This is a genomic window from Niallia sp. NCCP-28 (assembly GCF_023168165.1).
Classification (GTDB): Bacteria; Bacillota; Bacilli; order Bacillales; family Cytobacillaceae; genus Niallia.
Genome location: NZ_BQYJ01000002.1, coordinates 403,700 through 461,370 on the forward strand (window position 1 = coordinate 403,700; position 57,671 = coordinate 461,370).

Annotated in this window: 45 protein-coding genes (2 of these 45 running past the window's edge); 30 read left to right on the forward strand and 15 right to left on the reverse strand. The window is 35.2% G+C overall.

All coding sequences use genetic code 11. From position 1 onward, the window contains the following. On the reverse strand, window positions 1–385 hold the beginning of the coding sequence (locus NCCP28_RS06760) for a helix-turn-helix transcriptional regulator (RefSeq protein WP_248560636.1). 425 nt of this gene lie to the left of the window's left edge; 385 of the gene's 810 nt are visible here — the first part of the coding sequence; its start codon is at window positions 383–385; its stop codon lies off the left edge, out of view. A gap of 206 nt (window positions 386–591) precedes the next feature. On the opposite strand from NCCP28_RS06760, the gene NCCP28_RS06765 reads away from it, so the two are divergent. The 5 genes from NCCP28_RS06765 (at window position 592) to NCCP28_RS06785 (ending at window position 6,672) form a co-directional block, all read left to right on the forward strand. Beyond that, complete coding sequence (locus NCCP28_RS06765; RefSeq protein ID WP_248560637.1) at window positions 592–2,544, forward strand: primary-amine oxidase; 1,953 nt, start codon at window positions 592–594, stop codon at window positions 2,542–2,544. A gap of 69 nt (window positions 2,545–2,613) precedes the next feature. Further along, window positions 2,614–3,192, forward strand: a complete 579-nt coding sequence (locus tag NCCP28_RS06770; RefSeq protein WP_248560638.1) for a hypothetical protein — start codon at window positions 2,614–2,616, stop codon at window positions 3,190–3,192. A gap of 62 nt (window positions 3,193–3,254) precedes the next feature. Further along, complete coding sequence (locus NCCP28_RS06775; protein WP_248560639.1) at window positions 3,255–4,685, forward strand: APC family permease; 1,431 nt, start codon at window positions 3,255–3,257, stop codon at window positions 4,683–4,685. 449 nt (window positions 4,686–5,134) lie between these two features. Further along, window positions 5,135–5,524 (forward strand): YidH family protein, encoded by a 390-nt coding sequence (locus NCCP28_RS06780; RefSeq protein WP_248560640.1) that lies wholly within the window; start codon window positions 5,135–5,137, stop codon window positions 5,522–5,524. A 254-nt stretch (window positions 5,525–5,778) separates the two neighbouring features. Then, complete coding sequence (locus NCCP28_RS06785) at window positions 5,779–6,672, forward strand: cation diffusion facilitator family transporter (RefSeq protein WP_248560641.1); 894 nt, start codon at window positions 5,779–5,781, stop codon at window positions 6,670–6,672. A gap of 165 nt (window positions 6,673–6,837) precedes the next feature. On the opposite strand, the gene NCCP28_RS06790 is transcribed toward NCCP28_RS06785, so the two are convergent. Then, window positions 6,838–7,392, reverse strand: coding sequence for a helix-turn-helix domain-containing protein (locus NCCP28_RS06790; protein ID WP_248560642.1), 555 nt, complete (start codon window positions 7,390–7,392; stop codon window positions 6,838–6,840). Between the two features lie 109 nt (window positions 7,393–7,501). On the opposite strand from NCCP28_RS06790, the gene NCCP28_RS06795 reads away from it, so the two are divergent. From NCCP28_RS06795 to NCCP28_RS06810, 4 genes are all read left to right on the forward strand, one after another. After that, window positions 7,502–8,086, forward strand: a complete 585-nt coding sequence (locus NCCP28_RS06795) for a LysE family transporter (protein WP_248560643.1) — start codon at window positions 7,502–7,504, stop codon at window positions 8,084–8,086. A 322-nt stretch (window positions 8,087–8,408) separates the two neighbouring features. Then, on the forward strand, window positions 8,409–8,768 hold the full coding sequence (locus NCCP28_RS06800; RefSeq protein WP_248560644.1) for a P-II family nitrogen regulator: 360 nt from the start codon (window positions 8,409–8,411) through the stop codon (window positions 8,766–8,768). Window positions 8,769–8,773: 5 nt separating this feature from the next. Beyond that, the gene (locus tag NCCP28_RS06805; protein WP_248560645.1) at window positions 8,774–10,087 is read left to right on the forward strand and encodes an ammonium transporter; all 1,314 of its coding nucleotides are present in this window, start codon (window positions 8,774–8,776) and stop codon (window positions 10,085–10,087) included. Between the two features lie 302 nt (window positions 10,088–10,389). Then, entirely contained in the window at window positions 10,390–12,636 is a 2,247-nt protein-coding gene (locus NCCP28_RS06810) for a bifunctional diguanylate cyclase/phosphodiesterase (RefSeq protein WP_248560646.1), read from the forward strand. A 69-nt stretch (window positions 12,637–12,705) separates the two neighbouring features. Here the strand turns inward: NCCP28_RS06810 and xylE are convergent, their stop codons facing one another. The 3 genes from xylE to NCCP28_RS06825 all read right to left on the reverse strand — a co-directional run bounded on the left by xylE (window position 12,706) and on the right by NCCP28_RS06825 (window position 16,024). Continuing rightward, on the reverse strand, window positions 12,706–14,127 hold the full coding sequence (xylE, locus tag NCCP28_RS06815) for a D-xylose transporter XylE (protein ID WP_248560647.1): 1,422 nt from the start codon (window positions 14,125–14,127) through the stop codon (window positions 12,706–12,708). 614 nt (window positions 14,128–14,741) lie between these two features. Beyond that, the gene (locus NCCP28_RS06820; protein ID WP_248560648.1) at window positions 14,742–14,966 is read right to left on the reverse strand and encodes a ferredoxin; all 225 of its coding nucleotides are present in this window, start codon (window positions 14,964–14,966) and stop codon (window positions 14,742–14,744) included. A 173-nt stretch (window positions 14,967–15,139) separates the two neighbouring features. Then, entirely contained in the window at window positions 15,140–16,024 is an 885-nt protein-coding gene (locus tag NCCP28_RS06825; protein WP_248560649.1) for a dimethylarginine dimethylaminohydrolase family protein, read from the reverse strand. 514 nt (window positions 16,025–16,538) lie between these two features. On the opposite strand from NCCP28_RS06825, the gene NCCP28_RS06830 reads away from it, so the two are divergent. From NCCP28_RS06830 to NCCP28_RS06870, 9 genes are all read left to right on the forward strand, one after another. Then, window positions 16,539–18,245 carry a methyl-accepting chemotaxis protein gene (locus NCCP28_RS06830; RefSeq protein ID WP_248560650.1) on the forward strand — a complete coding sequence of 569 codons (1,707 nt, stop codon included), beginning with the start codon at window positions 16,539–16,541 and terminating at the stop codon, window positions 18,243–18,245. A gap of 25 nt (window positions 18,246–18,270) precedes the next feature. Next, window positions 18,271–19,332, forward strand: a complete 1,062-nt coding sequence (locus NCCP28_RS06835) for a sugar ABC transporter substrate-binding protein (RefSeq protein ID WP_248560651.1) — start codon at window positions 18,271–18,273, stop codon at window positions 19,330–19,332. A gap of 330 nt (window positions 19,333–19,662) precedes the next feature. Beyond that, on the forward strand, window positions 19,663–20,436 hold the full coding sequence (locus tag NCCP28_RS06840) for an IclR family transcriptional regulator (protein WP_248560652.1): 774 nt from the start codon (window positions 19,663–19,665) through the stop codon (window positions 20,434–20,436). A gap of 101 nt (window positions 20,437–20,537) precedes the next feature. Further along, window positions 20,538–21,491 (forward strand): sugar kinase, encoded by a 954-nt coding sequence (locus NCCP28_RS06845; protein ID WP_248560653.1) that lies wholly within the window; start codon window positions 20,538–20,540, stop codon window positions 21,489–21,491. A gap of 24 nt (window positions 21,492–21,515) precedes the next feature. Further along, window positions 21,516–22,142, forward strand: a complete 627-nt coding sequence (locus tag NCCP28_RS06850; protein ID WP_248560654.1) for a bifunctional 4-hydroxy-2-oxoglutarate aldolase/2-dehydro-3-deoxy-phosphogluconate aldolase — start codon at window positions 21,516–21,518, stop codon at window positions 22,140–22,142. A 60-nt stretch (window positions 22,143–22,202) separates the two neighbouring features. Then, a complete protein-coding gene (gene dgoD / locus NCCP28_RS06855; protein WP_248560655.1) occupies window positions 22,203–23,351 on the forward strand; it encodes a galactonate dehydratase in 1,149 nt (382 codons plus the stop codon). Window positions 23,352–23,369: 18 nt separating this feature from the next. Then, on the forward strand, window positions 23,370–24,707 hold the full coding sequence (locus NCCP28_RS06860) for an MFS transporter (protein ID WP_248560656.1): 1,338 nt from the start codon (window positions 23,370–23,372) through the stop codon (window positions 24,705–24,707). A gap of 399 nt (window positions 24,708–25,106) precedes the next feature. Next, the gene (locus NCCP28_RS06865) at window positions 25,107–25,856 is read left to right on the forward strand and encodes a polysaccharide deacetylase family protein (RefSeq protein ID WP_248560657.1); all 750 of its coding nucleotides are present in this window, start codon (window positions 25,107–25,109) and stop codon (window positions 25,854–25,856) included. Continuing rightward, window positions 25,853–26,341 (forward strand): hypothetical protein, encoded by a 489-nt coding sequence (locus NCCP28_RS06870; protein ID WP_248560658.1) that lies wholly within the window; start codon window positions 25,853–25,855, stop codon window positions 26,339–26,341. Before NCCP28_RS06865 ends, NCCP28_RS06870 begins: the two co-directional genes overlap by 4 nt. 361 nt (window positions 26,342–26,702) lie before the next feature. On the opposite strand, the gene NCCP28_RS06875 is transcribed toward NCCP28_RS06870, so the two are convergent. Continuing rightward, a complete protein-coding gene (locus NCCP28_RS06875) occupies window positions 26,703–28,406 on the reverse strand; it encodes a sensor histidine kinase (protein ID WP_248560659.1) in 1,704 nt (567 codons plus the stop codon). Between the two features lies 1 nt (window position 28,407). Beyond that, window positions 28,408–29,964, reverse strand: a complete 1,557-nt coding sequence (locus NCCP28_RS06880) for a response regulator transcription factor (RefSeq protein ID WP_248560660.1) — start codon at window positions 29,962–29,964, stop codon at window positions 28,408–28,410. 221 nt (window positions 29,965–30,185) lie between these two features. On the opposite strand from NCCP28_RS06880, the gene NCCP28_RS06885 reads away from it, so the two are divergent. From NCCP28_RS06885 to NCCP28_RS06900, 4 genes are all read left to right on the forward strand, one after another. After that, window positions 30,186–31,862 (forward strand): type 2 periplasmic-binding domain-containing protein, encoded by a 1,677-nt coding sequence (locus tag NCCP28_RS06885; RefSeq protein ID WP_248560661.1) that lies wholly within the window; start codon window positions 30,186–30,188, stop codon window positions 31,860–31,862. Window positions 31,863–32,021: 159 nt separating this feature from the next. Then, on the forward strand, window positions 32,022–32,876 hold the full coding sequence (locus tag NCCP28_RS06890) for an ABC transporter permease (RefSeq protein ID WP_248561115.1): 855 nt from the start codon (window positions 32,022–32,024) through the stop codon (window positions 32,874–32,876). A gap of 14 nt (window positions 32,877–32,890) precedes the next feature. After that, complete coding sequence (locus NCCP28_RS06895) at window positions 32,891–33,784, forward strand: carbohydrate ABC transporter permease (RefSeq protein ID WP_248560662.1); 894 nt, start codon at window positions 32,891–32,893, stop codon at window positions 33,782–33,784. A 134-nt stretch (window positions 33,785–33,918) separates the two neighbouring features. After that, window positions 33,919–34,563, forward strand: a complete 645-nt coding sequence (locus NCCP28_RS06900; RefSeq protein ID WP_248560663.1) for a YesL family protein — start codon at window positions 33,919–33,921, stop codon at window positions 34,561–34,563. A gap of 159 nt (window positions 34,564–34,722) precedes the next feature. Here the strand turns inward: NCCP28_RS06900 and NCCP28_RS06905 are convergent, their stop codons facing one another. Further along, on the reverse strand, window positions 34,723–35,490 hold the full coding sequence (locus tag NCCP28_RS06905) for an IclR family transcriptional regulator (RefSeq protein ID WP_248560664.1): 768 nt from the start codon (window positions 35,488–35,490) through the stop codon (window positions 34,723–34,725). 248 nt (window positions 35,491–35,738) lie between these two features. On the opposite strand from NCCP28_RS06905, the gene NCCP28_RS06910 reads away from it, so the two are divergent. Both NCCP28_RS06910 and NCCP28_RS06915 read left to right on the forward strand, forming a co-directional pair. Then, window positions 35,739–36,662 carry a dihydrodipicolinate synthase family protein gene (locus NCCP28_RS06910; protein WP_248560665.1) on the forward strand — a complete coding sequence of 308 codons (924 nt, stop codon included), beginning with the start codon at window positions 35,739–35,741 and terminating at the stop codon, window positions 36,660–36,662. Window positions 36,663–36,766: 104 nt separating this feature from the next. Further along, a complete protein-coding gene (locus tag NCCP28_RS06915) occupies window positions 36,767–38,755 on the forward strand; it encodes a YjhG/YagF family D-xylonate dehydratase (protein ID WP_248560666.1) in 1,989 nt (662 codons plus the stop codon). Window positions 38,756–38,867: 112 nt separating this feature from the next. Here the strand turns inward: NCCP28_RS06915 and NCCP28_RS06920 are convergent, their stop codons facing one another. Beyond that, a complete protein-coding gene (locus tag NCCP28_RS06920) occupies window positions 38,868–39,815 on the reverse strand; it encodes an L-lactate dehydrogenase (RefSeq protein WP_248560667.1) in 948 nt (315 codons plus the stop codon). 883 nt (window positions 39,816–40,698) lie between these two features. Continuing rightward, entirely contained in the window at window positions 40,699–41,223 is a 525-nt protein-coding gene (locus tag NCCP28_RS06925) for a DinB family protein (protein ID WP_248560668.1), read from the reverse strand. Between the two features lie 670 nt (window positions 41,224–41,893). Here NCCP28_RS06925 and NCCP28_RS06930 point away from each other — a divergent pair. From NCCP28_RS06930 to NCCP28_RS06940, 3 genes are all read left to right on the forward strand, one after another. After that, the gene (locus tag NCCP28_RS06930) at window positions 41,894–42,565 is read left to right on the forward strand and encodes a GntR family transcriptional regulator (protein ID WP_248560669.1); all 672 of its coding nucleotides are present in this window, start codon (window positions 41,894–41,896) and stop codon (window positions 42,563–42,565) included. A 25-nt stretch (window positions 42,566–42,590) separates the two neighbouring features. After that, on the forward strand, window positions 42,591–43,979 hold the full coding sequence (gene allB, locus NCCP28_RS06935) for an allantoinase AllB (protein WP_248560670.1): 1,389 nt from the start codon (window positions 42,591–42,593) through the stop codon (window positions 43,977–43,979). A 182-nt stretch (window positions 43,980–44,161) separates the two neighbouring features. Continuing rightward, window positions 44,162–45,589: an NCS1 family transporter gene (locus NCCP28_RS06940; RefSeq protein ID WP_248561116.1), complete on the forward strand. Its 1,428-nt coding sequence runs from the start codon at window positions 44,162–44,164 to the stop codon at window positions 45,587–45,589. Between the two features lie 430 nt (window positions 45,590–46,019). Here the strand turns inward: NCCP28_RS06940 and NCCP28_RS06945 are convergent, their stop codons facing one another. From NCCP28_RS06945 to pruA, 3 genes are all read right to left on the reverse strand, one after another. Beyond that, window positions 46,020–46,661 carry a stage II sporulation protein M gene (locus NCCP28_RS06945; RefSeq protein ID WP_248560671.1) on the reverse strand — a complete coding sequence of 214 codons (642 nt, stop codon included), beginning with the start codon at window positions 46,659–46,661 and terminating at the stop codon, window positions 46,020–46,022. Between the two features lie 599 nt (window positions 46,662–47,260). Further along, window positions 47,261–48,469, reverse strand: coding sequence for an ornithine--oxo-acid transaminase (locus tag NCCP28_RS06950; RefSeq protein ID WP_248560672.1), 1,209 nt, complete (start codon window positions 48,467–48,469; stop codon window positions 47,261–47,263). Window positions 48,470–48,482: 13 nt separating this feature from the next. Then, on the reverse strand, window positions 48,483–50,030 hold the full coding sequence (gene pruA, locus NCCP28_RS06955) for an L-glutamate gamma-semialdehyde dehydrogenase (protein ID WP_248560673.1): 1,548 nt from the start codon (window positions 50,028–50,030) through the stop codon (window positions 48,483–48,485). Between the two features lie 206 nt (window positions 50,031–50,236). Here pruA and NCCP28_RS06960 point away from each other — a divergent pair, with 206 nt between their 5' ends. After that, window positions 50,237–51,880: a M20/M25/M40 family metallo-hydrolase gene (locus NCCP28_RS06960; protein ID WP_248560674.1), complete on the forward strand. Its 1,644-nt coding sequence runs from the start codon at window positions 50,237–50,239 to the stop codon at window positions 51,878–51,880. 255 nt (window positions 51,881–52,135) lie between these two features. Continuing rightward, the gene (locus tag NCCP28_RS23580; RefSeq protein WP_282579529.1) at window positions 52,136–52,258 is read left to right on the forward strand and encodes a methylated-DNA--[protein]-cysteine S-methyltransferase; all 123 of its coding nucleotides are present in this window, start codon (window positions 52,136–52,138) and stop codon (window positions 52,256–52,258) included. Window positions 52,259–52,390: 132 nt separating this feature from the next. Here NCCP28_RS23580 and NCCP28_RS06965 read toward each other — a convergent pair whose 3' ends face one another. Next, window positions 52,391–55,471 (reverse strand): efflux RND transporter permease subunit, encoded by a 3,081-nt coding sequence (locus NCCP28_RS06965; protein ID WP_248560675.1) that lies wholly within the window; start codon window positions 55,469–55,471, stop codon window positions 52,391–52,393. A gap of 98 nt (window positions 55,472–55,569) precedes the next feature. Between NCCP28_RS06965 and NCCP28_RS06970 the strand changes: the two genes are divergently transcribed. Further along, a complete protein-coding gene (locus NCCP28_RS06970) occupies window positions 55,570–56,403 on the forward strand; it encodes a TetR/AcrR family transcriptional regulator (protein ID WP_248560676.1) in 834 nt (277 codons plus the stop codon). A gap of 780 nt (window positions 56,404–57,183) precedes the next feature. On the opposite strand, the gene NCCP28_RS06975 is transcribed toward NCCP28_RS06970, so the two are convergent. Next, window positions 57,184–57,671, reverse strand: partial view of a ring-cleaving dioxygenase gene (locus NCCP28_RS06975; protein ID WP_248560677.1) — the 3' portion only. It continues 451 nt past the right edge of the window; 488 of the gene's 939 nt are visible here — the last part of the coding sequence; the start codon falls outside the window, past its right edge — the gene reads right to left on this strand; the stop codon is at window positions 57,184–57,186.

The window sequence follows — 57,671 nt, forward strand, 5'->3', positions numbered from 1 at the left end:
GCAGGTTTACAACATCAAATAGCGGAACTTGTTGATGCTGGATTAGTTCTTTTATAGGAATAGTAAATGGCAGAGAATTTTGTTCAGGGTAGAACCTAACAGCAAAATATTCACAGTCTGGTTGGAAATGGTAGGTGCAGCGTTGATTAGGACTGCTTGCTACTAGTGCAAAAGGATGAACAGAATGAGTACAGAATAATAAATCAAAACATCCATCAGGAATCACCTGCAAGAATCCCTGGGCATGCTTGTCTATTTTGAATTGGTAAAAAAGTGAAACTTCAGAATTTTTGAGATTGGGAGGACGATATTCTATATAGTTTTGACTGCTAAATTTTAATTCGGGTTGAGAAGGTGTAAAAATAATATCGCTTTTTGCTTTCATTTTCATACTCCTTTTATAGGTTAACATTCCTGACTGTCCCTTTTAAATTAGAAAAAATATAGCATATATAGGCACGTTGTGTAAGTGGATTTTCTAGATTCTTACTTCTCATGTAAAAAAATATCACATAGTTCCGTTTTTTACAATATTAATAGTGTTAATTTTTAGTATATTATGAATAATCAATCAAAAGGAGGAAGCAAATATTGCAAACACAACAAATAAATACAACTTTACATCCGTTAGAACCATTGACTGTGGGAGAGATAAAAGAGGCAGTAGCCATTATAAAAGAAGAAAAGAATTTACATGAAAAAGTTCGATTTGTTACAGTTGTTCTCCATGAACCAGATAAAAAAGTGGTTTTAAATTATAAAAAAGGAGATGAAATAAATAGGGAAGCATTTATTATTCTTCTTGATAATGAAACTGGACAAACCTATGAAGCATTAGTTTCTATTACAAATCAAGCAGTAGCTAGTTGGGAGAATATAGAAGGCGTACAGCCAGGGGTTATGTTGGATGAGTTCGAAGAGTGCGAACAAGTGGTAAAAAACTGCCCTGAATTTCAAGAAGCATTGCTGAAAAGAGGCATTACAGATTTTGATTTAGTAATGGTTGATCCGTGGTCTGCAGGAAACTTTGGCATAGCAGAAGATGAGGGTGTTCGTCTTGCACGAGCGATTTGCTGGGTACGCAAATTTCCGAATGATAATGGCTACGCCTACCCATTAACAGGAATTGTTGTTTATGTTGATTTAAATAAAATGATGGTGCACCGTTTTGAAGATTGTGGTATTCGGGAAATGCCGCCGACTGATGCGAATTATTCTCCAGAAACATCTGATTCAATTACGCTGCGGACAGACTTAAAGCCATTAGAAATCATTCAGCCAGAAGGACCAAGCTTTGAAGTTGAAGGCCATTATATTAAATGGCAAAAATGGCATATTCGTTTTGGATTTACGCCAAGAGAAGGACTAGTGCTGTATACAGTCGGCTATGAAGACAAAGGAAAAATTCGCTCAATCCTTTATCGTGCAGCGTTATCAGAAATGGTTGTTCCATATGCGGATGGAAGTTTTGCACATAATACACAAAATGCTTTTGATGCAGGGGAATATGGTATGGGACAGCTTGCAAATTCATTGGCATTAGGCTGTGACTGTTTAGGAGAAATCCGCTATTTTGATGCAGTAATGACAGACAGTAAAGGAAATGTAAGAACCATTCCAAATGCAGTGTGTCTCCATGAAGAAGATTACGGCATTGCCTGGAAGCATACAGACTGGAGAACAGAACAAGTGGAAGTAAGACGTTCTCGCAGACTCGTCCTTTCCTTTTTCTGTACAGTCGGAAACTATGATTATGGATTTTACTGGAGCTTCTACCAAGATGGAACAATTGAAAATGAAGTGAAATTAACTGGCATGCTAAATACTGGAACATATGATGAGAGTGGAAAATCAAAATATGGAACAGAAATTGCGCCGAAATTAAATGCTTCTTTTCATCAACATTTCTTTAACTTCCGTTTAGACACGATGTTAGATGGTATGGAAAATTCTGTAGTGGAAAGCTATACAGTTGCAGAAGAAGAGGGGACGGAAAACCCGCATAGCAATGCTTTTTATGTAAAATCAAAAATATTTAAAAAAGAACAGGAAGCACAAAGAAACCTAGATATAGCGACACAGCGCACTTGGAAGATCATTAACCCTAATTCTTTAAATGCTGTAGGCACACCTGTGGGCTATAAAATTATGCCAGGGGAAAACTGTCTGCCATTTGCTAGAGAAAACTCTAGTGTAATGAAAAGAGCGGGATTCTTGAAACATCAATTGCATGTAACAAAATATGATGCGAAAGAAAAGTATGCTACAGGAGATTATCCGAACCAGCATAAGGGCGGAGAAGGACTTCCGAAATATATTGCCGGAAACCGCAATATTGATAATGAAGATATCGTTGTTTGGTATACAATGGGGCACCATCATATTACAAGACCAGAAGATTGGCCAGTAATGCCAACGGCTTACATTAATTTTCAATTGAAACCTGTTGGATTTTTTGACCGCAACCCTGCTTTAGATCTTCCTCGTCCAACATCGAAATCAGCTGCTTGTCACAGCAAACCAGATGCATCTTGCAGTAAATAATTTAACTGTCAAAAAGGAGATGGACTCGGTTTCCTCTCCTTTAAAAAACAAAAAATAGGAGGTGCTATAATGCTTATCTTTAGTTTATTGATGGTTATAAGCTATAGTATTTATTTTTTTCTTACTTCTCGCAAAAACTTTGATAAAACTAATAGTTCAGTTGCTAGATGCATTCCAATGCTATTGGGGATGACAGGCAGTGTAACAATTGGACTGGCAATTGGGTTATGGATGCCTGATCGTTTGGCGTTTGCGACGGTTTTTTCTATTGTAATAAGTGCAATAGCTGCTATTCTGATCGGTCATCCATTTGGAATAAATGGAATAGTAGAGGCAGCAGCTTCAAGTTTTATGGGAGCCATGATGGGGGCAATGCTAGGTGTTATGCTTGCTTCTTCTGAAATTGTTTTTATGATGTTTACAATGAATTTTCTCTACCTTATTAGTTTTTATCTTATATTACTAATGAAAACAAATGAATCATTATCGAAAAAGCAAATTGTTTTTAAAAGTAAAAAAGCGCCTTTTTATTTAGCTTTCAGCTTTAATTTATTTTTGATTGGTGCAATTGGTTTAGTAGAATCCATTGACTTTGATGCGCCGCAGCCAGAAAAAGAAATGATGACTCCTAACCATCAATCTCACTAATTTGCTCCATTAGAATCCACTTAATAAATAATAGAAGAAAAATACTATTGAGGAGGAATTTTATGGAGGTGCAGGAAAAGCGTATTTTAGAAAGTGATTTGGTTCAGAAGAATTTTGGTTATGAAAAAGAACTGAATGGATCCATGAATGTGGTTCAGCTTACAGCTTTTGGCTTGAATTATATGCTGCCATTAGCGCCAGCTGTAATTTTTGGAGTCCTTTTATCTACCTCTGGAGGAACAGTGGCACTTCCCTTTTTGTTTGCTGGAATTGCGATGCTTCTTACAGGGTTTAGTTATGCGACAATGGTAAGGAATTTTCCGTTGGCAGGTTCTGTTTATAGTTATGTTGGAAGAGGATGGAATCCCCATTTTGGTTTTTTAGCAGGTTGGGTTGTAATACTAGATTATGTACTTATTCCAACAATCACTTCTGTAAGTGCAGCATATCTTGTCCAAGAATATTTTCCTAATGTCCCTTTTTGGGTATTGTTAGGTATTTTTTCCATAGGTGTTGGCTTGTTGAATTTATTTGGAATTGAATTAATGTCAAAAATGGGTCTATGGTTTTTGCTATTAGGAGAATTTGTAGTATGGAGCTGCATATTAGTTTGGGGGAAAGCAGTATATTCAGATGGTGTGGGGATTGGAATGCTTCTAAGTACACAGCCTTTCCAATTTGATAATATGTCAGGACTGCTTGGTGCCACGTCGCTTGCTGTTTTGAGTTTTTTGGGATTTGATGCTATCACAACATTGGCTGAAGAAACGCGCAACCCAAAAAGAGATATTCCTAAAGCGATCTTTATGTGTATTGGGATAGGGTTAGTGACGATGGTTGTATGCAGTTATGTTGCAATGCTTGTAATTCCTGATTGGAGAAATCATATTGCGGATGAAAACTGGATGAATACTGTTTTATACCAAGTTTCAGTTATAACGGGTGGAGAAGGGTTTGCTTTATTTTATACAGCAGGGTTCTTAAGCTCTTTGGCTGTCTTCAATTTAGTCGCCACTGCGGCTGGCGCTAGGCTGCTTTATGGGATGGGAAGAGATAGTCTTCTGCCAAAGGGGATATTTGCTGCGATAAACAAACGCTTTAAAACTCCCCATTTTAATATCATTATCATAGTAGCAATTGAATTTATTTTAGGGAATACCGTAGATTTGGGAACGATTTCTAATTTAGTTAATTATGGAGCATTTTTTGGATTTGCAGCCCTAAACTTGTCTGTTATATGGCTATATTATATAAAGAAAAAAGGAGAAGCTCCATTAAATTTAAACTATGAAGCAAATTGGAAGCCAACAGGATGGAGCCATTTCCGCTACTTGGCACTTCCATTGTTAGGATTTAGCATTATTATCTATGTATGGACTGGGATGGATCGATTGGCAATGGTTCTAGGAACAGTTTGGCTGATTGCAGGAATTGTATTTTTAGCAGGAAGAACAAGTGGATTTAAGAAATTGCCCCCACAATTAGAACATTAATTCGAGTGAAAATTTGAGAGAGGATAGAAGTGGCTCTAAATCTAGAATAGATTTCTAGATTTAGGGCTTTTTTAGTCCTATAAAAATCTGATTAGCTGGTTTGGAAATTAGACAAGAATAAAATTCAGCAAATGGTAAGTATATCAATTTATGCAAAACGGAAAATATTAACATAACAAAGTGGAACTTCAATCAGTGAGGGTTTTCCACCTCCCCTATTGATTGTTAGTGGAAACAATCATGCTTTATGGGCAAGTTTCTATCCGCTTAGATTTCTCGGTTTCTCTTACAATTCCTTAGGTGGAAGTCAAAAACCCGTTAATGCGTGATAAACTGGCAATAATTGTACAATTCATATAAATTATATTATATTGCTGGCAAATATCGATCACAAACATAATAATTTTCATTATCATATAAAGTTATTTTCTAAAGGTGGGATACTATTTATGCAAAGAGTTGACAGCAAGAAGCCATTGCAAGAAGAAAGTGTAAAGTACGCTCAGCAGCATTTAGCAAACGAAAGAACATACTTAGCTTGGATGCGCACAGCTGTATCGATAATAGGGGTTGGATTTTTGACGACTTCTCTGCATTTTACAATTAAATTAAGCACGAATCCATATATTAATAGGTTAGCGATATTCCTTGGCATTTTTGCGTGTATGATTGGATTTGTAATAGCGATAATGTCCACTGTCGAATATTCCAGAAAAAGAAAATATATTCAAGCAGGGAGATTTATCCCATCTAATCATTCTATTATTTTTGTTTCTATTATTATTTGTTTTTTAATATTTTTTATTTTTATGTATCTTTCTTTGCTTCTGCTTATGTAAATTATTTTTAAGCTTATCAAGCAATGTAGTAGTTATAAGAAAATGTAGAAGGGGAAGTTATGCTAATTTCTTATAAAATAATTATGGTAGAAATAATAGGTAAAAAAACAAAGATTTTCCTTTGGTAAACTTTATTGGAGGCATTCTAGAGAATTTCTATTATGCTATAAGTGTTGTAGGTAACAACTTTTTTTCTCTAGACCTACTGAAATCTCTTCTGTTAAGATACATAAGTGATTTTCGTAGAGGAGTAGATGAGTTTGACGACAAGAGAGTCTTTGGCGAAAAAAGTCGCTTGGATTAGTGTGATAAGCAATATTATATTAACATTAGGAAAATTAATTGTTGGATCAATTGCAAATAGTGACGCGGTATTTGCGGATGGGATTCACTCGGCAGCAGATGTTTTTGCATCAGTGATTGTTTTATTGGTCATCAGGATAGCAAATAAGCCAGCAGATGACGAGCATCCATACGGACATGGCAAAGCGGAAATAATCGTATCTGGAATTGTAGGCCTGGTATTATTGGTCGTTTCCTTTTATGTTGTGTATGAAGCGATTGTTGGTTTCTTTCATCCAATTTCTACCCCTAATATACTTGCGATGTGGATTGCGATTATCTCTTATGGAGCAAAGGAATTTTTGTATCGGTATTCAATGAAAATTGCCAAGGAACAAAATAGCAAAGCAATTGAAGCGATTGCCTTTGACCATAAAGCAGATATTGTAGCATCGCTAGCTGCGGCAATAGGGGTACTGTTATCTATAATTGGCGCCAAATTTAATATTGGATTTTTATTATTTGGAGATAAAGTAGCAAGTATCGTTGTGGCATACTTAATCTTTAAAATCGCAAAAGAAATGTTGGGAGAGGCCTTTGATATTTTATTAGAGCGGAACATTAATGCAGAATTGCTCCTTGATTATACGAATATTATATCAAGCTTCTCAGAAGTGAAGAGAATTGACAGGCTAAGAGCGAGAGAGCATGGACATTATGTGCTCGTTGATCTGCGGATATCTATCGATTATGATAAAACAATTAAAGAAGGGCATGACCTTTCTCGGGAAATAAAAAATAAATTAATGAAAAAGCATGATAATATTGAAGAAGTTTTAATTCATTTAAATCCGTATTATGAATAAGCAAAAAAAAAGGAGATTTTGTTGGATTAAAATCTCCTTTTTCTTTGTTCTAAATTCGTTAATTTTGTTTATCATGCATTAACAGGCTTTTGTCCCCTGCCTCGAGATTAGAAGGGAAGACGAGAAATCTCTGCCTGTAAAAGCTTGATTGAAGTTTCGTCTTATTTAAGCTGGATAATAAATAGTCATGCTTAACCGGGTTAAAGTATTCCCTGAATTGTGGTATGAATGGGGCTTATCTGCTTTGAATTTTATAGAATCACCGCTTTTTATCGTATATTCCTCATTATTGACGCAAATGGTTAATTCTCCATCAAAGACAATGATAAATTCCTCTGTGCCTTCTCGATGTGGGGTAGCGTTAAGAAACCCGCCTTTTTCGATTTCAATAGAATACATTTCAAAGCGTCTATCCTCATGGAAAATAAAATATGGATATACGCGATATTTTCCGTTATCTTCTGTTAATGCTTGTGTTTCTTTTTTTAAAATAACCTTTGTATCTGGCTGGGGATTATCTATTAAGGATGTAAAAGAAATCTTTAATCCATTAGCAATTTTCCAGATGGTTGTAATAGTCGGGCTTGATTCTCCTCTTTCAATTTGGCCAATCATTGTTTTGCTTACCCCTGTCAGTTCAGCGGCCCGTTCTAAACTTAATTTATTCGTTATTCTAAAAGATTTTAAATTTCTTCCAATAATTTTATTTATTTCTTCCATAATAAAAACTCCTTATAGACAATATAAAGTTCATTTTATACAATATAACATATATACTCTATATTGTATATTTTGGTCATTATAACATATTTCTAGTGAGGGATTTCAAATGCCAGTATTATCGTTTTTGCTTTATGTGTTTATTACTAGTTTTACTCCTGGGCCTAATAACTTAATGGCGATGCTTTCTGCAAACAAATATGGATTTAAGGGAACATTAAAATTTTGTTTAGGGGTGGGAGCAGGCTTTTTTGTCATTATTTTATGCAGCAGCTATTTTAATCTTATGCTGAAAAATTTTATTCCGAAAATACAATTTTTTATGTCGATATTCGGAGCGGTCTATATGTTGTACTTAGCTTATAAAATATTAAGAAGCAATCAGAAAGGAGAATCAGAGGGGGAGAGGAATAAAAATGGATTTATTTCTGGAATGATTTTGCAATTTATTAATCCAAAAGGAATTTTATATGGAATAACTGTTGTAGGGACTTTTATTCTTCCATTTTATCATTCGGTTTTGAGTTTTATCTTATTTGCTGTCTTTTTAGGATTTGTCGGATTTGTTTCTACAATGTGTTGGAGTACTTTTGGCTCTTTGTTTCAAAGATTTCTAAATAAATATAGAATGGCTTTTAATGTAGTAATGTCATTATTGTTGCTGTACAGTGCTGTTTCTATATTTATTCACTAGTAGTAGGTTTCTGTCTTTTTTGTGTGTTTTCATAAAAAAGGACAGAAACACAATTTAAAAAGATCTTTTAATGCTCTATTGGAATAAACAGAAATTAATATTATTGTTTTATCCTCTTCAATGTTTTTCGACAAATGTGGGATGCTAGCATTCCGAGTCAAAAACCTCTTCTTTTTTAAAGAAGAGGTTTTTTTATGGATAAATAATAGAATATTTTAATAATTTTTATTTTAATTGATTGACATAAATAATTACTCGTTATATTATTTAACTTATTATGTGAGAAAATCTAACAATATAATAAGACTAGGTGAAAATATATATGAAAAAAATTGAAGCAATCATTCGGCCTGAAAGGCTTACACAGACAATTAAAGGGTTGAAAAATATTGGAATAGCAGGGTTTACCGTATCTCAAGTGGTTGGCAGAGGAAAACAAAAGGATACTCAAGGCGTTTATCGAGGGAAAAATTATAAAGTAACTTTGCATCCAAAAGTAAAGCTGGAAATTGTGTTATCCGACTACATGGTAGAGCGCACTATTAAGGAAATTATCGCTTCGGCACAAACTGGTGAAGATGGAGATGGAAAGATTTTCATTCATCCTGTTTTAGAGGCGTATAATATTCGAACTGGTAAAACAGATTTTGATATTGATGATTTAGCAAATAAGGAGAGCTAACTAAAATGGAATTAGTTTATTTAAATACAGTATGGATTATTATTGCCGCTGCAATGGTATTATTTATGGAAGGCGGATTTAGTCTGCTTGAAGCTGGTTTTGTGAGAACAAAAAATGCGGTGAATGTAACGATGAAAATATTTGTTGATTTAACAGTCGGCGCTATTGCATTTTGGATGATCGGTTTTGGCATTATGTATGGCAAAGATGTTTTGGGATTTATCGGTACTTCTTTGTTTGGAAATCCTGAACATATTCAATTATCCATTGAATTGCCTAGTGCTGCTTTTGTCCTTTTTCAAATGGGCTTTGCATTAGCATGTATTTCCATTATATCGGGGGCAGTTGCAGAACGAATGAGTTTTAAAGCATATATTGTAACAGCCGCATGTATTTCCATTATTATATATCCATTATCTGGCCATTGGATTTGGAGCAGCGATGGCTGGTTGGCGGGTCTTGGCATGAAGGATTTTGCAGGTTCGGCAGCAATACATGCTTTAGGAGGATTTGTTGCATTTGCAATGGCAAAACTCCTTGGCCCAAGGAAAGGAAGATTTAATTCTGATGGGAGCGCAAATGTATTTGCACCAAGCAATATTCCATTAGCATCAGCAGGCGCCTTTATTTTATGGTTCGGCTGGTTTGGATTTAACGCAGGAAGTACACTGGATGCTTCGAATGCTTCTTTGGCTTCCATTGCCATTAACACAATGCTGGCAGGTGCAAGCGGTGGGACAGCTGCTTTATTTTTTACGATGAAAAAATTCGGGAAAGCTGATCCAAGCATGACAATTAATGGGGTATTGTCTGGCCTTGTTGCAATAACAGCAGGCTGTGCATTTGTGTCGCAGTGGAGCGCCATTATTATTGGAGCAGCAAGTGGAGTGATTGTAATTTTAGCAACATTATTATTGGATAAAATAAAAGTAGATGATCCAGTTGGAGCAGTTGCTGTTCATGGTTTTAATGGTGTATTTGGCACGATTGCTGTCGGTTTGTTTGATATAAAAGAGGGACTATTTACAACAGGAGATGCATCCCTTTTATTTGTACAGCTTTTAGGAGCAGCTACAGTAGTGGTTTGGGGGCTTATCAGCGGCTTTGCCATTGCGAAAGCATGCGAAAAAACTGTTGGCTTCCGGGCAAGTGAACGGGAAGAAGATGAGGGGCTGGATATGTCTTATCATGGTATTCCAGCGTATAATGAACTAGAACGTTTTGCAGATTTGCCTGCAAGTCTTTACAACTTTGAAGAATCGACAGGAATTTCTGTTGCTCCAGACATGGAAAAAGAGATTGCCAGAGAAATAAGTTAGCAAAAAGAAAAATAAGCATAAATGAATTATATTGATTTGGACTTCTGTGTTTAATAAACAGAGGTCTTTTTTGTTTATAAAGAAAGAACTTCATAATAATGTATATCAGTTTGGAAAAAGAAGAAAATAAAAATAATATATTTATTTTCTAAACAAGCTGCTAATTGGCATTAGAGATGGCAGTATTTTCAATCAATTTAGAAAAGACCAAAAAGCAATAGGTAGACTGAGATTATAATGAATGCTGCTTGATAGGTAATTTTAGACAATAAATGATGAAGCAAAGGAAGTGGTTGGCAGGAATGTGGAGAAATTGGGAAGCGGCTCAAAAAATTGCATTGCGTTTTGTTCTTTTGTACATAGTTATCAGCATTTCATGGGTTCTAATATCAGATTGGCTGTTACAAGATTATCTGCAGAATGCAAATTGGATAAGTACTGCAAAGGGTTGGCTGTTTATATTGCTAAGCGGTTTATTATATTACAAACTAATTCAAAGAATGACTAAAGATACAATCGAAAATGAAGCAAATTACCGCCTTATTGTTGAAAATGTATCAGATTTGATTGTTGTAGCCGATAGGGATGGGCATATCAAATATGCTTCCCCCTCGCATGAAATATTATTAGGCTACGAATCTGAAGAATACGAAGGAAAAAAATTATATGATTTTATACAAATGGAAGATAATTCTGAAATCCAAGGATGGTTTCAGAATGAAATAATGGCTAAAAAAGAGATTAAAGTAGAATATTATTTGAAAAGTAAAGAGGGGAATCAAGTTTTAGTGGAAGGAAAAGTGGTTCCTGTTGCTTCAGAAAATGGCACAGTTGAAAAAATGGTTCTGCTTGCCCATGATATTACCAAACGGAAACAGTTTGAAAAACAGCTAATAGAAAGTGAAGAGCGCTACAGGAAACTAGTGGAATACTCTCCCGAAACAATATTTATACATATCGACGGAAAAATTGTTTATGTAAATAACGCAGGTATGCGATTAGCTGGAGTGCAGCATATAGAGGAAGTTATGGGGAAAAATATCCTTGATTTTGTGGTTCCAGAAGACTTGGAATATGCTAAAAATCAAATAAGGAAAGTTGAGGAAATGGGTGAAACAAAGCTGCATGATTACCAGATTACTCGAATAGATGGAACACGATTATTTGTGGAAGCATTGGCATTTCAAACAACTTATCAAGAAAACAAAGCTGTACAGGTTATTATAAGAGATATCACAGAACGCAAAAGGGCGGAGGAGAGAGTCCGTTACTTGGCTTACTATGATTCTTTGACAGGGCTGCCAAACCGAAATTTTTTATTTGATTATCTTAATGAATTGTTAATCGCTATTAAAAAAGACAAGCAGCCAATAGCTGTTATGTTTTTAGATTTAGATCGCTTTAAAATGATAAATGATACATTAGGCCATAGTTACGGCGATTTTTTATTACAGCAAGTAGCTTCAAGATTAAAAGAGTGTTTGCCTAAAGATTCTATGATCGCGCGTTATGGCGGAGATGAGTATGTTATTGTTTTGCAGGAAAAGCAACTTGAAGCAATTTCAAGATTGTCTGATCGAATTATTGATAAATTAGCAGAGCCATTTTTTCTTCGCGACAGACAAATGTTTATTTCGCCAAGTATAGGAATAAGCATGTATCCCAAAAATGGGGATGCAGCAGAGCGGTTGATTAAAAATGCCGACGCTGCGATGTACCTTGCCAAAGAAAAAGGGAAAAATAATTATCAATTTTATACATCTTCCTTAAATGATAGAAACAGCAGCAAACTCGAATTGGAAAATGGTCTTAGGAATGCCATAAAAAAGCATGAGTTTACCCTTTTCTACCAACCTCAAATTGACCTGAATACAAATAAAATTATTGGTTTAGAGGCTCTACTCCGTTGGAAACATCCTAAATATGGTTTTGTTTCTCCAGCAGAATTTATTCCTATTGCCGAAGAAACAGGGCTTATTGTTTCGATTGGCAAATGGGCTTTAGAAACAGCTTGCAATCAACATAAACAATGGAAAGAAAAGGGGTTTTCCCCCATGAGTATAGCTGTAAATGTTTCCGCTCTGCAATTTCGCCATAAAGACTTTGTAAAAACAATTGAACAAATAATCAGTAATACAAAGTGTAGAGCGGGTTATCTTGAATTGGAAATGACGGAAAGTGTTATGCAGCATTTAGGAGAGACCACGACCATTATGAATGAATTAAAAGAAATTGGCGTAAACCTCTCTATTGATGATTTTGGCACGGGCTATTCCTCTTTAAATTATCTAAGACATTTTCCTATTGACACATTAAAGATTGATAAGTCTTTTGTTGATGAAATAAATAATGGAAAAAACGGGGAAATAATAGTAAAAACAATTATTGATTTGGGCAATAGTTTAGGTTTTCAAGTAATTGCCGAAGGGGTCGAAAACGAACAGCAAGCATCTTTTCTGCGGCAAAATAATTGTCATGTAGGACAGGGATACTTCCTAAGCAAACCTTTGCCGGCTGATCAGATAGAAATACTATTTTCTCTCGCATAAGAAGCATCTTGCTTAAAGTTCTTCAAAAAAAGATCCTAGAAAAATTAACTAGGATCTTTTTTCAATTCCTTATTGGTTTACTGCTTTATTTGAAGTATCATTATTTTTACTGGATTTGCTTAAGAGCAATTCTAATTCCTCAAGGGATCTTCCATTTGTTTCAGGAACCATTTTCCAGACAAACAGAGCGGAAAAAACACTCATAATCCCATAAAAGGAATAAGTCAATCCTCCACTATATTCCATCATGGTAGGATATGTAGAAGAAATAAAGTAATTTGCAGCCCATTGTGCGGCTACTGCCAAAGCCACTGCTTTTCCGCGAATTTTATTAGGAAAGATTTCTGCGATTAAAACCCATACTACTGGACCCCAAGACATCATAAAGGAAGCAGTATAGATAATGATAAAGATTAATGTAGCAATTCCAATAGCATTGTAAAAAGCCATTCCCGCAACACCAAACATTCCTATTGCCATTCCAATGGATCCTATGACTAATAATGGCTTACGTCCAAATTTATCAACCATTAAAATGGCGACAACTGTAAAAATAACATTTACTAACCCCATTATAATCGTTTGGAACATGGAAGAATCTCTTCCGGCACCCATACTTTCAAAGATTCTTGGAGCATAATAAAGAGCTACATTTATTCCAACAAATTGTTGGAATACGGATAATAAAATACCGATAATAATGACTGTTTTTCCAAATGAAAATAAATTTGCTTTTTTTGCATCAAACGAATTTCTTATTTCATACATTGTCGCCTTTACCATTGTTTCATTATAAATTTTAGAAAGTATCTTTAATGCTTTTTCATCTTTATTTACTGATACTAGGTATCTAGGAGTTTCTGGAACTGCAAATAACAAAATTAGGAATAAACTTGCTGGAACACTTCCTGATAGGAACATATAGCGCCAACCTATATCATTTATCCATTCAATTGTTTGACCTTTTGCTATACTCCAATTGACAAAGTAAACAATAAGCATTCCAAGAATAGTTGCAAATTGGTTTAGGGAGACCAATCTTCCTCTAATATGTGATGGAGCGATCTCTCCAATGTACATAGGTGAAACTGCGGAAGCTAGTCCTACTCCGATGCCGCCAATAATACGGTAAATATTAAAAGCAATCAATAAAGCTATTGAAGGCTCCCCTTTCGTAAAAAATAAAAACTCTGGGTAAGCGGAACCGAAGGCTGATAATAAAAATAGTACTGCTGAAATGATAAGAGTATATTTACGTCCAAATTTAGTAGAAAAATAACCTGATAGGATGCCTCCCATAATGCAGCCGATTAAAGCGCTGGAAACTGTAATCCCATGTACCATGGATGAAAGATGCAGACTATCAGTAAAATAAGCTTGCAAGGAACTTTCTGCGCCCGAAATAACGGCAGTATCATAGCCAAATAAAAGGCCTCCTAAAGTTGCTACTAATGTAATAAGAATAATGTAGATATTTCCTGATTTGAGCATTGTTTACAAAGGGATAAACTCCCTCCTTCACATCCTTTCAAAAATGAAATCGTTATCACAATTAAAGTATATCAATTGTAACTTAGTTTGTACAGTAGACAAACTAAGTTTTGGATTAATATGTAAATTTATAAGGATTAATGAAGAAGTAAGAATTTTATAGATATATATTGGAAGCAACACTAGCGAAAGAGTTTCCTGTCCAACATCATATAAGCTTTACTATTATGAGTTCGGCAGGAAATCTTATTATTAATTGATGAAAATCAACATTAAGAAAAAAAGAGAATTTTTGGATTGTTAATAGAGCAGGAGAATTTGCGGTGACTTTATACCATAACTTGTCTGGTACTGCTAGCAAGAGTATATTTCGCTGTTAGTGAGGGGGGGTTTGAAGGGGACTATCTGTTTATTTTGGAGATTAGTTTTGTTCATTAAAATTGGCATGGTTATTTTAATGCTGTGCTTTTCAACATAATTCGATTGTCGGCATATATTTTTTATTAATAAAAAGAGAGGATGGATGCTATTTTTTATAGTATCCATCTCTCTTTAAAAAGTCTTTTAATAAAACATCAATCCAGTTTTTTTCTTCATATAAACTTTATGCTCTATTAAAAAGCGGCAGCCGCTATTTTAATAGATTGTGCTGGACAGCTTTCTTTTGCTTCTTTTAACTCTTTATAAAGATTTTCATCTATAGATATACTTCCTGTATTTTGATCCATTATTATTTCCGCTTTGCCGTCATCATCAAAATCAAAAATATCTGGCGCAATCGCCCCGCATGCTGCACAGGCAGTACATGAATGTTTATCTACTATTGTATATGTTGCCATTTAAACATCTCCTTTGAGTTTATAGTAAGCTATTATTATTTTAACTCTGAAATTCGTTTTTTTATTGACAGAATTTTTAATTTTTCTTATAAATGTAAATATTCAGTTATTTTAAAAGGTAAATCAATAAAATGGCAGTATGTGCTAGAAGCATATGCTGCCATTGACTTTTTCTATTCATGAAAAATTTTATCGATTAATCCTTTACTAGGCTTTTCTCGCAGAATTGGAAGTGTACAGCAGCGGAATGCCCCTCCTGATTTGATGATTTCTGAGATATCCACTTCTATAACGGTATAGCCTCGTTTTTCTAATTCTTTATTTACACCTTTATTTATTGGCAGACTAATTACTTTTTTATTCCCAATAGATAAAACATTGGTGCCCATTGTTGCTTGTTCTTCTTTGGAAACTTCTATAAGGCTATAACGCTCGGCAAGGTGTTTTTCCTTTTTTTTATCAATTTCTCCTCTATAAATCAGTGCTTCTGTTGGCGATAATATATTAAAAATACAATCTAAATGCAAAAATGTATCGGTAAATGGAATGTCAATTACTTCATAGACCGGCAATAGCTCCTGCAAATCAGCAATCGCATGTTTATTTGTACGATTGCTTACTCCTACGTAAATAGAATTTCCGTCAATTAGCACATCGCCGCCTTCGATTTTATCTCCTTTTAAGTTGGTATATGTAATTTTTATTTCATTCAACCATTGTAAAAAGCTATTTTCTTCTCCTTTCCTTACATCATGGGCCATCTCGGAAACAAATACATGACTGCCTAATGTGAAGCCGATGTCTCTGGTAAAAACTTGTTCTGGATATTTTTCGTCAGGTGGAAGAAGAATGACATCAACATCATTTTTTCTTAAAGTTTCTACAAAAGTGTCATGCTGTTTCTGCGCAATTTTAGGATTAATATTTTCTTTGAAAAATCGTTTTTGAATCGTATTGATCGGTTCTTTGATGCTCATAAAAGTAGGGGGAGCAAGCAATACTTTTTTTAATGGATCATATTCAGTCTCACAACCGATTTTTATATGTTCAGCCGTCATGATATACCTCCTAATTTCGATAAAGATAGTTTTCCCAAAATGTTGCAGGAAAATAAGGAGGAGGGGAATTCTTTAGTAATAGGCTGCAGGTTTACGTTGCAGGCACTTGCTTTTCTGCCGGAATCTCATTCCTTTCACTCCAATCCACTAATTTGTTTGAAAGACAACAAGATTCACAAAGAAATTCAAACATAATAAATTTTGTCTGATGTGCATAAATAACAGATTATTTTATCACTATTTAACGGGCTTTTGACCCCCGCCTAAGGGGTTGTAAGAGAAAACGAGAAATCTAGGTGGGCAGAAACTTGTCCATAAAGGTCTGATGGAAGCTGCACTTTATGCATGGAAAATTTAAATTATTTAGTTTTTTCTTCAGCTGAAAAATTTTATTGCAAGTTATTCAATAACAGATTATACACTCCGATAGTATCTATAGATAAGATATGATAGATTCTTATAATAGATGTAGCATATCTAAAAAAATAACATCTGAAGATTAGGAGGAAAAAGTTTGTTCAAAAAAATAAAATGGACAAATATAAGAATTGGCGGAAAATATATGGCTATTTTTTCATTTATGGCCATTACTTTTTTGATTGCAATTATTATTACAGATATGTCGGTGAAAAATTCTATTAGAAATATGAAAGATACGATGGCAAAAAACGATGTTTCCATTTATGCTGGGAATTTGATTACTTTATACCATGAAAAATACTCGCTGATCCCAGAATATATGCTCATATCAGATGATGCTAAACTGAATGAATATTTGGATTATAGTGAAGAATTTGTAGAAAATGCTAAGAAAATAAAAAAACATTTAAATAAAGAACAATTACAGCTATTTAATAAGATGATTGAAAATAATCATAAATTGGATGAATATTTCTTTAGCATCATTGTTCCGAAAGTGCAGCAAATTAATACAGAAGAATTCAAAAAACTGCAGCAGTCCGCAAATGAAATGAAAATAGAAACTTCCCAATTAGGATATCAGCTGAAAAACGGCTCAACAGAAATGAGCAAAGAGGCATTAAATGCTGCGAAGAAAAAGCTTGAAGTACTTAATTTAATTTTACTGATTTCTTCTATTGGCTCTATTGTCATTTCAGCAATACTTTTATATTTAGTCAGCAGAAAAATAAGTGGGAATTTAAAAGTGATTGTAGACAAAAGCAAAGAAATTGCAAGTGGCCGCTTAAATACAACTGAATTAGTTTATAGAGGAACCGATGAAATAGGCCAGCTATCTCAATCAATAAATGAAATGGGGCAAAGTTTGCGTGAAATGATAGCGGAAATTTCCAATCTCTCTAATGATGTAGATAAACAAAGTGCTACACTGTTCGAATCATCAGAAGAAGTAAAGCTTGGAAGCGAGCAAGTTTCCATAACGATTGAAGAAATGGCTGAAGGTGCTAGTTCTCAGGCAGATAATGCAGCCGCTATTTCCCAAAATATGAAAGATTTTAATGAAGAAATTATAAATGCAAGCAATCAGGGAGAGAAACTAGTTCAATTTTCTGACCAAGTATTAGCTGTTTCCATTAATGGAGACAAGCAAATGAAAGAATCCTTGCATCAAATGAAATTGATTAACGATGTTGTACATGGATCAGTGGACCAAGTGAAGAATCTGGAAAGCAAAACCCAATCTATTACGGAAATTGTTCATGTAATTAAATCTATTGCAGAACAGACAAATCTGCTCGCACTTAATGCTTCTATAGAAGCTGCAAGGGCAGGTGAAGCTGGCAAGGGTTTTGCTGTGGTAGCGACAGAAGTCAGAAAATTGGCGGAAGAAGTTTCCTATTCAATAGAAGGCATCACAAAGCTTGTGTTCAGTATAAAAGAAGGGACTTCAAGAATAGCCGAAAATCTCCATAATGGATATGAACAAGCAAATAAAGGGTCTGAAGAGATAGAAAAAACAGGACAGCATTTTGCTGAAATAAAACAAAAAGTAGCTGAAATGTCAACTGGAGTGAAGCATATCTCTACGGTTTTCCATAAATTTCAGCAATCTAGCCAAAATATTAATGAAAATATTGAACATATTGCTGCTATATCAGAAGAGTCAGCTGCTGGTTCCGAAGAAATTTCAGCTGCAATGATTGAACAAAATCAATCGATTGAAAATATATCAGCCAGTGCAAAAAGGCTCACAAGCATGGTAGAAAGAATGAATAATCTAATAAAAAAATTCCAGCTTTAATTGAAAAAGGAAGGGAGGAAAATAGATGAAAAGAAATAAAAATCAAATAAATATATTCTGGATTGTGATACTGTTTCTGTTCATTACAGGATGTTCTTCTTTATCCTCAAATGATTCCACAAAAAAAGAGGAAGCTATTAAGCTGATCTCTGATGAGAAAAAGCCTTATATCGGTTTTATCTTAGATACTCTAAAGGATGAAAGATGGTATAAAGACAAAGAATTATTTGAAGAGGAAGTTAAAGATTTAGGCGGACAAGTGAAAACTTTAGCTGCTAATGGGTTAGATGATGTACAGATTAAACAAGCAGAATTGTTAATTAAAGAGGGTGTGGATGTTTTAGTTGTAGTTCCCCATAATGCAGATATTGCGAGTGAAATTATTGATATGGCACATAAAAATAAGGTGAAAGTTATATCATATGATCGGTTAATAAAAAATTCTAAGGTGGATTATTATATTTCCTTTGATAATGTAAAGGTTGGCCAATTGCAGGCATCTGAATTAATCAAAAAAAAATCGAAAGGAAACTTTGCCTATATCGGAGGGGCGGAATCGGATAATAACGCCCTCCTATTTCGTCAAGGGGCTATGAAAGTTTTACAGCCATTAATTGATAAAGGTGACATAAGGCTTGTTGACGATCATTATACAGAGGATTGGGATCCAAACATTGCCAAAAAAAATATGAAAGATGCTTTAAATAAAAATAATAATAAAATTGATGCAGTAATAGCTGCCAATGATGGTATTGCTGAAGGAGTGATTGAGTCTTTAAATTCGGCTGGATTAGCGAAAAAAGTGCCTGTTTCTGGACAAGATGCAGAATTGGAAGCAATACGCCGAATTGTAAAAGGAACACAAACAATGAGCGTGTATAAACCAATTAATCTGCTTGCAACTAAATCAGCAGAAATTGCCATGAAAGCAGCAACAGGAGAAATGATTGAAACAGACAAAAAGGTGAATAATGGAGAGATAGATGTTCCATCCATTTTGCTGGAGCCAATAAGTGTTACAAAAGAGAATATTAGAGAAACCGTAATAAAAGATGGATATTTGACAGAAAAAGAAGTATTTGAATGATTTTCTAGGATTGGAAAATCCATTTTAGAGGCTGCAAGGTATGTAAAAAGAAAACTTGCTGCCTGGTATGATTTGCACAGCGTATTCTATAAATAATCTATTGAAGATAGAAAAGCCAGATGTTTCCCATGCATCTGGCTTTTTATTAAATGGTTATAGTGATTATGAGATTTTGCATTAATCCATTTTGCAAAAACCAATTTTTTAGCATATTTTTTCCTTTGTCAAAAAATTAAAATATTATTGATTAATATATTTTCCTATGTTAATATGAATTTATGAAATCACATATAAGATTTTGTATCACATATATGATTTAAGGAGGCTCCGATGTCAGTTAAATCTGCAGAAAGAGTATTAAGAGTATTTGAATTATTAAGCAAGCACTACAATGGTTTAACGATAAAAGAAATTAGTGAAACTTTATCATTTCCTCAAAGCAGTACATCTGGACTTATTGGAACTTTATATAAAGAGGGATATTTATCCATAGATTCTAACAACAAATACAAGCTGGGTCCGAAATTGATTCAAATTGGAAGCGCCGCAATGGAATCGCTGGATATTTCTGAACAAGGAAGTCCCTATTTAAAAAGTCTGATGGAGGATGTTCAAGAAACTGTATTTATGGCTGTATTATCTGAAAAAGATTTGGTGTATGTTGCAAAAATTGATAATAATCGGTCTATACGGACAACAGCACAGCCAGGAGGCCAGAAGCCACTATATTGTACAGGGCTGGGAAAAACCTTTTTAGCCTTTATGCCAAAAGAACAACGAGATAGCATTTTATCCAATATAGAACTCCTGCCTATAACCAAACATACGATCACAGATAAAAAACAGTTGGAACAGCAATTGGATATCTTTAATAAACTTGGGTACTCCATTGATGATGAGGAAAATGAAGAAGGTCTGTTCTGTTTAGCAGCTCCTATATACGGAGCGGATAATACATTGCAAGCAGCTATTAGTGTTGCAGGGCCAAAAGAAAGAATGATTAAGCAAAAAGACTATATTGTAGAAAAATTGACCTATACTGCAAAAAAAGTAGCTGTAAGCATTGGTTTTGATGCAGGGAAGGAATATACAATATTGCCTTAGCAAAAGAAAGAAACAATTTAGATGCATTTTTCTATTTAAAAAACAGAGAAGGGATAATTCAATCAGTTTGTTCCTTCTCTATATGAAATGAGGGATATTAAATGGATGTGGTAAGCATAGGAGAAACCATGGTTTTATTTTCTCCTAATCAGAATGGCCAACTAAGATATGCAAAAGATTTTACTTCAAGAATTGCTGGAGCTGAAACCAATACATTAATTGGATTGGCAAAGCTTGGATATCAAACTGGCTGGATCAGCAAGGTAGGGGAAGACGAGCTTGGAAAAAGAATAATAAATAGTGTTCGTGGTGAAGGGGTTGACACTAGTTTTGTACAAGAATATGCAAACGCTGCCACCGGTTTGTTTTTAAAAGAACAAACCACTGCAAATAATGCTAGAGTCATTTATTACCGAAATAACTCTGCAGCTAGTCAAATGACGCCAGCTGATATTGAAGAAGATTATCTTGCAAAAGCTAAGATTCTCTATATTACTGGCATTACTCCAGCTCTCAGTAGTTCATGCAGAGAAACTATTTTTTACGCAGTTGATTTGGCTCGAAGAAATGGATTAAAAATAGTTTTTGATCCTAATATCAGAAAAACATTGTTGGATGAGAAAAACGGAAAAGAAATGTTGAAAGAACTCATTGCAAAATCAGATATTGTTCTTCCTGGAATTTCTGAAGGAGAATATTTATTTGAAACAAAAGATTGCCAAGAAATAGCTCAGAAATGTAAGCGCTTAGGAGCAAAGGCTGCAATAGTAAAATTAGGAGAGAATGGAGCCTACTATTCTACAGCTAACAAGTCTGGTTTTGCCGAACCGTTTGCTGTTGAAAAAGTAATTGATCCAATTGGAGCAGGCGACGGATTTGCTGCAGGTGTATTATCAGGAATACTTGATAATCTGTCAATCTATGAATCTGCAAGAAGGGGCTGTGCAATCGGTTCGATGGTAACTTTGGTTAACGGCGATATTGAAGGACTGCCAGATAAAAAGCTGCTGCAAGAGTATATGAGCAGCACGGTTAAAGAGGATGTAATTCGTTAAGAAATTAGAAGGGAGCTAAAATTTATGAATACACTGCAACAAATAATGGACAATAAAATAGTTTCAATTATCCGTGGAGCTGCTCCAGAGGATACAGTTAAGATTGCTAATGCTTTAAAAGAGGGAGGCGTTAAATTAATTGAAATCACCTTAAACTCACCAAATGCATTAAAGTCAATAGAATTAGTTTCACAAGAGTTGGGAGAGAAAATGGTGGTTGGTGCAGGAACTGTGCTGGATCCTGAATCGGCTCGAGCTGCGATTCTCGCCGGTGCAAAATTTATTTTATCTCCGACAGTAAATGCAGAAACGATTAAAATGACGAAGCGATATGGTGCAGTAAGCATTCCAGGAGCATTTACTCCTACAGAAATTCTGACAGCTTTTGAAAATGGAGGGGATATTGTTAAAGTTTTTCCAGCAAGCATTGGCGCAAGTTATATAAAAGATATTCGCGGACCGTTAAATCATATACCTCTTTTGCCGACTGGCGGTGTAAATATAGAAAATATAGCGGAATTTAAGAAGGCTGGTGCAGTGGGATTCGGAATAGGAAGCTCATTGGTAGATACAAAGCAAGAAATAACAGAAGACTATTTAAAGGAATTAACGAAAAAAGCACAAGCCTATGTTGCAGCTATCAAAGATTAAATAGTAATAGATTTTTATATTATAAAAAATAATAAATTTATATTTTAGGAGAGATGACAAATGAAAATCACAAGTTATGAATTATTCCAAGTACCGCCGCGTTGGCTATTCTTAAAAATTGAAACAGATGAAGGAATTGTAGGCTGGGGAGAGCCTGTCATTGAAGGAAGAGCTGCAACGGTAAAAGCTGCTGTAGATGAATTAATGGAATATTTAATTGGAAAAGATCCTCTTGATATTGAAGACCATTGGAATCTTATGTACAGAGCAGGTTTTTACCGTGGCGGTCCAATTCTAATGAGTGCCATTTCAGGTATTGATCAAGCGCTTTGGGATATAAAAGGAAAGTATTTTAATGCACCTGTACATCAACTTTTGGGAGGCAAAGCTAGAGACTCTATTAAGGTGTATTCATGGATTGGCGGAGACAGACCCTCTGATGTAGGAAATGCAGCAAAAGAAGTTGTGTCAAAAGGGTTCACTGCAGTAAAAATGAATGGAACAGAAGAACTTCAATATGTTGATTCTTATGAAAAAATTGATCAAGTATTAGAACGCATTGCAGCTGTTAGAGAAGCTGTAGGTCCATATATTGGAATAGGAATTGATTTTCATGGACGTGTACATAAGCCAATGGCAAAAATTCTTGCAAAAGAATTAGAACAGTTTCGTCCTATGTTTATTGAAGAGCCTGTTCTGCCGGAAAATAATGAGGCATTACGCGAAATTGCGAATCATGTAGCGATTCCAATTGCAACAGGTGAAAGAATGTTTTCTAAGTGGGATTTCAAAAAACTGCTTACAGATGGATATGCTGATATCATTCAACCAGATTTATCTCATGCGGGCGGAATCACTGAATGCAAAAAAATTATTTCCATGGCTGAGGCTTTTGATGTTGCTGCTGCCCCTCATTGCCCACTAGGACCTATTGCGCTTGCTGCATGTCTGCAAGTTGATGCCACTTGCCATAATGCATTTATTCAAGAACAAAGTTTGGGAATCCACTATAACCAAGGCAGTGATTTATTAGATTATATTGTGGACAATCAAGTATTCAAGTATGAAGAAGGTTATGTGAAGATTCCAAGCGGTGTTGGATTAGGAATAGAAATTAATGAAGATCATGTCAGAAAAATGGCTCAAATTGGTCATAATTGGAGAAATCCAGTCTGGAGACATAAGGATGGAAGCATTGCAGAATGGTAAGAAAAATAAACCTGGCAGGTGAGAGCATTGAACAGTAAAATGACGAATGTACGATACGGAGTTGTTTTTATGCTGTTTATTACTGTGATTATTAACTATATGGATCGCAGCAATATTTCCATCGCAGCTCCTTTTATAACAGATGATTTAAATTTAGACCCTGTAAAAATGGGATTAATCTTTTCTGCTTTTGGCTGGACTTATTGTGCTCTGCAAATTCCAGGAGGCTGGCTTTTGGATAAACTGGGAAATAGAAAGACACATGCCTATGGAATTGCCGGGTTTTCTCTGGCAACTCTTCTGCAAGGGTTTGTTAGCGGTTTTTCCGGTTTTATGTTTTTAAGAATCGGGCTAGGGGCTTTTGAAGCTCCTGCTTTTCCAACGAACAGTAAAGTGGCGGCAAGCTGGTTTCCTGAAAATGAAAGAGCAAGAGCAGTGTCTATTTATACTTCTGGACAATTTGTAGGTTTAGCTTTTTTAACGCCAACGCTAGTATTATTGCAGCAGTCAGTTGGCTGGAGAGGTTTGTTCATCATTACAGGAATTATTGGTTTAGCGTGGTCCCTTTTATGGTATTTATTTTATAGAGATCCACAAGAAAGCAAGCGTGTGAATAAAGAGGAATTAAAGTATATGAAAGAGGGCGGGGCAATCTTTGAAGAAGTGGCAGCCAGCAAAGTTGCGCCAGCTCCAAGAAAAATCGGCAAAAAGGATTTTGCAGTTATTTTATCCAGCAGAAAATTATGGGGAATCTATATTGGCCAGTTTGCAGTAAGTTCAACGTTGTGGTTTTTCTTAACTTGGTTTCCAACATATCTCGTAGAATATAGAGGTTTAGCTTTTATTAAATCTGGTTTTCTGGCATCATTGCCATTTTTGGCAGCGTTTGTTGGGGTATTATCTTCAGGTTTTCTTTCTGATTTCTTAGTGAAAAGAGGCATTTCAGCAGATGTATCCAGAAAAGTGCCTATTATAACAGGTTTACTTCTTTCGACATCAATTATAGGTGCTAACTTTGTAGAAAGTACGAATTTAGTAGTTTTGTTTATGTGCATAGCTTTTTTTGGCAACGGTTTCGCATCGATTACTTGGGTATTTGTCTCTTTATTAGCTCCAAAAAGATTAATAGGAATTGCTGGCGGCATGTTTAATTTTATTGGAGGAACTGCTTCTATTATAATTCCAATTGTAATCGGTTTCTTGGCTCAGGGCGGAAGTTTTGCACCTGCTTTAACCTTTATCGCTTGCATTGCACTAATTGGGGCACTATCTTATATTTTCTTAGTTGGGAAAATCCAGAGAGTGCCAGACATTATTAAATCAGAATTTCCCGAAAATCAGCAAATATCTAAGTAATGAATCATGTTAAATCTTAAAGTTTGATAAAAAGATCTAAGTCCTTTATGGATTTAGATCTTCATTTTTTGATAGGCTGTTTTCTCAAAGCTAAAATAAAAAATGGAAGAATCAGGTGTCAACAGACTAAATACATGCAGACTCCTGTGGGACTGTGAGAAAGACGAGACCTGGGCAAGAGCATATGGGACAGGGAGTCTTGATGCTCGCCCACGGAAAGTGAAGGGGATTTTAGGCTGCCTCGCCATTTATAGCAAAATAGCCTTTACTAAAATCATGTTTGAGCAATATAAACTTTGGCTGAGTATATTATAAGGAATATAGTTTCCATCCTAATAAAACAAAGCAGATGTAGGCACAATAAATAGGCAGGTTATCAAAATTAAAGCGAGGATTTTTATGAAAAAAACTGTGATCATTATTTTATGTCTATTTACCTTTATGCTTCCACCCCAAGCATCTGCACAACGTAAAATTCCAATTTTAATTTATCATTCCATCGATGAGTTTCATGGACATGGTTCTAAAGAATTGTATGTAACACCTGATAATTTTAAAAAACAAATGCTTTATTTGCGTGACCACAACTTTACCTTATTAACTTTTGATCGGTGGCAGGATATACATAAAGTAAACAAACCAATTTTCATTACATTTGATGATGGATACAAAAATAATTTGAATGCATTTGCAATCTTTCAACAATTAAAAAATGAGCAATTTACACCAATGGGCACGATATTTGTTATTTCAGATTTTATTGGCCGATCAAACCGATTATCCAAAGAAGATTTAAAAAAACTGGCTGATTCGAAAATTATTTCCATTCAGTCTCATGCTGCTACACATCCCGATTTAACAAAAAGCAACCAGCTAGAATATGAATTAAAAGAGTCCAAAGAAAAAATTCAAAACATTACGGGCAAACCTGTTATAGCACTTTCTTATCCATATGGAAGTGCTGATGATAATGTTATAAATGAAGCAAAAAAGTACTATTTATTCGGATTGACAACAACACCTGAACCTTTTTATGAAAAAGGCATAAAAGATGAGCTTTATCTTTTGCCAAGAATTTATGTGAAGTATTCGACCACTCTGAATGAATTTGCGCAAATAGTGGAAAATGTGGCAACAAAGACGAGGTGAGCATTTACCTCGTCTTTTATCATATTTTGATTAAGAAGGAAACATCTGGTGCCACTGCTGCCATGAGCCATGGGGATATTGTTGATGCCATTGCTGCCAAGGAATATATGGGTGCGGCTGCTGCCAATTATCGTGTTGATGAGGGTGTTGCGGCTGTTGCCAATTATCGTGTTGATGAGGATGTTGCGGCTGCTGCCAATTATCGTGTTGATGAGGATGTTGCGGCTGCTGCCAATTATCGTGTTGATGAGGATGTTGCGGCTGCTGCCAATTATCGTGTTGATGAGGATGTTGCGGCTGCTGCCAATTGTCGTGTTGATGAGGATGTTGCGGCTGCTGCCACTGTTGCCAATTATCATGAGGGTAGTGCTGCTGCCATTGTTGCCAAGTGCCATGAGGATGCTGCTGGTGCCATTGATTCCATGGGATATAGGGTAAATTTCCTTGACCTTGATGCATATAATCCACCTGCTTTTTTATTTTAGCTTTTTTATAACTTTGTTGATTAGAAGGTTCATTGTAAAAAAATTAGTATTCATATGCTGAATCAAAATTATATTATCAACGATAGTTATTAACATAGCCATATTTTTTTATCGGTTTAGCTTATGCAAAATCTCAGGGAAAGAGCTTATTTATATTAATAATAGGAATTATTTTACATTTTATAAAATAAAATGATGGAAGATGCTAATCTTATTTCAGTAATAAAATTTATTGGACATAAAAAGGCCCCCTAAGGCAGACAGATTTTTATTTTTTAATCTGTCTATCATAGAGGGAGCATATCATTATGCGAATTTCAGTTTTTTTATTTTATGAATTAAATTGATAGGAAAAAATGCCTTATTTCTTCGGAATAATAAGAGTAACGATGGTTCCTTCCATCCATTTGCTTTTATAAAATAAACCATATTTTTCACCATAATTTAGTTGGATACGATGATGCACATTTTGAATCCCGTAGCCTTTAGTTTTAGTAATGAGAATAGTTTCCAATGTTTCTCGGCTAATTCCACAGCCATTATCAGCTACTGTAAAGATTAGATTATCATCTGATTGCTTTCCTGATATAGTAAGGATGCCTTTTCCAGGAGTTTCTTTATGGTCAATGCCATGGTTAATGGCATTTTCTACTAATGGCTGCAGCAGGAGATTTATCATCGTGTAATTTAAAATTTGTTCATCAATCTCAAAATGAACATCGAATGAATTGGAATGCATCATACGCTGAATTTGAATATATGAAGTGGTATTTTCTAATTCATCTTTTACTGAAATGATATTTTTCCCTTTATTTAATGTTGTACGGTAATATGTTGAAAGCAATTGAGCCATTTTGCTAATATCCTCTTGTTCTGTCATAATGGCCTTACTATTAATAAGAGAGAGGCTATTATAGAAAAAATGGGGATTGATTTGAGCTTGTAATGCTTTCATTTCATATTCTTGTTGAGCAATTTTACTGTTATACACTTCATCAATCATCGTTTGCAGTTTATGAACCATGTTTCCAAATTGTCTTATTAAATGCCCGATTTCATCGGTAGATGTATTAATGACAGTGACAGAAAAATCTCCTTTTTCAATCTGTTCCATATTTTTTGCTAGTTTTTCTAAAGGTCGGACTACTATTATAGAAAGAAAATAAATAGACAAAAATAAGAATAAAATACACAAAAAAATCACAAATATAACAGTCACTGTAATTTGGGAAGTAGATGCTGAAACAGTGCCTAATGGGCGATATAAATAGGCTGTCCACTTATAGGAAGAAAGTGCAGCTTTTTTGTATACATAATCTTGATCCAAGGATCCATTTTTATATTTTTTTAATAATTCATCTGCAGAAAGCTTATATGAGTTATTTTGTTTGGAAAAACTTTCGAAAGAATAAACAGGCTGATTATTTTCATCAAATATAATGATGCCGTATGTATCCTCAAATAAGCTTGCCATTGAATCAAAAACATGTTTATAATCTATGTCCAGATAAACAATATTCTTGTTGTAACGATCGAAAATTTGACAGACTACTTTAAGTGTCTGATCAGAATCAGAAGCGACTAATTTTGGCGATGTAGTATTTAAAACGCTAGGGTACCAGCTAGTATGTTCTATATCTGATAAAGGACGCAGAATATCACCATGATAATATATCGTTTTATTGTTGCTATATATCGTGATTGTATTAATGTCGTTTTGCAAATTGCGTGCAGTCAAGATTAAAGGATCTAATATATCCCTATACATTAAGTACATTTCGTACGAGTTGGCATAGTCAGAAGTTACTCCTCTTTTAACATCTTCGTCCCATGCAATTTGATTGACTACATTAAAATAAGTGTTTACTTTATAATCCAAACTTAAAATGGATTGATTTAATGATTCTTCCAATACTTCATTTTCGCGAGTTATCAATAAATGCTGTATTTGATAATAACAAAAATAACCCAATGCAATGACAGGCAATAGACTTGCCAATAAACAAATAATAAGTATTTTATTTCTGAATTTTAAATTCTTAAACCAGATTTTAAATCTGCGCATACTAATAATTCTCTTTCTTTTTTTCTCCGTGCATTTGCCGGAATTTCTCTGGACTTGTGCCGAAATTTTCTCGAAAGCTTCTGCAGAAATATGAAAAATTTTGATAGCCTACTTCTTTGCATATATCATTAATTTTCATATTGGTATTATGCAGAAGTTTTTTTGCTTTTTCCATTCTGAAGTTTTTTATATACTTATTGAGTCCGCATCCAGTTTCTTGAATAAATACTTCACTTAAATAGCGTGGAGACAAGTATGCTTTTTCAGCAAGTATGTTTAAGCTTAATTCTTCTCCATAGTGTTCGTTTATATACTGTTGAACAATATGGATAACATGTTTCGGAGAGTGTTCCTTTTTCTCTAATTTTTTTATCACTTTTTCTTTAATTGTTAATAAAATACTTTCAATTTCCGAGAAATATTGACAAGAATAGATTTCACCCATTTTATCGTTAATTGTTTTTTCATCGTATTCTTTTAAAGATTGACAAAGAAGCTGCAAAAGTCTTGAAAATAAATAACGGACGTAAATATGAGAAAAATCCTTTTTTTGATGATATTTTTGAAATAAAATATTTATATTTTGTTTCAAACTAAATGCATCAACATATTGAATCGCCTCTTGAATCGCATATAAAAGATTTTCATCATGTTCTAAAGACTCTGTTTCTTGTGTTATAGAAGTGTCAATTGGATAAATATATGTCTCAGAGTAGAAAAAGCGATCTTCTAGATAGTTTTCCAATTGTTCATATATTATTGGTATCTCACTAGGAGTGGAAAGTTCTTTGCCGACAGACATATAACATTGAATTCTGTATTCAGAATAAATCTTTTTTTGGATTTTATCGGCAACTTGCATAGGCGATGCCAAGTAGTTTGCATCATTTTTCAGCAACAACAAAATTTGAAATGGATTTAGGTCAATAAAATCACAAGTACTAGGAATAATTTGTTTCATCTGTTTGTAAAAGAAAAGAACATCTTCATCTTTAGAAAGTGTATCAAAGAATGGCTCTTCAAACTGAATCAAAATTAAGCGACAATATTCATTTAAAAAAACAAAATCTATGAAAGGGTATTCATTTTTTAGTATATCTAATGGTGTTTTGTTTACTAAACGGTAAAGAATATGGGTTTTAAGGAATGAAGTATTGGCTTTTTTTTGAATTTGTTCCTTCTCCTGAGTTTTAATATTTTGTATGACTGAGAAAATAGTATCTTGAAATTCTTGAGGTTTTACAGGCTTTAAGATATAATCGACCGCGCGCAAAGATAACGCTTTTTTGATAAAGTCAAATTCATCATGGCCACTGAAGAAAATAATTTGGATATCAGGATAAATCATTCTCGCCTTTGCTGCAAGCTCTATTCCATCAATAAAGGGCATTTTGACATCTGTAAATAGAATATCTACAGACTGATTTTGCAATTGAACAATTGCCTCTTTTCCATTGGCAGCTTCTATTATATCAAGTTTAAAATTGAATTTATTTAGAAGAAAACGGATGACATTTCGTTCATCTTTTTCATCATCTACAATTAGAATGCGGTGCATATTTTTTCCCTCCCATATAATTCATGATGATTATATCATCTTAGATTTGCAGATTACAACGCAGGCAGAAATTTCCGGAAAAAAGTACATGAAAACGGTTTATTTAATATATCAAAGGAACAATCAATCAATTAAACTATACTTAAGCTTAAATAACGGCCATTATTTAGGAGCAGAAAGTTCAGCAGTTTGTTGAGACAAACTTACTTGGGGGGAAACTAATGAAGTATAGATCACTATTAAAACGTATGGGTATTGCTCTAATGGCATCTACGTTGACAGTCTCTTTAGCAGCTTGTGTGGAGTCTTCGTCATCAGAAGATTCTTCAACAAAAGATGGAACAACAATCATTAAAATGGGGCGCGTCACAGCAGCAAATCCGAAACTGCCTGAAGGGGACACATATGAGGATAATGCATACACACGTCTTGTGAAAGAGAAATTAAATGTAAAAATTGTAGATCAATTTGAAGCTGAGGGAGAAGACTATAATAGGCAGGTTGCGCTTGCGATTGCATCAGGAGAGTTGCCAGACATGATGCGTGTGGATTCCAAGGAAGAGTTAAAAGAATTAGTTGAAAATGATTTAATTGCAGATTTAACCGAAGTTTACGATAAAAATGCAAGCGATTACATTAAAGGTGTTTATGATACTTATGATGGAAGAAACCTAGCGGATGCTACATTTGATGGGCATCTAATGGCAATTCCGGCAACAATAGGAAATTCTGCTCCAAATATAGTTTGGATCAGAAAAGATTGGATGGACAAACTTGGAATAAAACTAGACAGTGATGGAGACACTCAAATCACTTTGGACGAGCTAGAAAAAACGGCAAAAACTTTTGTAGAAAAAGACCCTGGGAATTCTGGAAATCCAGTAGGAATTCCATTTGCTACTTGGCTAAATGCTAGTGATTATGGCGGATCTGGACTTACTATGTCATCCATAGCAGCTGTTTTTAATGCACATCCTAAGTTTTGGCTGGATAATGGCAATGGAGATATTATTTATGGTTCCACCACTGATAGCACAAAAAAGGCACTTGGTGTAATGGCAGATTGGTTTGATAAGGGAATTGTTGATCCACAATTTGGAACTAGAACTTGGGACGATATAATGGCCCTTCTTACTAAAGGACAAACAGGAATTGTTACTGGACCTTGGCATATTCCTGACTGGGGATTATCTACCGTTAAAGGAATGGATAAAAATGCAGAGTTCACAGCCTACTCTATAAAAGGCGAAAATGAAAAGGTGAATGTTGTTCATAATAATCCAACAGGACAATTTATTGTGGTTAGAAAAGATTATGATCACCCGGAGTTGGCTATAAAAATCTTAAATTTATTTTATGATGAGATTATAAATACTAAAGATTTAAAAACAGAGTATCCGGAAATTTCAAAATATAGCGAGCTTGCTGTAGATGGTTCAACTAGACCGTTTAATATTGAAGTATACAACGCTAATAATGTTTTAGAGGAATACGCTTATATCAAATCTGCAGTAGATGGCAAGACTTCTATCGATGATATACCTAAAGCTGGTTTGAAAATAGATGCACAAAGTGTAAAGGCTTATGAAAAAGATCCTGCAAATGCTGATACTTCTGCCTGGTCCAAATATCATTCTAGGATGCTTGGCATGGGAATGATTAACACATTATCAGAAGAGGATGCATTTAATTGGACGACTCCTGTATTTTTTGGCACGACAAAAACAATGGAGAAAAAATGGGCTAATCTTGGGAAATTAGAAGAAGAATCTTTTATAAAAATAGTAACTGGCAACAAGCCGCTAGATTATTTCGATACCTATGTTTCTAATTGGAAAAAACAAGGCGGAGATGAAATCATCTCAGAAATTAAAGAAGAATTGGAAAATGGGCAGTAATCAATAATAATAAGAGCTGCATAGCAGCTCTTATTAATTAAGGAGGAAAATATGGAAAAACTCCAAAGTGAAATAGCTGAAAATTTTAAAAAAACTGAATTTAATGCAAAAAAGGAAAAACTGAAAAAATGGACGAAGGAGCAAGCTTTTTATCATGGAATGCTGCTGCCTGGAATGATATTTTTGATTATATTCAGCTTTGTTCCTATGTTTGGAATCATCATGGCATTTCAAGATTATATACCAGCCAAAGGCATTTTGGGTTCTGAATTTGTAGGATTAGAACACTTTAAATATATGTTTTCTTTGCCTGATATCGGAAAGTTGTTTCGAAATACGATAGTAATCGCACTCGGGAAAATTATTTTAGGGTCTTTATTGGCAATCGTATTTGCTATTCTTTTAAATGAAATCCGCCTTAAATTCTTAAAAAAATCGATTCAAACAGTTGTGTATTTGCCGCATTTTCTTTCATGGGTTGTATTGGCAACTGTTGTTTTAAATATGTTTAATTTAGATGGAATGGTCAACCAGATTTTGGCTTTTTTGGGATTAGAAAAACTGAACTTTCTTGGCAGCAATAAACTTTTTCAGCCATTAATTATTGGAACGGATGTTTGGAAAGAATTTGGCTATAATTCAATTGTTTATTTGGCAGCTATAACCGCAGTTGATCCAGGCCTGCATGAAGCTGCCAGCATTGATGGAGCTAACTGGTGGAAGAGAGTTTGGCATATTACACTTCCAGGAATGCTTCCAATTATCCTTTTGCTCGCAGTATTGAGTCTCCCTAACATACTTAATGCAGGTTTTGATCAAGTTTATAATTTATATACACCAATGGTTTATGAAACAGGTGATATCCTTGATACTTATGTGTATAGAATTGGGCTAATTGGCCGTGAATATAGTTTTGGGACAGCGGTTGGCTTATTTAAATCAGTAATAGGCATTATTTTAATACTATCAGCGAATAATGCAGCTAAGAGATTTACAGATCGAAAATTATTCTAGGGGGGTAGAAAGTTTTGATAGAAAGTAAAAGCTTTTCAGCACGGTTTGGAAAAATTTCTATATATGCAATCGTGATTTTTTTGGCGCTGACTTGCCTGCTGCCTTTATGGAATATTGTCGCCATTTCTTTTAGCGGAAGTGAGGCTGTTGCTGCAAATAAAGTAGGTCTTGCACCAGTTAGTTTTACAACAGAAGCATATAAGATGATTATGGAAGATGCTCAATTTTGGCGGTCCTTTGGAATTTCTATTCAGCGTGTTGTTCTTTCGCTTATTATTAATATGGTTTTGATTGTTACAATGGCATATCCTTTATCTAAATCGAAAAGAGAGTTCAAAGGTAGAGCCATTTATATGAATCTTATCATATTTGCGATGTTATTTAATGGAGGGATGATTCCAACATACTTAATTGTTAAAAATCTAGATCTTTTAAATACGATATGGTCTCTAGTATTGCCGGGGGCAGTACAAATATTTAGTATAATTTTAGTTATGAATTTTTTTATTGGTGTTCCAAAATCTTTAGAAGAAGCAGCAATAATGGATGGAGCTAATCCATTGCAAGTTTTGCTGAAAGTATATATTCCAATATCTCTTCCAGCTTTAGCCACAGTTGCTTTATTCAGTATTGTAGGAAATTGGAATGACTTTTTTTCCGGATTAATATATATGACAAAAGTCAGCAATTATCCTTTGATGACCTATATACAGTCCTTAACAATCAGTATTGAAGATATGTTAAAAGCAGGATCAAGCGCCAGCGCATTAGCAAATGCAGGTGAAGTATCAAATAGAAATCTGAATGCAGCAAAAATAGTCATCTCTTGTGTTCCTTTATTGGTGATATATCCGCTGCTGCAAAAATACTTTATTACTGGCATTGTAGTAGGATCAGTAAAAGAATAAAAAATTTAGAGCTGCACTATAGAATTCATTTTATATAGAGCTATTCCCTACATTAAAAGAATACTTGAGCGGATGATATAGTGCCAGTTTTTTATCAGGAGGCATATTATAACTAGAAGAGAGGTACTCTATGAATGAATCATATCTTTGAATGGAATGGACCTTTATACCGATTTTTATTAAAAATTTTCGAATTGATGTTATTGAATTGTCTATTTATATTATTTTGTTTTCCTATTATTACAGTAGGTGCGTCAACTACTGCTCTTTATACTATAACAATAAAAATGGTTAGAAATGAAGAAGTAAGCTTGTTAGGCGGCTTTATCCAGGCATTCAAAAAAAATTTTAAGCAAAGTACCGCTATATGGATTTTTTTATTGATTATAGGGTCCATATTATATATGGATTATTCTTTTCTTCAACAATATTCAGGGCCATTTTCTTTGCTGGTACATATAAGTTTATTCTTTTTTTCATTAGTCTATCTTATTATTACTGTATTTATATTTCCATATATTTCTAGATTTGAGAATTCAATAAAAGAGTCAATTGGCAATACATTAAAAATGGCAGCTGCAAATCCTAGCAAAATAATACCGATTTTCATCATTTCATTATTCCCATTTATTCTAATGCTCATATCCCCATATTTATTTGTTTTTTGCTTATATTTAAGTGTATTTTTAGGTTTTTCTTTCATTGCATATTTAAATTCTTTTCTTATTGTCAATATGTATGGAAAATATGAAAACGAAAAAGATTTTATCATTTCATAAATAGAATGCAAAAACAAGTCCGGTATAGATGGTTTGCATGCCGGACTTGTTTTGTATTAAATGCAATTATAGGATCGACCTGCTTTAATACTTTTGCAGAATGGTTAATGATAGGCCTTTTCTCTTTATTTAAGAGATTATAAGAGAAAGGGGAAAGTTTTAGTTGATTGGCAATCCATATTCTACTTGTTTAGACAGCTCTTGGCCAATTTGTTTAAGAAGAACTGCATATTGATCAAGCTTCTGATCATCTACATTAGAAATTAAAGTAGATATACTAACGGCAGCAATTACTTGATTTTTTTGATTGATAATTGGTACAGCTATACAACGAACGCCTTTTTCGTTTTCCTCGTTATCGATTGCAATCCCATTTTCCCGAACCCTTTCAAGTTCTATCCTAAAATCTTCTTCATTTAGGATTGTTTTATTAGTTGATTGGGTATAAAGGTAACCATCTAGAAGCTGTGCAATCTTTTCGGAATTTTGAAAGGATAGGAGAACTTTTCCTATTGCTGTAGAGTGCAGAGGGATTCTCCTTCCAATTCGTGAATAGCGAATCAGCGCTTTTTCTCCCTCCTCCTTATCAATGTAAACACCGGCATTGCCGTCCAAAATCCCAAGATGACTAGTCTGTCCTGTTTTTATTGATAGAGTTTGAAGATATTTCTTCGCTATATTTCTTATATCCATGGTACTAATAACCAGGTTCCCTCGTTCAACAAGTTTCATGCCTAATTTGTATTTTCCATTTTCAGGATTTTGATCAATATAACGAGATTCTTGAAGTGTTTTTAATAAAGAGTGGACAGTGCTTTTATGAAGTCCCATTTTGTCGCTAATTTCCGTAATTTTAAGCTCAGTCGTATGTTCATTAAATAGATCTAATATTCGAAGAGAACGTTCGACAGATTGGATAATTGGCATATTCAACCCTCATGTTCATTTTATATTATTAGCAATTACGCACGAGCGATAAGCCTCTGCTAAGTACTATTACAGTATTATAGACAATTAAAAAATGCAATAAAATAAATTTTGATAAGGACTGATTGCAAAATGGAAATGATTTGTATGTAAGTGTTTACAGTTAATGCTTATATGTTATAATTGAATTAAATTTAACAGAATAATAAAACATAGTTTTATATTATAAAACAAAGAGGGGCGATAAAATGAATAAAAAAACATTATTTAATGGCATTATTCCTCCCGTATCCACTATTTTTGATGAAAATGGCAAACTGAATCAGAAAGAAATGGGGCTGTTAATTGATTCTTTAATTGCATCAAAGGTAAATGGATTATTGTTTTTAGGAACTGGCGGAGAGTTTTCGCAAATGACTGTAGAAGAAAGAAAAGAAACGGCTGAATTTGCGATTAGTTATGTAAATAAGAGAGTTCCTGTATTAATTGGGACAGGAAGCACCAGTACAAGAGAAGCAATTTCTTTAAGCCAGCATGCCGAACAGATAGGCGCAGATGGGGTTATGGTAATCAATCCATATTATTGGTCATTATCAGATGAGAACTTGTATAGCTATTATAGTGAGATAGCAGAATCTATTAATCTTCCTGTTTTTCTTTATAATTTTCCAAATCTTACAGGACAAGATCTAACGCCTGATTTTGTTGAACGAATTGCAGATCAGCACAAAAATATCGTAGGCATTAAAGATACCGTGGATTCCATCGGCCATATTCGTGAAATGATTGAGAAGGTGAAAGGCAAGCATCCGTACTTTTCTGTTTTTTGTGGATTTGATGATCATTTATTAAATACCCTTCAACTGGGCGGAGATGGAACCATTTCAGCAAGCGGGAATTTTGCTCCACATTTATCAGTGGGAATATATCATGCTTTTACAAGTGGAGATTTAAAAAAAGCAGTTGCTCTTTATGGCCAGCTAGCACTTCTTCCACAGCTTTATAAGATTGACAGTCCCTTTGTAAATGTAGTAAAGGAAGCGACGAAAATGTGCGGCCTAAATATTTCTACATATGTATTGCCGCCGTCTAAGCCGCTTAGTGAGAAGAAAAGACAAGAAGTGAAAGCAATTTTACAATCAGCAAAAGTACTTCCAGCGGCAAAAAAATAGAAGTGTGTTTATTTCTTTAATAGGAAGGTTTCTAAATAAACTTTCCTATTTAATTTTAGTCCATAAAAAGCTCCACCAAATATTATTTAAAATGGAGAGATACTATGTCATTACATTCGATTTTTAATGAAGAAGAATCCTCTTTATATAATGTGAAAACACATGCAAAGGGACCGATAGGAACACTTCCTTTAACGCCGCAAATGCTTGAAGAATCGCCGAGCGGAGATCTTTTTGGACTTACTCAAAATGTGGGAATGGGATGGGATCCGAAGAGCCTGCTTGGAACGCAAGTGCTTATCCTGGGCACCAAAGGAGGCATTCGGGACCATAATGGCAGTCCAATTGCCTTAGGTTATCACACTGGCCACTGGGAAGTAGATTTATTGATGACAGAAGCAGCCAAAGAAATTCGGGATAAAAAGGGAGTTCCGTTTGCAGGGTTTGTCAGTGATCCATGTGATGGACGTTCACAAGGAACATTAGGCATGTTTGATTCATTTCCTTATCGAAATGATGCCGCCATTGTTTATCGGCGATTAATTCGTTCCTTGCCGACACGCCAAGCTGTGATGGGAGTAGCTACATGTGATAAAGGCTTGCCAGCAATGATGATTGCACTGGCGGCCATGCATGATTTGCCAACCATTATTGTACCTGGAGGTGTTACACTTCCACCTACAGTCGGTGAGGATGCAGGGAAAGTTCAAACTATTGGCGCACGATTTGCGAATAAAGAAATCAGTTTGAAAGAAGCAGCGGAGCTTGGCTGCGTTGCATGTGCCACACCAGGAGGGGGATGCCAATTTCTTGGTACGGCAGCGACTTCCCAAGTTGTTGCAGAGGCCCTTGGAATGGCTGTAACTCATTCAGCGCTTGCTCCTTCTGGCCAGCCGATATGGGCTGAAATGGCTAGACAGTCTGCACGGGCAGCGCTGGAAATGGAAAAAAATAAAGTAGCCACAAAGGATATTCTGACAGATAAGGCGATTGAAAATGCAATGGTTGTTCATGCGGCTTTTGGAGGATCTACTAATCTATTGCTGCATATTCCTGCTATCGCCCATGCTGCTAAGTGCAAAATTCCGACTGTGGAAGATTGGACACGAATTAATAAAAAAACGCCTCGTTTAGTAAGCGTTTTGCCAAATGGACCGGATTTTCATCCAACTGTACGAGTATTTTTAGCAGGGGGAGTTCCAGAGGTAATGCTTCATTTAAGAAAATTAGGTCTTCTGCATGAAGATGTTCTGACTGTAACTGGCAATACACTTGGCGAAAATCTTGATTGGTGGGAGCAGTCAGAGCGACGGGCGAAAATTAGAAGACGTTTGATGGAGGCTGATGGCATTTCTCCTGATGCTGTCATTATGAGCCCCGAGCAGGCGAAAGAAAGAGGATTAACATCCACCATTACTTTCCCAACAGGCAATATTGCACCTGAAGGATCGATCATCAAATCAACTTCCATTGATCAATCTGTGGTAGGAGATGACGGCATATACCGTCATACTGGAACAGCAAAAGTGTTCACTTCCGAAAAAGCGGCCATTAAAGCTATTAAAACTGGCGGAATTGAAGCTGGTGATATTATGGTGGTGATGGGAGGAGGCCCTTTAGGAACGGGGATGGAAGAAACCTATCAATTAACATCTGCATTAAAGTACTTGCCATTTGGCAAATATGTTTCGTTAATTACAGATGCACGTTTTTCAGGTGTTTCAACAGGCGCTTGCATCGGACATGTGGGACCAGAGGCATTAGGAGGAGGCCCCATTGGAAAACTGCGCGATGGCGATTTGATTGAGATTATCATTGATTGTCTTCATTTAACTGGTTCTGTTAATTTTGTCGGCAATGCAAATAAAAGAGTTTCAGCAGAAGAAGCATCTGTTATTCTAGAAGAACGCCATCCCCACCCTCAATTAAAGCCAGACCCTAATCTGCCTGATGATACACGGTTATGGGCGGCGCTTCAATCTGTCAGCGGAGGAACTTGGAGTGGAAGCGTGTATGATACGGATCGGATTTTGCAGGTTATCGAAGCCGGCGTCAAAGCATTGGCTAAAGAAGAAAAGTCCCCTATAAGATAGAATACTTTATTATGGGAAGCAATCGTAAGTCAGGCTAAATAAAAAAGCGCATGATAAATTCGTGCGCTTTTCTCCATAGAATCATTCTAATATTATTGTGCTGTTTTCTCGATTAAAGAACAGGGGCCATTGTTTCTTTTAATACTTTTACAGAGTGGTCAAATTGTTTTTGTTCTTCTTTGTTCAAGTCAAGTTCTACTACTTCACGAATGCCGTCGCGGTTGATGACAGCTGGAACCCCTACATATACATCGTTTTGGCCATATTGTCCATCTAAATATGCAGATACTGGAAGAATAGAGTTTTCATTATTTAAGATTGCTTTGGTAATGCGTACTAGAGACATTCCAATTCCGTAATAAGTGGCGCCTTTTCTTTCAATAATATGGTAGGCTGCATCACGAACGTTTACAAAAATTTCATCCAAGTCTTTTTGGCTGTATGCAGGATTTTTGCTTAATAAAGACTCTACGCTTTCTAAGCCAATCGTTGCTTTGCTCCATACAGGAAGTTCAGTATCGCCGTGTTCGCCGATGATTGCCGCATGGACATTGCGAGTATCGACGTTAAAATATTCGCCAAGCATATAGCGGAATCTTGCGCTGTCTAACGTTGTGCCAGAGCCGATTACTTTTTCTTTCGGCAAGCCAGATTCTTTCCAAGTTACATATGTTAAGATATCCACTGGGTTTGTGGCGATTAAGAAAATGCCATCAAAGCCGCTCGCCATTACATTTTTTACGATTTCTTTAAAGATAGCTGTGTTTTTTGCCACTAGGTCTAAACGAGTTTCGCCTGGTTTTTGTGGAAGGCCAGCTGTAATGACAACTAAATCAGCAAGACCGCAGTCCTCGTATTTTCCGCTCCAAACTTTTACAGGTGCCGGTGCAAATGGCATCCCATGATTTAAATCCATCGCTTCCCCTTCTGCTCTTTTTTCATTTACATCGATTAACACTAATTCTTCCGCAACACCTTGGTTAATGAAAGAATAAGCATAGCTGCAGCCGACAGCTCCAGTTCCAATTAATACGACACGGTTGATATTTTGTTTTTTCATGATAAATCTCTCCCTTATATAAGTTTATTTATTTAATATATTTTTAATTAGCAATGGGAATATATTTTTTATTTTTTATAAAAGTTGCTTTTTTATCAAAAACAAATCATATTGTTGTTTTCCAAGCTACCATATATTTTAACCTCTTTAAAAGAGTAGTGATTGCTTTTGATACTTTTATTATAGCTGTCAAATTGTGAAATGAATCACAATAATGTGTCGGAATTGTGAATTAGACAAATAAAACGCTTTCCTCAGAAAGGTAGTTCACAAAATTGCCATGATTGTCTTGTGGAAATAAAATAGCGTTTTCAACAATATAAACAAAAATTCAAGAAGTGCCATTTATTCCAATAGCATAGGACTATTATGGCTCTAACTTTCATTAATATATATCACGCATAAGAATAACAATATATCGGGGCATCTATTTTGAGATAATGAGATAAGAATTACGATTTTTTCAGTTTATATTTAATGTTTCTTTTTAAGCAGAATCTTTTATGTTTAATTTTTAATATAGGTTTATAATGTTATCCTTTTTTTCGTAAAATAAGGAATAGCAGGAAATGATAAGGATCCATCACGTATTAACGGTCTCTTTTCCCATAGTACAATTATGCAAAAAAAGAAAAAAATATCGCAGCAACGGCAGATGGAAAAAATTATACTTATAGGCTAACTCTGAAGGCAATAACAATCAGCATACCGGCGGACAGCAATTATCAGATCTCAGGAAATAATCTGGATGAATAATAGTGATTGTTTGCAGCTGATCGTGCAGCAGGTTAGAGTGTGGGGAGATAAAAAGGATAGCAGTCTCCCTTATTAAGCAAAAGCTAGGCTTTCCGCAAACATTAAGGGAGAGCAATAAAGGCTTCTATTACTTTTTCAATATCCCCAAATAAGCACTCCAAGGGCCGACATCTTCTCTGTAGCGTTCAGCCATTATCCGCACGATTTGCGAAATATGGGTCAAATCATGAACAGCCCATGTGGAAATGAGTTCCCGGACTTTTACTTGGCCAAACTCAGGGTGCAATCCAGTTTTTTCAAGACAGAGTTTAAGATCAATAAGGCCTTGAAGTTTTTTGATATTTTGGGATCGAATGGTTTTAAATTCCTGCAATTTTTGTTCGAGTGATAATTTTTTTGATTGATTCAAATGGGAATAGCGATCAAATGGAGGAAATGGTTTTTGTTCCCCTTGTTCTAGAATAAACTGGAGTCTTGGCAGCCAGTTTGTTTTTTCTCCTTCGATAAGATGGTCAATCACTTCTTCTGCATTCCAAGTCCCTTCTCCTTCATTGCACTGCAGCCATCCTGCGGATAAACCAGATAAAAAATACTCAAGCGTTTTTGGGGTGCGCTCTAAAATCTCAATTGCTTCAGCAACAGTAAAATTCATTGGATTGCTCCTTCCCAGTTTTTTATTAGATAAAGCGAATAAAATGATCATAGCATATCTGCAAAAATAATGAATAGAACAGTTAGAGAATAGAAGAGGAAGGTAAAAAAATTTTTAAAAAAAGAGAAAAGAAAAATGATATTGTATAAAAACAAAAAGGCAGCTGAAAGCCAGCTGCCTTTTTGTTTTTATGATAAATAGAAAACGTCTATATAACGATTTTCTTTATAGTATCAGCTCCATCCTGCGCTCGATACCTTGATGACCACATATGTCATCCAACCTAGTTATAATATAAATGAAAACGATTACAAAGTCAATAGTCAACAAGAAAAAAATGGATAAAAATAGAATGGAGGATATGAACCCCATACTGAAAGGATAAGAAGAAAAGGGGATTTTGAATAGTGCAGCATATGAGCTTTAATAACATTGAGATAAATGTTATTATTTTAAAATTATATTCCTGAACATTTAATGTTAGAAAATCTAACAATATGACGTTAAGAAATAAAATGTTTTTTCAGAAAATAATTGAAAATCAAAAAATAATATAGTAACTTATAGCATATAAGAAATTGTATACAATCTCGTATGCAATTAAAAATACAATCTTAATGTATGGGATGACAATTTCATCATGCTTTATATAAAGTGAGGGCAACCACAGATGAATGCTAAGGAAATAGAGATTTACGATAAAATTAAACAGGCAATCATTCAACAAAAGCTGCTTCCTAATATGCAGCTTGTTGAAAAAGAAATTGCCGAATCGTTTGGAGTAAGCAGAACTCCAGTCCGCAATGTATTACGGAGATTAGCCTATGAGCGATTGGTAAAGATAATTGCCAATAGGGGAGCTTTTGTAACATCATCTTCTAAAAGAGAAGCAACAGAAGTATTTGAAATGAGGCGGATTTTAGAAGTGGAAGCAGTGAAAAAGGCTTGTCAGCTTGCAACTGCAGAGCAGCTTTTTGAATTGGAACAGATGGTTGAGGAAGAAGAAAATAGCCATTTGCATATTGATTATTATGATGCTATTCAAATGTCAGGAGATTTTCATTTGAAAATAGCAGAAATAGCAGGTAATTCCTATTTTTATCAATATTTGGAGGACTTGATTTCTTTAACACATGTGATCATTTCTATCTATGGAAAAACACAGGAAGAGAAGGATGCTTGTTTGCATCATCGTCACATCTTTCATGCGATTAAGAAACGAGATGAACAGCTAGCAGCAGAATTGGCATTGGAACATTTAATTGATATGGAAGAACATTTGCAGTTTAGGGACAAAAACCAGTTTTCGGCTTCTTTAACGGAAATTTTTAATAATAACTAATTTGTCGACAAGGAGGAGGGCAATCATGATGTATGACCTGATTATTAAAGGAGGAAATGTAGTTTTTATAGAGGGGGTGAAGAAAGCAGATATCGGCATTACAGATGGAAAAATCGCTGCCATTGCAGAAGTGTTGGAAGCTGATTCATTGCAGACAATAGATGCGGAAGGGCAATATGTAATGCCAGGCATGATTGACACACATGTTCATATATGCGAACCAGGGCGGACAGTATGGGAAGGATTTGAAACAGGCACAAAGGCACTTGCTGCGGGAGGCACAACAAGCTATGTGGATATGCCCTTAAACGCACTTCCTGCAACCATAAACCGCAACTCTCTTCTATTAAAAAAAGAGACAGCAATAGGAAAAAATTATATCGATTATGCATTTTACGGCGGGCTAATCCCCAGCAATCTGGATAAATTGACAGAACTTTCAGAAGAGGGAGTTGTTGCATTTAAATGCTTTATGTCATCATGCGGATCGGATATTCCAGAGGATTTCACCAATGTTGATGATTATACTTTATATATGGGAATGAAAAAATTAGCAGAATTAGGACATATGTTATCAATCCATGCAGAAAATGCAATAGTCACTGATAGAATGGCAGAAGAGATGATAAAAAATGGGAAATTAACAGCGGCTGATTATGTAGCATCTCGACCTATTATAGCTGAAGTAGATGCAGTTAAACGAGCATTGTATTTTGCGGAAAAAACAGGGTGCAAGCTTCATTTTGTCCATATTAGTTCAGCTGAAGCGGTCGAAGTGATTGAACAAGCAAAACAGGAAGGGCAAGATGTTACATTGGAGTCATGCCCGCATTACTTTACAATTACAACCGAAGAGTTTGAGAAAATAGGCCCTGTTGCTAAATGTTCTCCGCCGCTCCGTGATAAGGAAGAACAAGAAAAACTTTGGCAGAAATTAATAGAAGGAAAATTGGATATGCTCACATCGGATCATTCTCCGTGCCCGCCGGAAATGAAGAAAAGTGCATCAAATAACATGTTTGAAGTATGGGGCGGGGTTACTGGCTGTCAAAATAATGTTGATTTAATGTTTGATGAAGCAGTGTTAAAACGAAATGTCTCAGTGGCAGACTTTGTCCGAATGATCAGCTATAATCCGTCCAAACGTTTTCATTTATCCGCCAAAGGAGAAATTGCGATTTCAAAAGATGCTGATATTATTTTACTTGATCCCAATCAATCTTATGTTGTAAAGAAGGAAGATTTATATTATCGTCATCAGCACAGTCCGTATATAGGCAGAAAAATTAACTGTCGGGTTACCAAAACGTTAGTTAGAGGAAATGTTGTGTTTGATGTAAATCAAGGTATTGTCGGAGATCCGATAGGAAAATTAGTGACATACAAACAAAAATTGGAATGTGCTGCATTTTAATGAAGTAAAAAAGGGGATGCTCTAATAGAGCTTTTCGTACTACAATAGATCATCCCTTTCTCCTTATAAAGAAATTTCCTGTGAAAATCTTTTGCATAGATAAATTACGCAATATATAAACTGAATATTTTGAAATATTTTAATTGTTTTTATAAAAATAAAGGGAGTGAAGGGCATTGGCTATGAATATCGAAAGTTACACTTCTACAAATGAGGCAGAAATCTCAACGACTACGAATATGGATGAATCATTAAAGCCAAAACAAGAAAAAGATCGTACAGTAGGGTCTATTGCATATGCATTTATGTGGATAGGAGATGGCATTAACTTAGGAAATATGACTCTTGGTGCAAGTCTATTTGTGGCAGGAGCGGCAACACTGAATATTTTTCAAACATTTTTGGCAGCCGTTATTGCTATTGGAATTATTTCTACTATTTTTGCATTAAATGATCGATTAGGCTATCGAACGGGAATACCTTATGTAGTGCAGCTAAGAATGTCATTTGGAATTAAAGGGTCTGTTATCTCCTCTTTATTGCGGGGAATTCCGGCTATTGTCTGGTATGGCTTTCAAAGCTGGATCGGAGCAACTGCGTTAAATGAAATTGCCAAAATTGTTACAGGAGGTTCTTTTAACAGCATTGCGGTTTGTTTTGTGGTATTGCAGGTTGTGCAAATAGTTCTTTCGTTATACGGTTTTCATGCAATTAAATGGGTGGAATCTCTTGCTTCTATTGTTATTATGCTGGCACTTGTTTATGTATTTGGTGTTCTTTTAAACTCTCATAGTCAAGTAATTGTTGATAAATGGGTTCATGCAAAAGGGACATGGGGATTGCCTTTCTTCGCCTTTATTATGGTCTTTTTAGGAAATTATGCTGCCATCTTTTTAAGTGCAGCAGATTACTCCAGGGAACTGAAAACTGGCATGAGCAATAAAAAGCGTGGGGCTTTATATTTCTTGCCAATCTTTATCGCATATGGTTTTGTTCTTGCAATTGGTGCAATGCTTGCTGCAGCAACAGGTATCGCCAATCCAGTGAAAGCATTTGCAATCATTGTAGATAACTCCTATATTACTGTGTTTGTATCAGCATTTATCGTAATGGGAGCAATTGCAGTAAATATGGTCGCAAATATTATTCCACCAACATATGTGGTGCAATTGCTGACAAAAATGAAATACAAACCAGCTGTTGTAGTAACTGGACTTCTTGCTTTATGTTCCTTCCCTTGGGTGCTTGTCCAAGATTCATCAGCAAAAGGGCTAAATACATTTATTTTGATCTATTCCGCATTTTTAGGGCCAATTGTGGCGATTATTTTAATAGAATATTATCTATTAAGAAAACAAAAAGTAAATGTTGCTGAATTATATAAAGAAGACGGCCAGTTTGCTGGCTTTAATCCAAGTGCGATACTAGCCATGCTAATTGGTGCAGGAGCAGCATTCATAGAAGTAGAGCTCGCATGGATTATCGGCTTTGTTGTGTCAGGCATCAGCTATCTTCTATTAATGAAATATGCATTTAAAGATTCGAAGTTTAGAAAAGGCACAATTTTTGAGAATGATGGAACAGGTAATGGGAATAAGCAGATAAGTTGAATATAAAAGGGATGTCCAGATATGGGCATTCTTTTTTTGTTGGTGTTTTAAGAGGAAAACTAAGAATAAATTGCTGGTTCTATTGACAGAAATAAAAAAAGCTTCCTTACTCGAAGGTGGTGGAGCGCATTTGGGCAGGAGGAAAAGGAAGTGTCCTCGTCAATCAATTTCATGCCATAAGAAAAGACATTGGAAAATCAATGATCTTCTTCATAGAATATTTGGACACTTACCTAGAAAAAGTAATTCAACCTATCGGGTCACTAGTTATGTCGAAAAATTAAATTGAATTTATATAGTAGGAAATTCGTTAAATTTAAATTGCTAGTTTCAGGGGAATATATGTTTATTTACTATGAAAAGAATATCCATGCTAATGCAGGATACTCTTTAATAATGTTTAAAAATAATAACTGGAATTGGAATAACTCTATAAGTAGATATCCGCTAGATGAGAAGTAATAAACGCTTCAACCAGTGCAGCAAGCAAAAATAATGGCAGAATTATCATTAAAAGACTTGTAGTTCCTTGAACAAGCATGGACCTAACTTTATCGGTCTTTCTTTTCCGGAAAAATAACTTATGTACTATATTTTTATTTATATAGATCCCTACTGCTACACTATAAAGGATCGGAAATATTTCAATGACTGCATGTGGCAAAAATGCAATCATCATTGTTTGCAAAACATCATGTTTCATTATAGAACCGTAGCCAGTGATGATTCCTACCGATGCAAAGGAAAGCAATGCATAAATAAACGGGAGACCATATATAGGAATAAATCCACTTAGGATAATCAATCCTCCAAGAAAAAGGTTGTTGAAAAAAATGGAAAAAAACTTTTGAATATTTGTTGGTTCATTTTTGTCTACACCCATCGTATGTTCAGCAATATTATTCGCCTGCTGTGTAATAAAATCTTCAAAGTAAAAAGATAAGAAAAAACAAACAAAGGCTGTTAATATCCCTAAAAAAAATACAATCAGGAAGCTCTTTTTGTAAAAATCACTATAAATTTGATATTCCTGTTTGTATTTTTTTTTAAGATTCTCTAAATTTATCTTCAAATAAATCTCTCCTAAGTGACTGATCTAACTATTAAAAATATAAAAGAATTGTTAATCATATATGTATGTTAATATGTTTACGCATTAATATATAATAAGTTTCAGAAATTTGTTTTAAATTCCTTTTTATAAAAAATATAGTAATTGCTTTTCTAATATGAATCAGATTTATTCTAGTGAACAATCAAGCACATATATGACAAGAGGATTCAATTATTGATGGAGATTTAAAAATGGACCAAGGGGAAATAAAGTAGATTTATCGCAGCGACTTAATAGGGGCAGAAGGACGATTAGAAAAAAATGTAGTAGAAATTGGCTTTCATATTATGACTGATTCTACAATAAAAAGCGAAAGAAGATAGTAGAGTCAATTCAGAAATATTCGGTAGTAGAAAGAAAGGCTTTATTATTAGATCTTGATGCCGAACTTCATAGAGTCATTATCAGCTTATCGAATTATAAACGACTGGCAGCCTTTTAATGCGTTCATGTTTAATAAATTAAACAATGGTTGCTATATAACGATGACATCTGCAGAAAGAAACTCGGCAGGGTGTCATCGTTGTGCAACAAGGAAAAAATAATCAACGGGTTCCTTATTGTGTTTGGAATACTTTTTGGATTCGTTTCATTGCCCAGTCTAATTCTTCTTTTGTGATTGTAAGGGGTGGGGCAAAACGAATGACTGTATGATGTGTTTCTTTGCAAAGCAATCCTTCTTCTTTTAATTTCTCACAATATTTCCGAGCATCTTCTGTTAATTCCATGCCAATAAATAAGCCTCGGCCTCTGACTTCTTTAATTATCGGACTTTTGATTGCTTGTAATTTTTTTCTAAAGTAATCTCCAAGCTGCTGCGAGCGATCTGCCAATCCTTCTTCCTCTATTACTTCTAAAGCAGCAATCGATACAGCACATGCAAGGGGGTTGCCGCCGAAAGTAGAGCCATGTGAACCAGGAGTAAAAACTCCTAGTATCTCCTTATTTGCCGCTACACATGAAATGGGGAATACTCCGCCGCCGAGAGCTTTTCCTAAAACAAGCATATCAGGTTCAATTCCTTCCCATTCGTATGCAAAAAGTTTGCCTGTTCTTGCTAAACCTACTTGTATTTCATCTGCTATAAATAGGACATTATTTTGTCGGCAAAGATCAAATGCTTTTTTTATAAATCCAGCTGGCGGCAGGACTATGCCTGCTTCTCCTTGAATTGGTTCGATTAAAAAGGCTGCCGTGTTAGGGGTGATTGCCTTCTGCAAGCTTTCTAAATCACCGTATGGAATCAGCTTTATTCCAGGCAGCATTGGTCCGAATCCTTGTTGATATTCCGCTTCAGATGATAAAGAAACGGCAGTCATTGTCCGTCCATGGAAATTTCCTGTACAAGCAATAATTTCTGCCTGGTTATCGCTGACGCCTTTCGTTTTATAAGCCCATCGCCGTGCCGCTTTAAAGGCAGTTTCAACGGCTTCGGCTCCAGTATTCATCGGGAGGGCCATATTTTTTTTTGTTAATATACAAATTTTTTCATACCATGGACCAAGCTGATCATTATGGAAAGCTCGTGACGTTAAAGTAACTTTATCTGCTTGTTGTTTTAATGCTTCAATGATTTTTGGGTGGCGATGACCTTGGTTTACGGCTGAATAGGCACTGAGCATATCCATGTACCGATTGTTCTCGGGATCTTCTACCCACACACCTTGTGCTTTTTTTATAACGATTGGAAGGGGATGGTAGTTGTTTGCGCCAAATTTTTCTGTTTGCTCAATGATTTTTGTAGTTTGTTTTGTTTCAGTAGACATAAGCTCTCCCTCCTTAAAATATTTCCGATGTTGTTTTTGCTTGCATATGGAGAATTAAATAGTCAGGTCCCCCAGCTTTTGAATCAGTTCCAGACATATTGAAGCCTCCAAAAGGTTGATAGCCGACAATGGCTCCGGTACAGCCCCTATTAAAATATAAATTTCCAACATGGAATTCGTCCCGTGCCCGCTCTAAATGTTCCCGATTGTTCGTCCATAAAGCGCCTGTTAATGCGTAATCGGTATTATTGGCAACTTCCATCATATGGTCAAAGTCCCGTGCTTTGCAAAATGCTACAACAGGACCAAAAATTTCTTCTTGCATTAAACGTGCATTCTCATCTACATCGGCAAAAATAGTTGGCTGAATAAAGTACCCAGATGTATCATCGCCTTCACCGCCTATCATTAATCTTCCTTCTTTTTTGCCAATCTCTATATAGTTCATCACTTTATGATAAGATGCTTGATGAATGACTGGTCCCATATATGAATTTGAATTTTCTGGAGCGCCGACAGACAGTGTTTTGGTTAAGGCGATTGCTTTTTCTAATACTTTGTCGTAAATATCTTGATGAACGACTGCCCGAGAACAGGCAGAACATTTCTGGCCAGAAAAACCAAAAGCGGATTGAACAATAGAAGCAGCCGCTTTGTCTAAATCTGCATCTTTATCCACCACAATAGTGTCTTTCCCCCCCATTTCTGCAATAACCCGTTTTAGCCAAATTTGTCCTGGCTGCACTTTTGCTGCCCGCTCATAAATGCGGCATCCAACGGCACGGGAACCTGTAAAGGAAACAAATCGAGTTTTGGGATGTTCGACTAAATAATCTCCAATTACTTCTCCTTTGCCAGGAATATAGTTTAATACCCCATTTGGGAGACCGGCTTCTTCCATTACCTCTACAAATTTTGCTGCTATAACAGGTGTGGCATCTGCGGGTTTTAATAAAATAGTGTTGCCTGTTACGATAGCAGCAACTGCTGTGCCTGCCATAATGGCAAGAGGGAAGTTAAAGGGAGCAATAATAATCCCGACACCAAGGGGAATATAATGATATTGGTTATATTCTCCAGGACGGCTTTTTACATTTGCTCCATTTTTTATTTCGAGAACTTGGCGAGCATAATATTCTAAGAAATCAATGGCTTCTGCAGTATCGGCATCTGCTTCGTTCCAAGGCTTTCCAGACTCTTTCACTAAATAGCTGGAAAACTCATGCTTTCTTCGGCGGATGATGGCAGCTGCTTTGAATAAAATATCTGCACGATGTTCCGCTTTCCATTTTTTCCATGATTCAAAGGCTTGGAGGGCAGCCTTCATGGCCTTTTCTGCCAATTCTTGATTGGCAATAGAGACAGATCCAATTACTTCTTTTTTATTAGCAGGGTTAATGGAAATTATTTTTTCATCTGTTTCTATTTTTGCTCCATTAATAACAAGGGGGTAATGTTTGCCAAGCTGTGTATTAACATATGCTAAAGCATTTTCAAACGCCTGTTTATTTTTTTCTATGCTAAAATTAGTAAATGGCTCATGACGATAGGCGATTACCATTTGAATCACTCCTTTTTTATTAGAAAGTGCAGAATGTTAAACACTCTTTAAGTATAAATATATCTATTAGGATGATCTGGAATGACGGTTTAGCGATATTTAATAGAAAAAAATTAATAATTTCTTTGGGATGTTAGATTTAAACGTCATCATTATTCCTATATAATAGGAAATAATTTCAATAATGGAGAAAAGAGGTTGCGCATATGGCCAAATGGAAAACGAAAGAACAATTAACCAATCTCTTATGCAGCTTTGTGCAAATTCCTAGCGTTACAGATTCTGAAGCGGAAGTTTATTTTCCTGACTTTGTGATTGGAGAGTTGTCAGATCTAGAATATTTTCAACAAAACCCTGAACATTTGCAAAAACATCCTACTGATGATGGCAGATTTTTTGTAACAGGGCTTGTGCAGAAAAATCAGAATAAAAAGAAAACTGTTGTACTTGTCAGTCATTTTGATGTAGTCGATGTGGAGGATTACGGAAGGTGGAAGGAAGATGCTTTTCATCCGAAAAAGTTAACAGAGATTTTTTATTCACAAAAACAATATTTGCCGAAACAAGTGCAACATGATATCGAAACAGGGAATTGGCTGTTCGGCAGAGGCACAATGGATATGAAATGCGGTCTTTCTTTGCATATGGCAATGATGGAACAGGCTTGTGAAGGAGTTTTTGACGGAAATATTTTATTGCTGACTGTTCCTGATGAAGAAGTAAATTCTATGGGAATGAGAGCCGCTGTTCCAGTTTTATTGGAGCTGGCGAAACAATATGATTTGGAATATACAGCTGTTCTTAATGGAGAGCCGATGTTTATGCGCTATCCTGGAGATCAAAAAAAATACATTTATACAGGCTCTATAGGAAAAATATTGCCCGGCTTCCTTTGTTATGGAAAGGAAACACATGTAGGAGAACCATTTGCAGGGCTAAATGCGAATTACATGGCTTCCTTGTTAACGGATGAGTTTGAATTAAATATAGAGCTTTGTGATAAGGTAGAAGAGGAGATTACGCCGCCTCCTACTAATTTAATTCAATATGGAATTAAAGAAGAATATTCTGTGCAAATCCCTCATCGTGCGGTGACATTATGCAATTTATTTATTTTAGATAAAAAAATGGATGAGGTTGTTTCCTTGTTGAAAGAAAAAGCGACAAAAGTGGCAGCTTCAATTACAGAATCTTATAGGAAGCAAGCTTGCGCATTTTCTAAATATATGCCTTTTGATGTGCCAAAGTTAAAGGTAACTGTATTTACCTATGAAGAATTGACGGACTATGCAATTAAAAACTATGGGGAAGAAAAAGTAAATAATATTCAATTCTCAATTTTGCATAATAGAGGAAACAAAGATGATCGCGAAGCTACAATTGAGATTGCAGATAAATTGACAATATTATGCAAAGAATTAGCACCGATGATTGTCATCTTTTTTGCGCCTCCATATTATCCAGCCATTAGTTCCTACCAGCACCCATTAATCAAAAAGGCTGTAGCGAAAATAGAAAAATATGCACTAGAGTCACATGCTGTTTCTTTTGAAAAAATCAACTATTTCGCTGGCATTTCAGATCTCAGTTACGCAGGGCTGCAGTATCCTGTCGAATCGATGAAATCGCTGACTGCCAATATGCCATTATGGGATAAGGGATACTCTATTCCTCTAAAAGAAATGGAATTATTGGATGTTCCCGTTTTAAATATGGGCCCAGTTGGATTTGATGCTCACCAATGGACAGAACGTTTAGATATAGACTATGCATTTATAACATTGTTGGATATGCTGCCTGTCTGTATTCATACTTTATTGACGACAGAAATTGCATCAACGTCTAAATAAGTTTGCTAAGAATATACGATAATTTCTCTATCCTTCTCCTGGTGAATAAATCCAGGAGGTCCGCTTAAAACAAGCGAAAGAGCAGTTGATTGAAACAGATAAAGGAATTGCTGAAATTGCATTATCTGTGGGCATGCCAAATGTACCATATATTAAGCAGCGCCTCCTAAAGGATTTTATTATGTTGGTTCACAGGATGCATCATTTGAAGAATTATCTTTATGGACAGCGAAGCGTTTTCCTAAGAGCCCTCTTGTGGAAAATGAAGAAATGCTTAAAGTTTATAAAAAAGAAATAATCGAATATTTAGAAGGAAAAAGAAAAGATTTCATTATGGCGTTCGATTATAATGGAACGCCATTTCAGCTGGGTCTTTAGCTGATTATCGCGGGGGATTAGAAATAAAGACAAGGCTTCTTAAATTGGAAAAATAATTGGGGCATAGTGTAAAGTAAAGGTGGGATGAATAGCAAAAAAAGCCTTGCAAGTGATTCTTGCAAGGCTTGGTGGTTAATTCTCTTGTATTTCTTTACGGTTTTTTCTAAAAAGTTTTGACAGTACTTCGTAAACGATTGGAACAACTACTAATGTTAATAGTGTAGAACTTATTAACCCGCCGATTACGGTAACAGCTAAACCTTTAGAGATTAATCCGCCGCCGCCTGATCCAAAGGCTAATGGGAGTAATGCACCGACAGTTGCGATTGCTGTCATTAGGATTGGACGAAGTCTCGTTGCTCCTGCATCAAGAACAGCATCCCGCATATTCATGCCGTCGCGTTCCATATGAATAATCCTGTCAACAAGTACAATTGCATTTGTTACAACAATACCAATCAACATTAATAGACCCATCATAACAGATACAGAAATGGTTTCACCTGCGATTAATAGACCAACAAAAGAACCAATTACTGCAAATGGAAGAGAGAATAGAATCGCAAATGGCGCGACACCTTCACGGAATGTAACCACAAGGATGAAGTATACAATCGCGATTGCTGCAAGCATCGCTACTCCAAGTTGTGTAAATGTTTCATTCATATCTGCAGATACACCTGCAACTTCTGTTGAAACACCTTTTGGCAATTCTAATTTATCCATTTTCTTGTCTATTTCAGATGTTACTTTGGAAATGTCATCGTCTTTAATAGTACCTGATACAGATGCATAATATTCTCCTTTACTACGTGAAAGGGTATTTAGCGTTGTTCCTTTATCTACTTCTACAAGTTCAGAAAGAGGCATTTTGCCTTGAGCAGTAGTTATTTCTGTATCTAGCATTTCATCAATTGATTTAGGCTGTTTTGCTTTTTCCTGCTGTACAATAACGTCTAAAGAATTTCCTTCTTTTTCAACGGTTGTCAAGACATCTTTAGCAGAGGAAGGATTTAGCATCATAACAAGCTGGCCTGTAGTTAAGCCATATTGCAATAACTCATCTTGCTCTACTTTAAATGTATATTCAACATATGCATCTTCCGCACTTGATGAAACATCTTTTAAACCATCGTTATCTTTCATGATGTTTTCTACTTTTTTCACAGCTTCATTTAGTTTATCTAAATCTTCACTGTATAATGTGTAGCTGATTTCATTTGTAGATCCTGTTGCAGCAGCGAAATTTTGGCTTTTCCATTCTCCAGATTGGCCAATGTTTTTCACGTAATCTTCAATTTTATCGCGAACTTCAGGGAAGTCTTTCATGTCTGGGTCAAAAATCAAATACATTAGGGCGCCGCCAGAACCTCCGCCCATCATCGCAGCCATTTCGTCGGCTTCGTCATTTACGGATAATTGAACGATATCAATATCGTTGCGGTCAAGCATTTTATCTTCTACAACTTTAATGTTTTTTAATGTATCTTCTTTCAATTCACCAGCTGCTGGCGTGTAAGTTAAATACATTGTTTTTTCTTCTTCGCTGCCCATAAAGCTGAAGCCGATTAATGGTGTTAACGCTAAGCTTCCTACTAGCAATACGACGGCGATAATGGAAGTGATGATTTTATGGTTAAGAGCTTTTTCAAGAATTCCTTTATACCATAAAGATAATTTGCCGACCTCTTTATGGCTGCTTTCTGTTTTTTCACTGTATAACTTCTTCTTAAATAAGAAGTGGGATAATGCAGGAACAACTGTAATTGCCACAAGCAGAGATGCGCCAAGAGCAAATGTCATCGTTAAAGCGAATGGCGTAAATAATTCTCCAACCATACCACCAACGAAGATAAGTGGAGCAAATACTGCAACCGTTACTAATGTTGATGATAGAATTGGTTTAAACATTTCAATTGTCGCCTCGCGTACAAGTGCACGGCCTGTTAATTTCTCATCTTTTAGATGCAAGCGGCGATAAATATTTTCTACAACAACAATAGAGTCATCGATTACACGCCCGATGGCAACTGTGATTGCACCCAGTGTCATAATGTTTAATGTAATATCCATCCAGTTTAATAAAAGCAATGCCATAAAGATAGATACTGGGATGGAAATGATGGAAATAATTGTTGACTTAAAGTCACGCAAGAACAATAGGATAATCAGTACGGCAATTAATCCGCCAAATACTGCCTTTTCAATCATTGTAGATACAGATTCTTGGATTGGTTTACCTTGGTCAACCGTTATATCGATACCTAGACCATCAATTTTTTTCTTTTCATCTTTTACTAAATCTTTTACATTATTTACAACATCAACTGTATTTGCTTGTTGATCTTTGACAATTTGAATCGCAATTGCATCTTTTCCATTTGTACGGGAAACAGATTGCACTTTGCCGACAACTTCAATTTTTGCGATGTCTTTCAATTTTACAAATGGAGATGGATTTTCAGCTGTTGGTGTGACTGGAATAGCCATATTCTTTAATTCATTTGCTGTCATGAACTTGCCGTCAACAGAAACAGCTTCTTCGCCTTCGTCAAATTCATAAAGGCCTAATGAAACGTTCATATCGCTTGCTTGAATCATTTCTTTGACTTTATCTTCTGTTAAACCAAGCTCTTCCATTTTTTCTTTGTTATAAGTAAGATCTACTTCTTCGATATGCTGACCAGAAATAGTAGCAGAGGTTACTCCATCAATTTTTTCAATTTTTGGAAGAAGGATATCTTCAACTGTTGATGTTAAGTCAACGATATCTTCTTTAGAGCTGTTTACACTTAAAGCAACAACCGGCATCATGTTCATACTGATGGCAGAAACAGTAGGTGTCTCTACGCCATCCGGCAGTGCCACAGATTCTATTGCCGATTTTAATTCTCTTTTTGCTTCGTCCATATCTATTCCATATTCATATTCCACTTGAACACTTGACATGTTAGAATACGAATTAGAGTAGACGGCTTTTACATTTTCAAGACCTTCTACTGCTTTTTCAATAGGCATGGATATATCATCCATAACTTTCTCTGGAGTTTCTCCTGGATATATGCCCGTTACGGTAAGATAAGGAATTGAAATATCCGGAATTGTCTCCATGTTCATGCGAGTGCCTGAATAAATGCCTGATACAGTAATGATGATGGTAAGCAACCATACTGCAAGCTTATTGCCCAGGACAAAATTTACTACACCTTTCAACTAATACACCTTCCTTTAATTGACTTGCTAAGCTTATTTTTTTATAATAATGACTAAGTGGTCATTTGTCAACAACGATCTAGGAGTGAAGAAATAAAATGATGAAAAAACAATTAATAATGGAAAAAGCGTTGGAACTTTTTGCAAAGCAAGGGTTTGAAGCTACTTCTGTTCAGCAGATAACCGAACAGTGCGGCATTTCAAAAGGAGCTTTCTACTTGGCATTCAAATCAAAGGATGAGTTGATTTTGTCCTTGATAGATCATTTTATGATGCAGTTCACTTCCGATCTTGACTGTATAGTCAGAGATACTGAAGAAACGAATGAAGTGCTATATAAATTTTATTATAGTAATTTTTCTTCTTTTTATAAGTACTCTGATTTTGCAAAAACATTTATGAAAGAACAGACTCATACATTCAATGAAGAGTTTATCTTAAAAATTCATTATTATGACAGTCAATTGGAGAAAATCATTCTATGCATGATTGAAAGAATATATGGTAAGAATTTACCTGTTAAATTGGATATTATGTATAGTATTAAAGGGTTTACGAATATTTATTCTCATCTTTTTCTGTTCTCTCAGGTTCCGTTTGATTTACATCAATTAGCACAATCACTTGTAGAAAAAACCGAATTGCTGGCAAAACATGCCAAGGTACCATTCTTAACAGAGGAACTTTACCAAAATGCGAAACATCCGGTAACAGAAGAACAACAAAAGGAAAAAATTCTTGAAATCATCGATCAAAAGACAGACGAGCTGAAAGATGATTCCATCGTACAAGAATCATTCAGCCTTCTTAAACAGCAACTCCATGAACCAGCATTTAGCCCCGCAATTGTTAAAGGTTTGCTTGAGAATATACGCCATCATCCAAACTGCCAGTGGATTACCTACTTGCTGCAGAGCTATTGGAAGATATAATTTTAGCAAAATAGACAGTAGAATTTCTCAGTATGATTAGCTTGTTAATTAGGGCATTCCTTTTTGGATGCTCTTTTTAATTTACCTAATAAATTAGGTATTACTATTCATCTTGCATTTTAATATACGTTTTACGTGAATAAAAAGTTTCATTTTTGCTAAATAACTTGAAAAAATATTTTTTACATTCATAAAAGCGTATACAAAAAAGAACGGTTTAAATGGATAATAGATTTTATTTTTAGAGTATAAATTTCAAAAATATAGTCCATTTTTATCCCTCATTAATGGCCAGCAATACCTTTATCTCAAGATTAAGAGAGAAAAGGGAAAATCTGATTGGAGAAAAATGGACCATAAAAGCTCTAATCGATGAAACTAACTTAAAGTTTGTCTACTCCTGTCGATTATTTCCGAGGAAATCGTTAAAGTGAGGGTTTAATTATTATAAATAACTTTTAGGGAATCTGTAGTTTTAAAAAAACATAATAGATTTCCAAAAAATCAGTGTAGATAGTGAACTTTTTAGTATAAAACGGCAAATAGATGGAGGAAGCGGAATAGAATTTATCATGCAAAAAGATGTGTCATATTAATAATTAAGCAACAAAAGAATTAAATAAAAATCCATCTTGAGAAAGAAGTTGATATCGGCGAGTTTTTTAATGGATTTTAGACGTTGACTAGATAGAATAGCTTTTATTCTAATAAAATGGAAAGGGCATAACTTCTCTTTAAGCAGTTATGCCACAGTTGTTTCAGATTATTTTATTGGCAAAATCAGCCCAGTTCTTTTATTTCAAACGGCAGCAAGTTTTTTTCAATTTGTGCTCTATGAGGTTCATACTGTGATGGAAGCATCAATTGTTCACCCATTGTTTTTTCTGATTCATCATGAGCAAATCCTGGGGGATCTGTTGCAATTTCAAATAAAATGTCCCCATGTTCTCTGAAATAGATGGCATTAAAGTAGTTTCTATCCTGAACAGGAGTGACACCGTATCCACTCTCTGCAATATACTTTTGCCAATCCAATTGATCCTGATCATCTATAGCTCGCCATGCGATATGATGAACGGTGCCCACCCCCATTTTGCCAGGTCCAATAGGAGTTGATTTAAGATCAATAATATTTCCTATATCGGCTTTAGAACGATAACGAGTGAAATCTCTTTCTTTGCCAACCAATTCAAGACCCATTACTTTTTCCAATAATTCAGCTGTTTTCTCTGGCTGAGTGGATAATAGGGTAGCTCCGCCAAATCCTT

Bases quoted from the DNA above. Each gene is read 5' to 3' on its own strand.
- NCCP28_RS06960 (WP_248560674.1), top strand. From the start codon at position 50,237: ATGGCCAAATGGAAAACGAAAGAACAATTAACCAATCTCTTATGCAGC.
- NCCP28_RS06775 (WP_248560639.1), top strand. From the start codon at position 3,255: ATGGAGGTGCAGGAAAAGCGTATTTTAGAAAGTGATTTGGTTCAGAAG.
- NCCP28_RS06805 (WP_248560645.1), top strand. From the start codon at position 8,774: ATGGAATTAGTTTATTTAAATACAGTATGGATTATTATTGCCGCTGCA.
- NCCP28_RS06875 (WP_248560659.1), bottom strand. From the start codon at position 28,406: ATGCGCAGATTTAAAATCTGGTTTAAGAATTTAAAATTCAGAAATAAA.
- NCCP28_RS06905 (WP_248560664.1), bottom strand. From the start codon at position 35,490: ATGCCAATTATCCAATCTGTCGAACGTTCTCTTCGAATATTAGATCTA.
- NCCP28_RS06800 (WP_248560644.1), top strand. From the start codon at position 8,409: ATGAAAAAAATTGAAGCAATCATTCGGCCTGAAAGGCTTACACAGACA.
- NCCP28_RS06770 (WP_248560638.1), top strand. From the start codon at position 2,614: ATGCTTATCTTTAGTTTATTGATGGTTATAAGCTATAGTATTTATTTT.
- NCCP28_RS06910 (WP_248560665.1), top strand. From the start codon at position 35,739: ATGAATAAAAAAACATTATTTAATGGCATTATTCCTCCCGTATCCACT.
- NCCP28_RS06790 (WP_248560642.1), bottom strand. From the start codon at position 7,392: ATGGAAGAAATAAATAAAATTATTGGAAGAAATTTAAAATCTTTTAGA.
- NCCP28_RS06865 (WP_248560657.1), top strand. From the start codon at position 25,107: ATGAAAAAAACTGTGATCATTATTTTATGTCTATTTACCTTTATGCTT.
- NCCP28_RS06845 (WP_248560653.1), top strand. From the start codon at position 20,538: ATGGATGTGGTAAGCATAGGAGAAACCATGGTTTTATTTTCTCCTAAT.
- NCCP28_RS06780 (WP_248560640.1), top strand. From the start codon at position 5,135: ATGCAAAGAGTTGACAGCAAGAAGCCATTGCAAGAAGAAAGTGTAAAG.
- NCCP28_RS06820 (WP_248560648.1), bottom strand. From the start codon at position 14,966: ATGGCAACATATACAATAGTAGATAAACATTCATGTACTGCCTGTGCA.
- NCCP28_RS06915 (WP_248560666.1), top strand. From the start codon at position 36,767: ATGTCATTACATTCGATTTTTAATGAAGAAGAATCCTCTTTATATAAT.
- NCCP28_RS06890 (WP_248561115.1), top strand. From the start codon at position 32,022: ATGCTGCTGCCTGGAATGATATTTTTGATTATATTCAGCTTTGTTCCT.
- NCCP28_RS06920 (WP_248560667.1), bottom strand. From the start codon at position 39,815: ATGAAAAAACAAAATATCAACCGTGTCGTATTAATTGGAACTGGAGCT.
- NCCP28_RS06900 (WP_248560663.1), top strand. From the start codon at position 33,919: ATGAATCATATCTTTGAATGGAATGGACCTTTATACCGATTTTTATTA.
- allB (WP_248560670.1), top strand. From the start codon at position 42,591: ATGATGTATGACCTGATTATTAAAGGAGGAAATGTAGTTTTTATAGAG.
- NCCP28_RS06840 (WP_248560652.1), top strand. From the start codon at position 19,663: ATGTCAGTTAAATCTGCAGAAAGAGTATTAAGAGTATTTGAATTATTA.
- NCCP28_RS06795 (WP_248560643.1), top strand. From the start codon at position 7,502: ATGCCAGTATTATCGTTTTTGCTTTATGTGTTTATTACTAGTTTTACT.
- NCCP28_RS06940 (WP_248561116.1), top strand. From the start codon at position 44,162: ATGAATATCGAAAGTTACACTTCTACAAATGAGGCAGAAATCTCAACG.
- NCCP28_RS06850 (WP_248560654.1), top strand. From the start codon at position 21,516: ATGAATACACTGCAACAAATAATGGACAATAAAATAGTTTCAATTATC.
- NCCP28_RS06930 (WP_248560669.1), top strand. From the start codon at position 41,894: ATGAATGCTAAGGAAATAGAGATTTACGATAAAATTAAACAGGCAATC.
- NCCP28_RS06885 (WP_248560661.1), top strand. From the start codon at position 30,186: ATGAAGTATAGATCACTATTAAAACGTATGGGTATTGCTCTAATGGCA.
- NCCP28_RS06835 (WP_248560651.1), top strand. From the start codon at position 18,271: ATGAAAAGAAATAAAAATCAAATAAATATATTCTGGATTGTGATACTG.
- xylE (WP_248560647.1), bottom strand. From the start codon at position 14,127: ATGCTCAAATCAGGAAATATCTACATTATTCTTATTACATTAGTAGCA.
- NCCP28_RS06970 (WP_248560676.1), top strand. From the start codon at position 55,570: ATGATGAAAAAACAATTAATAATGGAAAAAGCGTTGGAACTTTTTGCA.
- NCCP28_RS06810 (WP_248560646.1), top strand. From the start codon at position 10,390: ATGTGGAGAAATTGGGAAGCGGCTCAAAAAATTGCATTGCGTTTTGTT.
- NCCP28_RS06950 (WP_248560672.1), bottom strand. From the start codon at position 48,469: ATGTCTACTGAAACAAAACAAACTACAAAAATCATTGAGCAAACAGAA.
- NCCP28_RS06925 (WP_248560668.1), bottom strand. From the start codon at position 41,223: ATGAATTTTACTGTTGCTGAAGCAATTGAGATTTTAGAGCGCACCCCA.
- NCCP28_RS06825 (WP_248560649.1), bottom strand. From the start codon at position 16,024: ATGACGGCTGAACATATAAAAATCGGTTGTGAGACTGAATATGATCCA.
- NCCP28_RS06880 (WP_248560660.1), bottom strand. From the start codon at position 29,964: ATGCACCGCATTCTAATTGTAGATGATGAAAAAGATGAACGAAATGTC.
- pruA (WP_248560673.1), bottom strand. From the start codon at position 50,030: ATGGTAATCGCCTATCGTCATGAGCCATTTACTAATTTTAGCATAGAA.
- dgoD (WP_248560655.1), top strand. From the start codon at position 22,203: ATGAAAATCACAAGTTATGAATTATTCCAAGTACCGCCGCGTTGGCTA.
- NCCP28_RS06785 (WP_248560641.1), top strand. From the start codon at position 5,779: ATGAGTTTGACGACAAGAGAGTCTTTGGCGAAAAAAGTCGCTTGGATT.